Annotated in this window: 54 protein-coding genes and 1 pseudogene (1 of these 55 cut by a window edge); 24 read left to right on the forward strand and 31 right to left on the reverse strand. The window is 70.8% G+C overall.

Annotated elements, in window-relative coordinates; genetic code table 11:
- Window positions 1-163: 163 nt before the first annotated feature.
- Window positions 164-649: a GNAT family N-acetyltransferase gene (locus OVA02_RS00810; RefSeq protein WP_056049969.1), complete on the reverse strand. Its 486-nt coding sequence runs from the start codon at window positions 647-649 to the stop codon at window positions 164-166.
- A 56-nt stretch (window positions 650-705) separates the two neighbouring features.
- A complete protein-coding gene (locus OVA02_RS00815; protein ID WP_082460665.1) occupies window positions 706-1398 on the reverse strand; it encodes an HAD family hydrolase in 693 nt (230 codons plus the stop codon).
- Between the two features lie 140 nt (window positions 1399-1538).
- Here OVA02_RS00815 and OVA02_RS00820 point away from each other — a divergent pair, with 140 nt between their 5' ends.
- Window positions 1539-1727: a hypothetical protein gene (locus OVA02_RS00820; protein WP_056049963.1), complete on the forward strand. Its 189-nt coding sequence runs from the start codon at window positions 1539-1541 to the stop codon at window positions 1725-1727.
- 33 nt (window positions 1728-1760) lie between these two features.
- Here the strand turns inward: OVA02_RS00820 and OVA02_RS00825 are convergent, their stop codons facing one another.
- The 4 genes from OVA02_RS00825 to OVA02_RS00840 form a co-directional block, all read right to left on the reverse strand.
- Complete coding sequence (locus tag OVA02_RS00825) at window positions 1761-2294, reverse strand: RNA polymerase sigma factor (protein WP_162234627.1); 534 nt, start codon at window positions 2292-2294, stop codon at window positions 1761-1763.
- 53 nt (window positions 2295-2347) lie between these two features.
- Window positions 2348-2896, reverse strand: a complete 549-nt coding sequence (locus OVA02_RS00830; RefSeq protein ID WP_267659013.1) for a hypothetical protein — start codon at window positions 2894-2896, stop codon at window positions 2348-2350.
- 876 nt (window positions 2897-3772) lie between these two features.
- The gene (locus OVA02_RS00835; RefSeq protein WP_267659014.1) at window positions 3773-4252 is read right to left on the reverse strand and encodes a hypothetical protein; all 480 of its coding nucleotides are present in this window, start codon (window positions 4250-4252) and stop codon (window positions 3773-3775) included.
- Window positions 4173-4565: an alpha/beta fold hydrolase gene (locus OVA02_RS00840; protein WP_324289759.1), complete on the reverse strand. Its 393-nt coding sequence runs from the start codon at window positions 4563-4565 to the stop codon at window positions 4173-4175. The genes OVA02_RS00835 and OVA02_RS00840 overlap by 80 nt, the downstream gene beginning before the upstream one ends.
- A 332-nt stretch (window positions 4566-4897) precedes the next feature.
- On the opposite strand from OVA02_RS00840, the gene OVA02_RS00845 reads away from it, so the two are divergent.
- Complete coding sequence (locus OVA02_RS00845) at window positions 4898-5434, forward strand: hypothetical protein (RefSeq protein WP_267659016.1); 537 nt, start codon at window positions 4898-4900, stop codon at window positions 5432-5434.
- 530 nt (window positions 5435-5964) lie between these two features.
- Here OVA02_RS00845 and OVA02_RS00850 read toward each other — a convergent pair.
- The gene (locus OVA02_RS00850) at window positions 5965-6813 is read right to left on the reverse strand and encodes an SDR family oxidoreductase (RefSeq protein ID WP_192045225.1); all 849 of its coding nucleotides are present in this window, start codon (window positions 6811-6813) and stop codon (window positions 5965-5967) included.
- Between the two features lie 65 nt (window positions 6814-6878).
- Between OVA02_RS00850 and OVA02_RS00855 the strand changes: the two genes are divergently transcribed.
- The 3 genes from OVA02_RS00855 (at window position 6879) to OVA02_RS00865 (ending at window position 9043) form a co-directional block, all read left to right on the forward strand.
- Entirely contained in the window at window positions 6879-7232 is a 354-nt protein-coding gene (locus OVA02_RS00855; RefSeq protein WP_043595645.1) for a winged helix-turn-helix transcriptional regulator, read from the forward strand.
- A gap of 98 nt (window positions 7233-7330) precedes the next feature.
- Window positions 7331-8182 carry a hypothetical protein gene (locus OVA02_RS00860; protein ID WP_267659017.1) on the forward strand — a complete coding sequence of 284 codons (852 nt, stop codon included), beginning with the start codon at window positions 7331-7333 and terminating at the stop codon, window positions 8180-8182.
- A 435-nt stretch (window positions 8183-8617) separates the two neighbouring features.
- The gene (locus OVA02_RS00865; protein WP_056044661.1) at window positions 8618-9043 is read left to right on the forward strand and encodes a hypothetical protein; all 426 of its coding nucleotides are present in this window, start codon (window positions 8618-8620) and stop codon (window positions 9041-9043) included.
- 43 nt (window positions 9044-9086) lie between these two features.
- On the opposite strand, the gene OVA02_RS00870 is transcribed toward OVA02_RS00865, so the two are convergent.
- From OVA02_RS00870 to OVA02_RS00895, 6 genes are all read right to left on the reverse strand, one after another.
- Window positions 9087-9593 carry a DUF805 domain-containing protein gene (locus OVA02_RS00870; RefSeq protein ID WP_056044664.1) on the reverse strand — a complete coding sequence of 169 codons (507 nt, stop codon included), beginning with the start codon at window positions 9591-9593 and terminating at the stop codon, window positions 9087-9089.
- 126 nt (window positions 9594-9719) lie between these two features.
- Entirely contained in the window at window positions 9720-10283 is a 564-nt protein-coding gene (locus tag OVA02_RS00875) for a hypothetical protein (protein ID WP_056044666.1), read from the reverse strand.
- On the reverse strand, window positions 10283-10852 hold the full coding sequence (locus OVA02_RS00880) for a recombinase family protein (protein ID WP_267659018.1): 570 nt from the start codon (window positions 10850-10852) through the stop codon (window positions 10283-10285). The genes OVA02_RS00875 and OVA02_RS00880 overlap by 1 nt, the downstream gene beginning before the upstream one ends.
- Window positions 10853-11815: 963 nt before the next feature.
- Window positions 11816-12526 carry a zf-HC2 domain-containing protein gene (locus OVA02_RS00885; RefSeq protein ID WP_123570957.1) on the reverse strand — a complete coding sequence of 237 codons (711 nt, stop codon included), beginning with the start codon at window positions 12524-12526 and terminating at the stop codon, window positions 11816-11818.
- On the reverse strand, window positions 12523-13029 hold the full coding sequence (locus OVA02_RS00890; protein WP_082460175.1) for a sigma-70 family RNA polymerase sigma factor: 507 nt from the start codon (window positions 13027-13029) through the stop codon (window positions 12523-12525). Before OVA02_RS00890 ends, OVA02_RS00885 begins: the two co-directional genes overlap by 4 nt.
- Before the next feature lie 298 nt (window positions 13030-13327).
- Entirely contained in the window at window positions 13328-13834 is a 507-nt protein-coding gene (locus tag OVA02_RS00895; RefSeq protein ID WP_158612881.1) for a hypothetical protein, read from the reverse strand.
- 351 nt (window positions 13835-14185) lie between these two features.
- On the opposite strand from OVA02_RS00895, the gene OVA02_RS00900 reads away from it, so the two are divergent.
- The 3 genes from OVA02_RS00900 to OVA02_RS00910 all read left to right on the forward strand — a co-directional run bounded on the left by OVA02_RS00900 (window position 14186) and on the right by OVA02_RS00910 (window position 16686).
- The gene (locus OVA02_RS00900; protein ID WP_056044687.1) at window positions 14186-14695 is read left to right on the forward strand and encodes a hypothetical protein; all 510 of its coding nucleotides are present in this window, start codon (window positions 14186-14188) and stop codon (window positions 14693-14695) included.
- A 108-nt stretch (window positions 14696-14803) separates the two neighbouring features.
- Window positions 14804-15388 (forward strand): DUF305 domain-containing protein, encoded by a 585-nt coding sequence (locus OVA02_RS00905; protein WP_267659019.1) that lies wholly within the window; start codon window positions 14804-14806, stop codon window positions 15386-15388.
- 101 nt (window positions 15389-15489) lie between these two features.
- Window positions 15490-16686, forward strand: coding sequence for a permease (locus tag OVA02_RS00910; protein ID WP_199736295.1), 1197 nt, complete (start codon window positions 15490-15492; stop codon window positions 16684-16686).
- Window positions 16687-16915: 229 nt separating this feature from the next.
- On the opposite strand, the gene OVA02_RS00915 is transcribed toward OVA02_RS00910, so the two are convergent.
- Entirely contained in the window at window positions 16916-17959 is a 1044-nt protein-coding gene (locus tag OVA02_RS00915) for an NAD(P)-dependent alcohol dehydrogenase (protein ID WP_192125018.1), read from the reverse strand.
- 165 nt (window positions 17960-18124) lie between these two features.
- On the opposite strand from OVA02_RS00915, the gene OVA02_RS00920 reads away from it, so the two are divergent.
- The 3 genes from OVA02_RS00920 (at window position 18125) to OVA02_RS00930 (ending at window position 20168) form a co-directional block, all read left to right on the forward strand.
- On the forward strand, window positions 18125-18571 hold the full coding sequence (locus tag OVA02_RS00920; RefSeq protein WP_267659020.1) for a CG0192-related protein: 447 nt from the start codon (window positions 18125-18127) through the stop codon (window positions 18569-18571).
- Window positions 18572-18590: 19 nt separating this feature from the next.
- Window positions 18591-18812 (forward strand): hypothetical protein, encoded by a 222-nt coding sequence (locus tag OVA02_RS00925; RefSeq protein ID WP_267659021.1) that lies wholly within the window; start codon window positions 18591-18593, stop codon window positions 18810-18812.
- A gap of 195 nt (window positions 18813-19007) precedes the next feature.
- Window positions 19008-20168, forward strand: coding sequence for an adenosine deaminase (locus tag OVA02_RS00930; protein ID WP_267659022.1), 1161 nt, complete (start codon window positions 19008-19010; stop codon window positions 20166-20168).
- Window positions 20169-20329: 161 nt separating this feature from the next.
- Here OVA02_RS00930 and OVA02_RS00935 read toward each other — a convergent pair whose 3' ends face one another.
- A complete protein-coding gene (locus tag OVA02_RS00935) occupies window positions 20330-21586 on the reverse strand; it encodes a M23 family metallopeptidase (RefSeq protein ID WP_267659023.1) in 1257 nt (418 codons plus the stop codon).
- 296 nt (window positions 21587-21882) lie between these two features.
- Between OVA02_RS00935 and OVA02_RS00940 the strand changes: the two genes are divergently transcribed.
- A complete protein-coding gene (locus OVA02_RS00940; protein WP_267659024.1) occupies window positions 21883-22269 on the forward strand; it encodes a PLD nuclease N-terminal domain-containing protein in 387 nt (128 codons plus the stop codon).
- 81 nt (window positions 22270-22350) lie between these two features.
- On the opposite strand, the gene OVA02_RS00945 is transcribed toward OVA02_RS00940, so the two are convergent.
- From OVA02_RS00945 to OVA02_RS00960, 4 genes and pseudogenes are all read right to left on the reverse strand, one after another.
- Window positions 22351-24042, reverse strand: a complete 1692-nt coding sequence (locus OVA02_RS00945; protein WP_123570962.1) for a glycoside hydrolase family 13 protein — start codon at window positions 24040-24042, stop codon at window positions 22351-22353.
- Window positions 24043-24117: 75 nt separating this feature from the next.
- Window positions 24118-25044 carry a carbohydrate ABC transporter permease gene (locus OVA02_RS00950; protein ID WP_267659025.1) on the reverse strand — a complete coding sequence of 309 codons (927 nt, stop codon included), beginning with the start codon at window positions 25042-25044 and terminating at the stop codon, window positions 24118-24120.
- A complete protein-coding gene (locus OVA02_RS00955; protein WP_082460176.1) occupies window positions 25044-25982 on the reverse strand; it encodes a carbohydrate ABC transporter permease in 939 nt (312 codons plus the stop codon). The genes OVA02_RS00950 and OVA02_RS00955 overlap by 1 nt, the downstream gene beginning before the upstream one ends.
- Window positions 25983-26354: 372 nt before the next feature.
- Window positions 26355-27341, reverse strand: a pseudogene (locus tag OVA02_RS00960) (ABC transporter substrate-binding protein); the annotation flags it as partial.
- 161 nt (window positions 27342-27502) lie between these two features.
- On the opposite strand from OVA02_RS00960, the gene OVA02_RS00965 reads away from it, so the two are divergent.
- Together OVA02_RS00965 and OVA02_RS00970 are read left to right on the forward strand one after the other, a co-directional pair.
- Window positions 27503-28765, forward strand: a complete 1263-nt coding sequence (locus OVA02_RS00965) for an ROK family protein (protein WP_123570964.1) — start codon at window positions 27503-27505, stop codon at window positions 28763-28765.
- A gap of 559 nt (window positions 28766-29324) precedes the next feature.
- Complete coding sequence (locus tag OVA02_RS00970) at window positions 29325-29591, forward strand: hypothetical protein (RefSeq protein ID WP_267659026.1); 267 nt, start codon at window positions 29325-29327, stop codon at window positions 29589-29591.
- Between the two features lie 86 nt (window positions 29592-29677).
- On the opposite strand, the gene OVA02_RS00975 is transcribed toward OVA02_RS00970, so the two are convergent.
- Entirely contained in the window at window positions 29678-30286 is a 609-nt protein-coding gene (locus OVA02_RS00975; protein WP_056044705.1) for a TetR/AcrR family transcriptional regulator, read from the reverse strand.
- Window positions 30287-30364: 78 nt separating this feature from the next.
- Here OVA02_RS00975 and OVA02_RS00980 point away from each other — a divergent pair, with 78 nt between their 5' ends.
- Window positions 30365-31162 (forward strand): SDR family NAD(P)-dependent oxidoreductase, encoded by a 798-nt coding sequence (locus OVA02_RS00980; RefSeq protein ID WP_267659027.1) that lies wholly within the window; start codon window positions 30365-30367, stop codon window positions 31160-31162.
- Window positions 31163-31300: 138 nt separating this feature from the next.
- Here the strand turns inward: OVA02_RS00980 and OVA02_RS00985 are convergent, their stop codons facing one another.
- Together OVA02_RS00985 and OVA02_RS00990 are read right to left on the reverse strand one after the other, a co-directional pair.
- Window positions 31301-32833, reverse strand: a complete 1533-nt coding sequence (locus tag OVA02_RS00985) for a nucleotide disphospho-sugar-binding domain-containing protein (protein ID WP_267659028.1) — start codon at window positions 32831-32833, stop codon at window positions 31301-31303.
- Entirely contained in the window at window positions 32830-35094 is a 2265-nt protein-coding gene (locus OVA02_RS00990) for a glycosyltransferase (RefSeq protein WP_267659029.1), read from the reverse strand. Before OVA02_RS00990 ends, OVA02_RS00985 begins: the two co-directional genes overlap by 4 nt.
- Before the next feature lie 189 nt (window positions 35095-35283).
- Between OVA02_RS00990 and OVA02_RS00995 the strand changes: the two genes are divergently transcribed.
- Window positions 35284-36549 (forward strand): polysaccharide pyruvyl transferase family protein, encoded by a 1266-nt coding sequence (locus OVA02_RS00995; RefSeq protein ID WP_267659030.1) that lies wholly within the window; start codon window positions 35284-35286, stop codon window positions 36547-36549.
- Between the two features lie 374 nt (window positions 36550-36923).
- Here OVA02_RS00995 and OVA02_RS01000 read toward each other — a convergent pair whose 3' ends face one another.
- The 4 genes from OVA02_RS01000 to OVA02_RS01015 form a co-directional block, all read right to left on the reverse strand.
- Window positions 36924-37883, reverse strand: coding sequence for an AraC family transcriptional regulator (locus OVA02_RS01000; RefSeq protein WP_267659031.1), 960 nt, complete (start codon window positions 37881-37883; stop codon window positions 36924-36926).
- 85 nt (window positions 37884-37968) lie between these two features.
- Window positions 37969-38427 (reverse strand): hypothetical protein, encoded by a 459-nt coding sequence (locus tag OVA02_RS01005; protein ID WP_267659032.1) that lies wholly within the window; start codon window positions 38425-38427, stop codon window positions 37969-37971.
- A 167-nt stretch (window positions 38428-38594) separates the two neighbouring features.
- Window positions 38595-39149 carry a TetR/AcrR family transcriptional regulator gene (locus OVA02_RS01010; protein WP_056044717.1) on the reverse strand — a complete coding sequence of 185 codons (555 nt, stop codon included), beginning with the start codon at window positions 39147-39149 and terminating at the stop codon, window positions 38595-38597.
- A 2-nt stretch (window positions 39150-39151) separates the two neighbouring features.
- Window positions 39152-39736, reverse strand: coding sequence for a sugar O-acetyltransferase (locus OVA02_RS01015; RefSeq protein ID WP_192122827.1), 585 nt, complete (start codon window positions 39734-39736; stop codon window positions 39152-39154).
- Between the two features lie 46 nt (window positions 39737-39782).
- Here OVA02_RS01015 and OVA02_RS01020 point away from each other — a divergent pair, with 46 nt between their 5' ends.
- The 4 genes from OVA02_RS01020 (at window position 39783) to OVA02_RS01035 (ending at window position 45883) form a co-directional block, all read left to right on the forward strand.
- Window positions 39783-41000: an MFS transporter gene (locus OVA02_RS01020; protein ID WP_267659033.1), complete on the forward strand. Its 1218-nt coding sequence runs from the start codon at window positions 39783-39785 to the stop codon at window positions 40998-41000.
- Between the two features lie 16 nt (window positions 41001-41016).
- Window positions 41017-42573 (forward strand): MFS transporter, encoded by a 1557-nt coding sequence (locus OVA02_RS01025; RefSeq protein ID WP_267659034.1) that lies wholly within the window; start codon window positions 41017-41019, stop codon window positions 42571-42573.
- A gap of 336 nt (window positions 42574-42909) precedes the next feature.
- Window positions 42910-43434: a BLUF domain-containing protein gene (locus OVA02_RS01030; RefSeq protein ID WP_159826761.1), complete on the forward strand. Its 525-nt coding sequence runs from the start codon at window positions 42910-42912 to the stop codon at window positions 43432-43434.
- A 118-nt stretch (window positions 43435-43552) separates the two neighbouring features.
- Window positions 43553-45883 carry an alpha-galactosidase gene (locus OVA02_RS01035; protein WP_267659035.1) on the forward strand — a complete coding sequence of 777 codons (2331 nt, stop codon included), beginning with the start codon at window positions 43553-43555 and terminating at the stop codon, window positions 45881-45883.
- Window positions 45884-46118: 235 nt separating this feature from the next.
- On the opposite strand, the gene OVA02_RS01040 is transcribed toward OVA02_RS01035, so the two are convergent.
- Window positions 46119-47459: an ROK family transcriptional regulator gene (locus tag OVA02_RS01040; protein ID WP_267659036.1), complete on the reverse strand. Its 1341-nt coding sequence runs from the start codon at window positions 47457-47459 to the stop codon at window positions 46119-46121.
- Window positions 47460-47632: 173 nt separating this feature from the next.
- On the opposite strand from OVA02_RS01040, the gene OVA02_RS01045 reads away from it, so the two are divergent.
- Complete coding sequence (locus tag OVA02_RS01045; protein ID WP_156155609.1) at window positions 47633-47869, forward strand: hypothetical protein; 237 nt, start codon at window positions 47633-47635, stop codon at window positions 47867-47869.
- A 47-nt stretch (window positions 47870-47916) separates the two neighbouring features.
- Here the strand turns inward: OVA02_RS01045 and OVA02_RS01050 are convergent, their stop codons facing one another.
- The 3 genes from OVA02_RS01050 to OVA02_RS01060 form a co-directional block, all read right to left on the reverse strand.
- Window positions 47917-48189, reverse strand: coding sequence for a zinc-ribbon domain-containing protein (locus tag OVA02_RS01050; RefSeq protein WP_043596621.1), 273 nt, complete (start codon window positions 48187-48189; stop codon window positions 47917-47919).
- A gap of 453 nt (window positions 48190-48642) precedes the next feature.
- On the reverse strand, window positions 48643-51033 hold the full coding sequence (locus OVA02_RS01055; protein WP_420709618.1) for a heavy metal translocating P-type ATPase: 2391 nt from the start codon (window positions 51031-51033) through the stop codon (window positions 48643-48645).
- On the reverse strand, window positions 51030-51257 hold the full coding sequence (locus OVA02_RS01060) for a heavy-metal-associated domain-containing protein (RefSeq protein WP_123570977.1): 228 nt from the start codon (window positions 51255-51257) through the stop codon (window positions 51030-51032). The genes OVA02_RS01055 and OVA02_RS01060 overlap by 4 nt, the downstream gene beginning before the upstream one ends.
- 175 nt (window positions 51258-51432) lie before the next feature.
- Here OVA02_RS01060 and OVA02_RS01065 point away from each other — a divergent pair, with 175 nt between their 5' ends.
- Window positions 51433-52269, forward strand: a complete 837-nt coding sequence (locus OVA02_RS01065; protein WP_192122836.1) for an alpha/beta fold hydrolase — start codon at window positions 51433-51435, stop codon at window positions 52267-52269.
- Between the two features lie 216 nt (window positions 52270-52485).
- Window positions 52486-53193: a hypothetical protein gene (locus OVA02_RS01070; RefSeq protein WP_123570978.1), complete on the forward strand. Its 708-nt coding sequence runs from the start codon at window positions 52486-52488 to the stop codon at window positions 53191-53193.
- A 171-nt stretch (window positions 53194-53364) separates the two neighbouring features.
- Here OVA02_RS01070 and OVA02_RS01075 read toward each other — a convergent pair whose 3' ends face one another.
- Entirely contained in the window at window positions 53365-53742 is a 378-nt protein-coding gene (locus OVA02_RS01075; protein WP_267659037.1) for a hypothetical protein, read from the reverse strand.
- Window positions 53743-53852: 110 nt separating this feature from the next.
- Between OVA02_RS01075 and OVA02_RS01080 the strand changes: the two genes are divergently transcribed.
- Window positions 53853-55686, forward strand: partial view of a serine hydrolase domain-containing protein gene (locus tag OVA02_RS01080; protein WP_267659038.1) — the 5' portion only. Its footprint extends 305 nt past the window's final position; 1834 of the gene's 2139 nt are visible here — the first part of the coding sequence; its start codon is at window positions 53853-53855; its stop codon lies beyond the right edge, outside the window.

A 55686-nucleotide genomic window follows, 5' to 3' on the forward strand; every position in this document is an offset into this window, starting at 1 on the left:
CCATTCCGATACGAGCTGATCGAGGCCCCTGGGCTGCTGCATCCCTAGACGCTACGACGTTAGGGACCGTTTCCACCCACGCTCACCGACGACACGGAACGACCACGACGGCGTCCTCTCCGAGTGCGCTCGCCCCACAGCAAGTGATCCAGTGGGGGATCCCCTATCGGGCGGTCAGGACTCGTTCGTAGAGAACGAGAGAGCCGCTTCGTTGCACTTCGGCGAGGCCGCCTTTGATGAGGACGCGACGGGAAGCGACGTTGTCGGCTTCCGTGTCCGCCGCTGCGATCGTTGCCCCGCGCAGACGAGCGTGTTCGAGCGCGAGCAGGACAGCCGACGACGCCAGGCCCTCGCCTCGAGCCGAAGGAACCAACCCGTACCCGAACTCGACTCGCCCGTCGGCGTCAGGAGGACCGAAGAACCCGAGGCCCCCCACCGCCATCCCGTTCGACGACCTTCGGACGACGTACATCGTGAAGTCCGGGTCAGGGGCCGCTGACGCAGCCAATGATCTCAATGGATCGATCTCGTCGAGGAACGGGTACTCGGCATGCCACCGGTCACCGGGTCGCTCGTCACGAGCCACGATGCGCCGGGCAAGTGCCGGCGTGATGGGCTCCAAAGCGACTGTGCTGCTCCTCAGGATCATGCGCCGATCCTCTCAGGACGAGGAGCGAGCTTCCGCCCCGATCGACGACCGATCGGCTATCGGGCACCCGCAGACCTCGCGATCGCGCACCCGACCAACTCAGCGATCCGAAGCTCACGGGGCCTGTGGCCATCGACCAGCAGCGCCTGCATACCGGCTGCCCTCGCTCCGTCAACGTCCTTCTTCGCGTCGTCGCCGACGAACAGGCATGCCCCCGGCTCGACTTCGAGCTCAGAGGCAAGAACGGCGAAGGCCCTCACGTCGGGCTTCGAGAAACCGATGCGCTCAGACGTGCAGACGACATCGAACTCGTCGAGGAGACCTGTGCGCCGGAGCTTCGCCAGCTGCTGAGCCTCTGTCCCGTTCGTCAACAGCCCGATGTGATGACCGGACGCGCGCAGGCTCTGGAGAAGCGGAAGCGCATCGGGGAATGCCCGCCATGACGACTCGTACGCCCGCAGATAACCGCCGAACAGCTCGTCGACATCGACGTCACTGGCAGGGACATCGACCCCTAGCGCTGGGAGGACCGAGCGAAGCCGCTGACGGCGCTGCTCCGAGAAGCTGATCTCACCCGACCGCCAACGCTCGAAGTTCTCCTCCTCGGCGTCGAACCATCTCGAAAGAGTCGAGTCCGACGCGACCACGCCGAGCGAACCGAGGAAGTAGGCCGCGGCAGATCGGGCTGAACCGTGGTGATCGAACAGCGTCCCGTCGAGGTCGAAGCCGACCGCACCCACTCGCGTCACCGATCAAGTCTAGAAGTGGACCGGTGGCCGATCGTCTATCGAGACACTCTGAAGCTAGAGGTCGCGTTCCTTGGCCCCCTAGCGGGCGGCCGCTATGACGACTAGCCAAACCGCTCGCAGAGCTGCACTACGGTTCGAGCATGGAGACCGTTCCGCTCGTCATGACCGTAATCGGCGCTCTCATCGTCGCGGCAGGCTTCGCCTACACGTTCAACCTCAGGAAGCGAGGCGGGGTGCGATCGGGAAGTCGCCCCTTCTTAGCCATGACCATCACGATCGGACTCGGAACCGGAATCCTCGTAGCAGGCGTCATCGCCGCCCTGAGCTGACTCGCGAACCCCTAGCTAATGGCCGATCGCCTATCAGGCATCGGTGGTGCCAATGACACGCCCGCGGAATGCGCCGGGCACGTCACGCGGGCCCTTGTCGGCAAGTTGATCGTGGAGGACCTTCCGGGCTCGGGAAAGGCGGGCACGAACTGACGTGGCCCGCTTTCCAAGGATTAAAGCCACTTCTTCCTGGGTGAAACCGTCCCAGTAGACGAGGCGCACGATCTCCCGATCTACCACCGGAAGCTGCTCAATTGCCGCTCGTACGTAGGCGACTCTTTCCATGTTCTCGGTTGAGGCATGTTGCTCGAGGGCATCGGCAGACACAGTGAGCCGAAGGCGTGCGCTCAAGGCGGTCCGCCGGGTTCGACCTCGTAGGTGTTGCGAGAGTTTTTTGCGAGCGATGCCAAACAGCCAGGCACGAAGCATGTCCGGTTCGATTGTGCGGGTCGTGCTCGATTGCCAGGCTGCGAGGAACGTTTCACTGACGAGATCCGCTGCGTCCTCGGCTGGTACGTCACGTCGTATGAAGAACCCGAGCAGCCCTCTAGCCTCGTTGCGGAACAAGTCAGCGAGATCTGCGCCTACTTCTCTGTGAGGGTGAGGCTTCGTCGTTCCCGTCAATGGAGTTGTCCGTCGCAGTCCGAATCGATCTCTGCCCAGCCACTCACGGTGCCGGCGGGCAGGCCGAGTTCGTCGGATACATCCATGACGATGAACTCGAGCATGGACACGGACAGTGCCGATTCGTCTTCGAGGGGCTGCTGATCTCCGATTCCCGGGATTTGCGCTGTTGACTGCACTGACTGGGGGAGATCGCCGGGGGTGCCTGCCTTGTCGCCAGCCAGAACAAGGGCGTATTCGTAAATGCGCTGACCGAGACCGCTCGTGGTGAAGTCGGCATTTCGGTAGTAAGTGGAGACCTCGGTGAACCTGGGCGAGAAGTACGAGCTTTCGATGGTGGCAGTGCACGAGACTGTGACCCCAGTGTCGGTGACGTACTCGACGGGGATCGGGGTCTCGATTCGTGTCAGCCCGTCGACGGCGACTGCGCCGGCCGTTGAGTGCTCCGACGGCAAGAATGCTGCCGGGCACGAGCCAGAGTGCTTTTCGGCGCCGGGGAAGCCGCCGGCTCCCAGTGGCAACGCGAGTCTCTGCCACAAGAGCATCGAGTGCCGCCTCCGTAGCGACTGAGGTGGTAAACGCCGGGCGGCTCCCAGCGAGGAGTTCGTCAACATTGTGCTTGGGCAAGGTGATCCGATCCAACCGATGACCGCGGGCTCTCCGCTGTCACAGAAGTAATGTCCAGTGAGCACCAAAGTGTGACGTCGTGAATCGACTTTTCCTCTTTCGTAATTCCTCGAAGTGCAGGCCGTGGCCCAGCAACACTCGGTCACCGAAGATAGATCGTCTATTGGAGGTCATGTCGGCAGGAGTGAAAGTGTGACGAGCAGCTTGGGAGGGTCGCCGCATCAGACGAAGTAGAGGACTCCGGCCACGGCCACCACAAAGCACAGCGGAACGGCTCCAAACACTGTGACTCGCCGACTGGCGGGCATCGACCGCGGTTCTTGAGCGCTCAGCCATGCCATCACCAGAACTGTCACGCCCGCAAGGGTGGTAATCGCCGAAACCATGAGAACGGATGCGTCGGCAGGGAGCATGGCGCAGGCCGACGGACGGTCGTCGTAGGAGCAGGACCGCCAGGGCTGCAACAAGAAAAGAGTCAAGACGAGAGCGCCCGTAACACCGGTGACCGCACCCAGCGCCATGAAAGTTCGTCGCGTCCTCATGGCTTAACCGTAGAGCTGGCAGCCAATCGCTCTCCTTGGATGACGGAACAGCTTGCAGAAGGGCAGGCTCACGGAGCACCAGATCCGGCCTAACGACATTGACCTGCCACCAACTCAGCCCATCGACATCAGTCACTGGCTAACGCATGGCGATGCGGCAGATCGGTAACGGAGATCGCTAGAGCGAGGTTACAAACGGTGCCCGATAGACGATCCCCTATCGGGACGCCGTGGCGCTTGGGGCGACTGTGCTCAGCCAGTGACGACGCTGCGGAGCGCATCGAGCCATTGATCGAAGGCGTCGAGGTGCGCGTCGTGAGATGCGGCCGTGAGATCGACGCGTCGAACCGCGTGGCCCCGACGCACGAACTCCGTTTTTTGCTCCTCCGAGAACATGCCGCCGTCCGCGTATAGCACGAGGGCTGGCACGGTGACACTCTCCCACTCGGCCCAGCGCGACTCACCGACGGCTTCGATCGTGGCCTGCATGACGTCGGCGTCGAAGCGGGGATACAAGCCATCCGCCCGTTCTTCGAGGTCCTCGACCCATGCACGCTCGAGGGGCCCATCACCGAGAGCCGCCGCGGCTTCTGCGCGATCAGTGAAGGGGACTGCCCATGAACGGAAGAAGTCGCCAAGGGCTCGGTGCTCATCAGTCGTTCCACCACCCTGGTTCCCTTCGAGCAGGACGAGCCGCCGGATGAGGTCCGGGCGCGCCGCGGCGACGAGCATCGCCGTGTGAGCTCCCATCGACTGGCCGGCGAGAGTCCACCGGCCCCGACGTTTCCTTGCTGATGACAGTCACGACATCGAACACGTACGCCTCGCGAGAGGTGTCTGCCGGCTTGGTCGTGCTGTGTCCATGGCCTCGCTGATCGATGAGGATGACCCGCCGCCCGGCCAGACCCTCTGCGGTGCGGACGAACTCGCGGCTGCTCCCTGCGAGCCCGTGAAGGAGGACGACTGCTGGCTCGACGCCGTCGAAGACCGTGTAGGCGATCGTCACCCCGTCGTCGACTGTCGTCTGCTTCATCGCTGAAACCATGACGTGAGCCTACGGGCACCGCTCTATCGAGCATCAGCGCCGTGCGCACAACGATCCTCTATCGGCACAGCTCGTGAGATCGACTCCCGAACTACGGCCCACGACACCTCGTACGGTTGGGGCATGGACGCGTTGTCTAGCGCCGCCCTTTTCGTTGTAATCACAAGCGCGATTCTTTACGCGCTCTACTGGGTGATTCGACGTGCCGTTGCAGCCGGCATCAAAGACGCAGAGGATCGTCCGTAGCCGGATCCCCTATCGGGCACTGCTTCGTGGGCTGGCTCCGTGGAGCAACGCAACGTGAAGCAGACGGTCCCTCCTGGGGTTGACCGATGCTCGAAGCCGGTACGTGCATCGCGGTATGGCACGCTGACCTGGTGCCTCCACTGCGCCCCGCCCGACCACGTGGACCCTTCTTCTTCCGACTACAGCGCTGGGGTCAACTGGCCGCGTATGTCTCTTGCATTGCCTTGGCGGCGTTCTTCATCGTCATCTCCGCATTCGCCGCGCATGATCGAGGTGAGCCCAAGATCTGGGGCACGTTCACGGAGGAGAGACGGGAATTGGCCGGCCGCCGTGGCGGTGACGTCATCATCGGCCGGTGGATTTCCGCTGACGCGCACGTAACGCTTGACGACGTCGTCTTGACAGGTTCCACCGGGCCGGACGGACACGCCTATGCCTACGCCCAGCCCACCGCCTACCTCGGCCCCAACGAAACAGTCAACGATGGCCAGTCCGAATGGGTGGGTTACGTCCTTCCACCGGTGTTCGCAGTGCTGTCGATCGCATTCCTTGTCCTTTTGCTCTGGGCCTGGGGCGACCTCGCTGCCGTGGTGTCTTGGCTCCGAGGGCTTCGACGGACTTAGCCTGCGTCACGGCGGTTGAGGACCCCACGGTTCGTCCTAGATGTCGATCGTCTATCGGGCATGCGACGGCCCGTGCCCGCTTGTCAAGGCAATCAAGACTGCGCGAACCAAGCGACCATGCAAACCAGCCCCACAACAGCAATAGAGACCGTAAGCACAGCGAGGCGGAGGCGACGCTCTTTCGACACCGCCTTGCCACCACTGAAGCGAGCGGCCGTGACTACGTTCATCCCAACGGCGACGACGACGCACACAAGCCCGATCACTAGGAGAAGATCTGCGGGTGCCATGGCACTCATCTTGCTCTACCACCTCGCCTGGCCTCGCGTGCCCGGCCTCGTTCCACCTGCTTTTAGCTCACCTCATCGGCGCATAGCCCGGCAGGCGATCCCCTATCGGGCATGCAGAAACGATCGTTTGTGACTAGCGCCGACGAACACCACGAGCGGGCCCTGGCCAGATCAGAACCGCTCCCCAACTGAAGATCGCCTTGGTCGGGGAGCAGCCCTTGCTGTCGTACAGCGAACGGGTCAGGCCCGGAGGTCCTTGAGCCACTGCTCGACCGTGCGCGGGCTCAGCCCGAGCTGCTGCTGTGCGCTCGTGGCAGGGTCGATGAGCTCGGAGGGCAGGGTGGCCCGCCACCGGTACGAGGCCACGACAGGGTCCGCTCCGGCTGAGCCGAAGAGGGGCTCGATGACGCGGCCGAAGTCGTCGACGTCCTGCGCCTCGAACCGCACGCTCGTGCCCGAGGCTGCGGCGAAGCCAGCCGCGAGGTCGGAGCCCACGAGGCCGGGCAGCGCACCGACCCCGACGACACCGGTCACGGAGCCGTCCTGCAGCAGTCGCGCGACGACGTCGGCCACGTCGAGGTGCGAGCTCCACGACACGGCGTAGTCGTCACGGATCGGGTAGCGGAGGACGCCCTCCTGCTCCACGCCCGCGGCGACCGGCGGCAGCAGCAGGTTCTCGAGGAAGAGGCGCGGGGCCGCGACGGCGACGGAGACCCCGGTCGCCCGCAGACCGGCAGTGAGGACGCCGACGGGACTCTCAGCCGCACCGTCGCCCTCCGTCGGGTACCCGCTGGTCGAGACGACCACTCGGGCCGGCCGTGCCTGCTCGACGGCTGCGACGACCGTCCGGGCATGCGCGAGCTGCTGGGCGGCGTCGCCGACCGGAAGGTGCACGAAGACGCCGTCGACGCCCGCGTAGGCCGCCGCGAGGGACGCTACCGACATCAGGTCGACGGCGACGGGCGCGCCGCCTCCCTCATAGGCGGACGGGTCGCGGACCGCCGCGGTGACGGCGGCGCCGGAAGCGAGAAGGGATGCGACGACGGGGGAGCCCTGGGCGCCAGTAGCGCCGTGGATGAGATAGGTCATGAAGCTATCAATGCATCTGGTGCACCAGTTACGTCAACTGCACCAATGGCGTACTGTCCATGTTCATGGCTTTCTGTGGGGAGATCTGGCCCGAGTGCGGCATCGCGAAGTTCCTGACACTGCTCGACGGCCCCTGGGCAACGCTCATCGTGCGAGAGCTCCTCGAGGGCCCGGCTCGTTTCACCGAGCTAAAGGAGGCGCTGCCCGGCATCAGCGCGCACACCCTCACCAACCGCCTCCGGAAGTTCGAGACGTCGGGCCTCGTCACCAGGACGGCGTACTCCGAGATCCCGCCGCGCGTCGTCTACGAGCTCACCCCGACGGGGCAGGGGCTCCGGCCCGTGCTTGAGTCGATGAACGCCTGGGCGCTGTCCGTCCCGCCGACACCCGACGCAGAGATCGAGGTGGTTCCTCGGTAGAGGATCCCCTTTCGGACGAGCCCTGAGGCTTGAACACGCTCAGAAAGTCGCTCGGAGCGGCCAGCCGGCCGGCAAATAACGCTGGCTAGGGTGAGCGCATGCGTACATGGGATTTTTATCGTCCAGGTGAGGAGGTGGTGTCTAACGCCTGGGGCTCGGAGGTGACGCAACAGTCCGCGATAGATGTGGATCTCCTCGAGGGACTGTTGGACGGCCCGAACCCGGCGCACGGAGACATCGAGATCGTGGTGCCGTTAGCTCGATTCGTACACGACGAGTACGAGGCCTATGGCACCCATGGGTCGCCGCTGAGCAATGACGATTCGCGCCTACTTCTCCGTGCGCTAAAGGCGGTCCTCGAGCGCCTTGGCATTGACACCTTCGATCCGCCGTTCCGGGACTACGAGACGTTCCGCAAGTACTGGCGGGCAAATGACGGTCACGGCAGCTGGCAGGCCAGACGCGACATGCTCCACGACAAATTCGACACGCTCCACGAGATGCTCGACGCTCGTGAGACAGATTCGCTTGCCGGTGCGCTGGCCGATCCCATCTCGCCGCGGAAGGCCACCGGCTGGCAACGCGTGGACGAGGAGCTGAACGAGATGCGGCGACACTTCCAGGCTGCTCGAACAGAGCAGGACTATTCAAACGTTGGGAACGACGCCGTGGCCGCACTCGAGGCGCTCTCTTCGGCCTCATACGAGCACACCCGCCACGGCGAACCTGGCACCGATGAACCGCCGGTGCCCAACACAAAGTCCCGCCTTGGCCGCGTGGTCGAGGTCGAGCTACCTGGGTCCGAGAACGCCGAGCTGCGCAAAGTCGTCCGCGCGGCAATCGAGCTCGCGCAGGCTACGAAGCACCGCAGGAACGGTGATCGGCGCTCGGCAGGAATGGCGGCTGACGCGGTCCTGCTCGTTGTGAATCTGGTTCGCCGACTTCGGTGATCTCCAGCCGGGTCCTCGTCCCCGTAGTCGATCCCCTATCGGGCCCCGCCCTTCCGCCTCGACCACGCTGTCGAAGTTCGCTAACTTCAGACATCACTTACTTCTCGGAGGCGCCGTGCTCTCGATCGTCATCGCCCCAGTGGCCCTCATCATCGTGCTGGCCCTGCTCGGGATGGCCATCCTCGGGACTGCCAGAACCAGTCCTACCCAGAAGCGCCAGGATGCTGAGGCGAGAGAGCGTCGGCAGGCCCGTGCAGATCGAGGGAGGACAGGTGACGCGACCGCGAACACCGCTACGACCTTGGGCTCTCCAGGCGACGAGGCGGTCCGCTAGCCGATCCCCTATCGGGCGCCGTGGAGGAGCCTGGTCGGCGCTCGCCCACGTCGACGGATAGACAGATAGGAAATGAGCGTTCCATCCAGCATCCTGTTCTCATGACCACACGGACGGAGGCTGACAGCAGCGTCGTGCTCTGGCGGCCCACGGGCCCGGAGGAACTCGAGCTCGTCGAGGCGAGTGGCTGGTCGCTGTGGCCCCCGAGACTGCCGGATCAGCCAATCTTCTACCCGGTGTTGAACGTGGACTACGCTGCGCGCATCGCCCGAGACTGGAATGTGAGGGCCTCGGGCGTTGGCCATGTCACTCGGTTCTCGGTGCGTCGAAGCTTCCTCGAGGGCTTCGATGTCCAGCAGGTGGGTGGGCGAAGCATCCTTGAGTACTGGATCCCGGCGGAACGCCTCGACGAACTCAACGCGAATCTCGTGGGGCCCATCACGCTCGTCAGCACGTTCCGTCGCGATGACGCCGACGGCGAGATCAAAGAGTTCCGCGAGGAGTCGCCCGCCCGTAATGCGCCGTGAGGAAGTGCCCGGGGAGCGGCCGTCTATTGGGACGACGGGCGACTCATCGCACCGCCTGTGCCCTATCGACTGAAGGCAGGGCGAGAAGGACCGCGAGCACGGCGTTGCCTAGCGGCACGGCAGCCAGGAGTACCCACCACCCCGATCTGCCGGTGTCGTGCAGGCGTCGAACGCTGATCGCGATCCAGGGCATGAGTGACGCGAGCGCTAAGACGGTGAAGATGCCCAAGGCGATCTGTGCTCCGAGCGGCAGGATAGAGAGGAGGTAGCCCCACACTGGAAACGGGTTGAAGGCTTCGAGGGCTTGCTCGACCTGGAGCGGCGGTGCGGCTAGGCCTGACGGGTCCGTGAGCAACGTCAGCACACCTGCCCCGAAGGCGATGTTGGCGACGAGGCTGATGAGGAACCACCACAATGCCCAGAACCAGAACTCGGCCCGAGCTGCCTTACCTCGGAAGATGGCGTAGCCTCGCCAAAACCTGACGAAGGAAGCACCGAAGGTCGCCTGATGCCACGGCGTGCCTACGGGTGGCTGGGCAACAGAGTCCATGGGCCCTTTCTACCGACATCGACTACTGAGCGCCCTGCCCAGCGCCAGGGGTCGCGTAGCCGGATCGGTTACTGCGACATGCCCATCTCGCGCTTCTGTCCTCTGCGCCTGCCCGGTCTTCTGGCGCTACTCATGCAAGGGCCCGGGCACGGCGAGCAAGTCGGCGGCCTCGGTGGCCATGAGATCCGCCCTCTCTTCTGGTGGTAGCTCGTCGACACGGCTCATGATCAGCAAGGCCTCGACCCCAGGCACCCACGTGTCATCCCTGAATCTGGAACTGAATCCTCGCAAGGCTTCCGAAAGCTGCAGAAGCCTGTTGTTGCGGCCAGCGATCAAGCGCAGACTCTCGACAACCAGAGCACGCCGGCCCCCCTCGTCATCGTCGGTGGCCAACCCTAGATCGGTCCCGATCGCGAGGAGGTATCGAAGGTTCTCGCTGGGAGGCAGGCTCTTGGACTCTCCAGCGAGAAGGCGAATGTTCAAGCTGTCATGGCTCGCCATCAGCCAAGCGACGGCAAGCTCAGGGCCGCACCATTCATCGGCGTCTCGTGTGAGCGCGACGAGCAGCAGGATCGCGATCACGTCCCGATCGGTCACCTCAGATTCCACAAATCCGCCATGGTCGACAACAGCGTCGTCTTCCGCGACCAACGGTCTCGTTCTCGCCTTGCCCGGCTTGAGGAACCACATCAGGGCTGCTCCCCTCGTTGAACCGCACGATAGACAGTCGAGCGGGCCACGCCGAAGAGCTCAGCGATCTCGCTCGTCGCGTGGGCGCCGGTGCGGTGGAGCTGCACGAGGTGCTTCTCCTGCGAGGGGGTGAGCTTGGGCTTGCGGCCGCGGAGCTTGCCGGCGGCCTTGGCGATCGCCATGCCCTCGCGGGTGCGGGCACGGATCAGGTCGGCTTCGAACTCGGCCACCATGCCGAGGACGTTGAACAGGAGCCGGCCAACAGGGTCGGTGGGGTCGTAGACCGCTCCCCCGAGGTTCAGCGCGACGCCCTTCTTGGTCAGCTCGTCCGCGATGGCTGTCGCGTCGCGCAGTGAGCGGGCGAGGCGGTCGAGCTTGGTGACGACCAGGACGTCGCCGGCACGGCACGCAGCTAAAGCTTCGCGGAGTCCGGGCCGCGCTCGAGTCGTGCCCGAGAGGCCGTGGTCAACATGGACGTGTTGCTCGTCAACGCCAAGTACTGCAAGACCGTCACGTTGTGCTGCGAGATCCTGCCCCGAGGTCGAGACGCGGGCGTATCCGATGAGCATTCGACGACTGTAGCGTTCAGACCCCCGTCACCGGGCATTTTTGCGGGACAGGCATACGCGAATCCGCAGGCCAGGCGCCACTTGACCTCAACCGGCCCTGGACAGCTCTAGAAGGTGTCCCGATGAACGACCGTCTATCGGACACTGAAATCGAAACGTAGAGACCCCGGTGCACATTCGAGGTGCGGGTATTCCGACGCATGTGGCGCATTGTCGGTCTGCCAGTCGCGGCCGTACCGCATAGTTGGGGACGTGCCGGCACCCGAGATCATCTCCCTAGACCCAGCGGCAAGAGCGTTTTACGGTCTTCTGGCGGCTGGGATGGTCGTTGTTTTCGGGGGCACGACCATCTTCATTTCTGGGCTTCCCGGGCAAATCGCGTTCGGTGTTCTGGCAGGCGCGTGCATCGTCTTACTTGTTCGCCTCCTGCGTTTATCCCTCACTCTTTCTGACGACGAAGCTGTCATCCGTGGCCTGTTCCGAACGACTCGCATCAATCGGGAGCACGTCAGGTTGTTGCGAGAGCACGCATATCTCGAGTGGACGGATGAGCTGGGCTTCGGACACTCCACACCCGTGCTGGCCCTCATGCTGAGCTTTTTGCAGCCAACGTCTCGTCGCCCTGCGGGCAGAGGGCACGAAGTCGCGCGACGCATCGACTCGTGGATTGACGGAACTGTAAAGCGGGCCTAGCCGAAGCTAGGCCCGACCTTTCCTGTCTAGCTACTTCTTCTTGCGATGCTGGATGACCAACACGGCGATGAAGACAATCGTGACGATGGCGACGGCGATGGGCCACCAACCATTTGCACCAGCTGCATACACGGGCTTATCCCTCCGAAATGATTGCTCCGGCCGTTTCGGCCAGAGAGTATCCATACTTCACGGCTGCCGTAGCTGCGCCCTTGACTTTCTACGCGACCGGATGACGACCGTCTAACGGGCGTCTCGTTCGCGAGGTACTCAGGTGTCTAGCCGAGCCAACGCGACCGTGGATCCCTTCAAGCGGATTTCTACACTCGCGATCTTCAGGCTGGGAATGGCTGTCGACGCAGACAGATCTGCGGCACGCGAGCCGGCTGCGTCCCACGTCGCGACGGTGAGCGTGGTGTTGTCCGTTTGTGTGACCACGAGCTCGTATCCGGAGTTGTCTGGCGCGTCCGCGCCGTAGTCGCAGTTCCAATCGAGCCTCGTGCCCCAAGATTTCTCCTCGATCTGCAGACCCGCAGTAAGGGTGGTGGAGTCGGTTCCGGGGTCCATTGGCTGGAACGTCATCTGGGCCGTCGCTGGGCCGACGTCGTTTCTTGCGCCTACGGCGAGCCCCCCGAAGACGGCGGCAGCAACAGCAGCGGCAACTGCGAGAGCCATGACTCCTCGGCGGCGGCGTTGACTCTTGCGGACGCGGTGGGCCATCAGCGACAACGTTTCTGATGGCGCCGGAGTGTCGTCCGAACCCAGAGGTGAATGGATGGCAAGGGCCTCTTCCGGCGAGATCTGGCTCAGGATGCCTGGGAGACCCGCAAGTTCCGTCACCGCTTCACGGCAGTTGGCGCAGGTACTGAGGTGCTGCTCGTATTCGCGACGTTCATCGGTGGGGAGCGCTCCGAGGACGTAGGACGCGTCCCAGTCCTGGTAACGGTCCTCGTGAGCTTGGAGATCGGGATGCTCAGTCATCGTGTGACGCCCCTTTCTTGGAGGGCTAGCCTCAGCCCGCGCAACCCGTAGTGGAGCCGCGATTTCGCGGTTCCTTCTGGGATGCCAAGCCGTCTCGAAATTTCAGGAATGCTCTGACCAGCGAAGTACGCACAAACGACGACTTGACGGTGCTGGTCGGAGAGCGACGCCAGCGCGTCCGCAACCATGATGCTGTCCAGGACCGCATCAGTGCGATCGAGAGCAGCGCCTTCTCCCTCGCCAGGGGCTGCCACTTCTCGTCGACTCCGGGCAGATCGTGCGTCGTCGATGACGAGGCGCCGAGCGACGGTGAACAGCCACGCTTGAGCAGCATCCTTGTCGAGCTCCAGCACCTTGGGACGCTGCCATGCTCTCAGCATCGTCTCCTGAACGATGTCCTCGGTCAGCGCCGCGTTCCGAGTGAGGCTGTGTGTGTAACGGCGAAGCGCCCCGCCGTGGCACTCGAACAATGCCGACAAGAGCTCGTCACTGGCTCGGGTCATGACCTTCACCGCCTCGCGCCGGTGAAGTCCGGCCAGTGCCTGATCCAGGACCGCCTTTCATCGTGCCTGTAGCGAGCGCAACGGGAAACGCCGATGCGCACCAGCGGTCGAACCTCATGCCATCGACATGGCCAGGACATGGGTTCACCGTCTGAGCGGAAGGAGTCGACGCATTCGCACCCACTGTCTCTGCTTTCATGTCGATGAGCACTGCCTTGTGGCTCCTTTGCTCGGGTGGGGTCGTGGAGCTGCGAGGGCCTGCAACCCGGAGAGTTCTGTCCGGCAGGCACGCGCGCGATCAGGACGCTGGGGTTGCTGAGCCCTCAGTGCCTGCTTCCATGTTGATCGTGCCGTCCGGCTGGAGGACGTACCAGGCATCCTTCACGCCCTGTCCGTTGACCTGTCCCGGTTCGGTGTCCTTCGCGAACCGGTACACCGGCCAGCCGTCGACGGTCAGCTGGGTTGTCCCGTCCGTGCGGGTGAGGGAACCGATCTTGCCCGTGATGCCGTCTGGGGAGGACGTGTCGGAGGCTTCGACTGCCGGCCAGGTCATGGCGCATTCGTCGTAGCAGTTGCTGGTGCCCGAGTCCTGCTCGTCCATCTTGAACGTGTAGATCGTGTACCCGGCGTCGTCGGTGATGATTTCGCCCAAGGGAGACGTTGCGGTGCCGAGGACTGCCGCTGCCGCGGTGGTCTCGGCGGGGGCCGGCTCGGTGGAGTCGGTCGTCGTGGATGATTCGGCAGATGTGGCGCACCCGGAGAGAGCGGCCGCGGCCAAGACGGCCGTCGTGAGCGTGATGGTCATTCGCTTGTGCATATTTCCTCCTGCTGGTACGCCGGCCCAGGTAGCCCGCTTACTACGAACACGACGCAGCTCATCCAGGAGTTCATCCGCGGCCGAAAAAGGCCGAAAAAGATCGGCGGTCGCAGGCAGCCGTCCTCACTCCCGGCGAAACGGGTGGCAGACGCGGGTGACGACCCTGTACCAAGGGCACCGCTGTCACACATCCGTCGTTCTTGGGATCGGCTAGTGAATGTCCCTCTGGCACGGCACGGTCGCGCGATGCCTACCCTGTGCTGATCGATCGGCTGGCCGCCCGAGACAGCGCATACCCCCAGGGGGTACAGTTCGATTCGGTCGACCTCGCAACGGAACGTGCTTCCGCTGCAGCCCGACGATCCCCCACCCCTCGTCCTGATCGAAGAATCGATGCTCGCCACCACCGCCTCCCCGCGTCGCCGGCTGCTGTTGCAGGTCACGGCGACGCTGGCGTTGCTGCTGCTGGTCGGGTTCACGGTCCTGATGCACACGATGGCCGGCCACACCGACGGCCACGAGCACCCGATGGCAGCTCCCGCCGCCACCACCGAGCACGTCCATGCCGTCGGAAACCGCCACGGGGAGCATGCCGCTCCCGCGGCCGCGGTGCTGACGGTCCTCACCGACGCCGGCTGCGACAGCGGCCTGTGCGCGCTGATGTGCTCGCTGATGGGGATGGCGTGCGCGCTGACGATCGCCCTGTTCGCATGGGCGCTACTGCGCGCACGGACCGGCGGTGTCATCGCGCTGCTGTCGCGACTGCTTGCGCTGGCTGACCGGCTGCCGCGCCACATCGCAGCACCGAAACCACCGTCACTGACGGCACTGCAGATCATCCGCATCTGATCCGCCCCCTGCGGGACCACACCGCCGCAGGGCGGCTCCCGCATGCCCAGAACCGGGAGGCATCCGCCTGCCCGGACCAGCTGACGCATCCACGGGAATGGACCTTCCATGCACACCACCACGACCACGCGCACCCTCGCGATCGCCGCCTCGCTCACCCTCGGCCTGACCCTCGCGAGCTGCTCCACGAACGACAGCAGCTCCGACGCGGGCTCGTCCGCCTCGTCGAGCTCGGCCGCGTCGGCGCACGACGACCAGGACGTGATGTTCGCGCAGATGATGCTGCCGCACCACGAGCAGGCCGTCGAGATGAGCGACGCGCTCCTCGCCAAGGGCGACGGTGTCGACCCCGACGTCGCCACCCTGGCGGAGCAGATCAAGGCCGAGCAGGGTCCGGAGATCATTCAGCTCGCCAGCTGGCTGCAGGGCTGGGGTGAGCCCACGGAGTCGGGGCACTCCATGTCCGGGATGATGTCCGATTCCGACATGACCGACCTCGACCAGGCATCCGCAAGGGACGCCGGAAAGCTGTTCCTGCAGCAGATGGTCCAGCACCACGAGGGCGCCGTCGACATGGCCAGGAGCGAAGTCGACAAGGGCATGAACACCGACGCGGTCGCGATGGCGAAGTCGATCGTGTCGAGCCAGACCGAGCAGATCACGCAGATGAAGGACATGCTCGCGTCCACGTGACACCAGTCGAGGGTCGAGGCGGGCAACGCAGTCCGCCTCGGCCCGAGACCGGTTCTTCCCCCCTTTGTGACCACCCTGTCGCTGCAGAACATGCCCGCGACGTGAAGAAGCAGGTGTACGTGTTCGTGATCAACGCAGTCGGTGACGCCCTGGTAGCAGCCGGCTCGATGGGGTGGGAGATCCTCTGGCCCCTCATCCTCGGCTTCACTCTCTCCGGCGTCATCCAAGCCGTCGTCCGCACCGACCAGATCACCAAGCTCATGCGCGACGACTCCCCCCGAGCGATCAGCGTCGCAACCGGCCTGGGCGCACTGTCCTCGTCCTGCTCCTACGCCGCCGTCGCCCTCGCACGGACGCTCTTCCGCAAGGGCGCGAGCCTGTCGTCGGCCATGGCGTTCGAGGTCGCCTCCACGAACCTCGTCGTCGAGCTCGGCTTGATCCTCGCGTTCGTCATGGGCTGGCAGTTCACCGCAGCGGAGTTCGTCGGTGGACCACTGATGATCATCCTCATCGCCCTCGGGTTCCGGCTCTGGATGCGCGGGAAGATCGTCGACGCCGCCCGCGAACAGGCCGACAAGGGACTCGCCGGCGCGATGGAGGGCCATGCAGCCATGGACATGTCCGTGCAGGGCGACCAGGGCTTCTGGCGGCGACTGTTCTCGAGGCCCGGGCTCACGAGCGTGTCGCAGTACTTCGTCATGGACTGGGCATCCGTCATCCGCGACATCGTCATCGGGCTACTCATCGCCGGCGCCTTCGACGCCTGGGTCCCGAAGGCGTGGCTGCAAGCACTGTTCCTCGATGGACACCCGACGCTCGCGTTCCTGATCGACCCGCTCATCGGGCCGATCCTGGCGATGGTGAGCTTCGTCTGCTCCGTCGGCAACGTCCCCCTCGCAGCGGTCCTCTGGAACGGTGGGATCAGCTTCGGCGGTGTGATCAGCTTCATCTTCGCCGACCTGATCATCATCCCGATCATCATCATCTACCGGAAGTACTACGGCTGGAGAGCAGCCCTCCGCATCACCGGGATCTTCTACGGCGCCATGGTCCTCGCCGGCTACGCCGTCGAACTGCTCTTCACCCCGCTGCACCTCGTCCCCACGAACCGGCACCTCACCATCGTGACGACCTCGATCAGCTGGAACTACACCACCTGGCTCAACATCGTGTTCCTGCTCGTCGCGGCGTTCCTGCTCGTCGTCTTCACCCGCAGCGGCTCATGGCCCATGCTCCGCATGATGGGTGACCACCCCGATGCCCACGACCAGGCACACGCCGAGCACGGCAAGCCCTGACCCGACCGGCCACGCCGACAGGGCGAGCTAGGCCACACAGCATCGTCGGAATCACGCCACACAGCGTTCCCAGCCACAACGTGTCGACGCTCACTCCTGCGGTGCTCGCCGGCGCCAGGACCCCGTTCCCCGTCGCGACGACGGGGTCAGGTGCGGCCGATCGGCCGCTGCGACCTGCAGGAGGCGCGGTGCGCGGAATCCGGCACCGCGCCTCCTCGGGGTGGTCGCGTCAGGGGACGATGACGGCCCGGCCGCGGACGGTGCCGGCGGCGAGGGCCTCGTAGGCCTTCGGGCCGTCGTCGAGCGAGTAGCGCTGCGTGGCGACCTCGACCTGGCCGGCCCGGGCGAGGTCGAGGACCTCGATCAGTTCGCTGCGGCTGCCCCAGTAGGGGATGCGCACGGCGACGTCGTAGGCGATCGCGCCGAAGCCGAGCTCGACGGTGCCGCCACCGATGCCGACGATGGTCACGTCGGCGTCCGCCGCGGCGACCGCGACGGCCGTGGCCATCGTCGGCCCCGCCCCGACGAAGTCGAAGACGGCCTGGACGCCGAGGCCCCCGGTGATCTCGCGGATGGCGTCCGCGGCGTGCTCGTCGCTGATCACCGTGTGGTGCGCACCGACGTGCTTCGCCAGCTCGAGCTTCTCGTCGCTCACGTCGAGCGCGATGATCTGCGCACCCGAGAGCGCCCGCAGGATCTGGATTCCGACGTGCCCGAGGCCTCCGGTGCCGATGACGACGGCGTAGGTGCCGGCGCCGAGCTTCGGCAGCGAGGTCTTGATCGCGTGGTACGGCGTGAGGCCGGCGTCGGTGAGCGACACGTTCTCGACCGGGTCGAGGTCGCCGAGCGGCACCAGGTGGCGGGGGTCGTCGACGATCATGTACTCGGCCATCGACCCGGGAGCGCCGAGCCCGGGAGGCTTGATGCCCTCGGCGGCGGCGTTGACGCAGTAGTTCTCCTTGCCCTGGGCGCACTGGTGGCACCGACCACAACCCCACGGGCCGTAGACGGCGACCGCGTCACCGACCTGCAGGTGCTCGACGCCCTCGCCGAGCTCGGCCACGATGCCGGCGCCCTCGTGCCCGAGCGTGAGCGGCAGCGGGTAGCCCTGCGCGGTGTAGTCCTCTTCACCGAGGCTCATGACGTACTCGTCGGAGTGGCAGACACCGGCCGCCGTGACCTTCAGCAGCACCTGCCCGGGGCCGGGTGACGGCTTCTCGATCTCGACGACTTCGGGGTGCTGACCGACCTGGGTGTACTGGAGTGCCTTCATGGGCCGCAGGCTACGCCCGACCGCTGGAGAACGCACGACAGGTGTCGCGTTACCGGAGGGGTCGGGGCGCGGTCGGGGCGCGGTCGGGGTCGTGCCGCCGGCGGTGTCGGGGCGTGGTGGTGGCGGTGACCGACGGTGACGGTGGTCGGCCCTACGATCGACGGCATGGCACACCTGCACCGGGCCGGCATGAGCCCCTCCAAGATCGACCTGCTCGACGCCTGGGTGCCGACCCAGCCGTGGTTCGAGGGCCCACCCCGGTCCGAGGGCACGGCCGACGAGGGCCTGCGCAGCGTCGCGGCCTTCCGCTTCGACGACCCGGCGGGCGAGGTCGGCGTCGAGACGATCATCGTCGCCACGCCCGACGGCGTGCAGTTGCAGGTGCCCCTCACGTATCGCGACGCTCCCCTGGCCGGTGCCGACGACCACCTCGTCGGGACGACCGAGCACTCGGTTCTCGGCACGCGGTGGGTCTACGACGGCACGGCCGACCCGGTCTGGGCCGCGGCCCTCGCGACGGCCGTGCTGACCGGCGGCACCCAGGCCGAGGCCTGGTTCGAGGTCGACGGCGAGCGACAGCTCCGCGAACCGAACTCGACCGTCGTCGGCTAGCGCCACCCCGGGCACCCCCGTGCCCGACGTCGACCGCCTCACCGTCGACCAGGTCGAGGGCCGGACGGTCGTCACCGGCGCGGCGGTCCGCATCGTCGTCGCCCGCGTCCTCGGTCGACACGACGCCGGCGCCCTCGCCTCGACCGGCGGCCACAGCGGCGACCACGGGGTCGAGGTCCTCACCGGCACGTGGACCGGGCACGACCAGCCCGAGACGCTCGCCGTCGTGCTCACGGCATAGCCACCTGCAGGAGGCGCGGTGTTCGGTCGTCGCGCACGGCGCCTCCTCGACGTCCGGGCAGGAGGCGCGGGTGGCGTCCTCGACGAACTGCCCCGCGCCTCCTCGTCTCGTCCCCAGACGGTCGCCGGGTGACGGGACGGTGAACGATCGTGCACGGGGCTTCGTCGGGAGGCACGCTGCCGCTACGGTGGCCCGATGACGGCGATCGACACCTCCCCGACGACCGCGGCCCCCGCGCCCGGCACGCCCCTCACGGGCACGACCCCGACGACCAGCGACCACCTTCGGTCGCCCCTGTCGGGTACCAGCTCCTCGGGTACGGATTTCTCGGGTTCGCCCCTCTCGGGCACCGTGCTCGCGACGCCGCCCACGGCCGAGCTGCACCTGCACGTCGAGGGCACGCTCGAACCCGAGCTCGTCTTCGCCCTCGCCGACCGCAACGACGTCGACCTGCCCTTCGCCTCGGTCGACGAGCTGCGCGCGGCGTACTCCTTCGGCTCGCTGCAGGAGTTCCTCGACCTCTACTACGCGTGCACGGCCGTGCTGCAGACCGCACAGGACTTCCGCGACCTCGCCTGGGCCTACCTGGAACGCGCCCACGCCCAAGGGCTCCGTCACGTCGAGATGTTCTTCGACCCCCAGGCGCACACCTCTCGCGACGTCGACGTCGACGAGGTCATCGACGGGCTGACCCGGGCGCTCGGCGAGGCGCGCGAGCGGTTCGGCATCACGGGCGGGCTCATCCTCTGCTTCCTGCGGCACCTGCCGGTGGGCGACGCGGCCGCGACCCTCGAGTCCGTCGCGCACCGCGCCTCCGACCTGATCGGGGTGGGGCTCGACTCCTCCGAGGTGGGGTTCCCGCCCGCCGCGTTCGCCCGCGTCTTCGACCGTGCCCGCGCGCTCGGGCTGCACGTCGTCGCCCACGCCGGTGAAGAAGGCCCGCCGTCGTACGTCACGGACGCCCTCGACCTGCTGCACGTCGAACGCGTCGACCACGGGGTGCGCAGCCTCGAGGACGACGCCCTCGTCGCCCGCCTCGTCGCCGACCGGGTGCCGCTCACCGTCTGCCCACTGTCGAACCTGCGGCTCGCGGTGGTGTCCGACCTGGCCGAGCACCCGCTGCCCCGCATGCTCGAGGCCGGACTGCTCGTCACGGTCAACAGCGACGACCCCGCCTACTTCGGCGGCTACGTGGGCGACAACTACGAGGCGCTGCGCGACGTGCTCGGGCTGGACGACGACATGCTCGCCCTGCTGGCGACGAACTCGGTCGAGGCGTCGTTCGCCGACGCCGGCCGCAAGGCCGAACTCACCGCCGAGGTGCAGGCCTGGCGCGAGGCGCGTCGCGCGGCCTGAGGCTCGCTGCGTGAAGCGCGGGGCCTGAGGCGCGGGGGTGGGCGCCGACGCACGCGAGGGCGGGCGAGTTCGTGAAGGACGGGCCGTTCCGATGGACCAGTGTCGACGAACTGGACGGACGGAGGTACCGTGCGTTCCGGTCGGTCAGGCGTCGCTGTTGGCTAGAGCGTGCGGCCGGCGTTGGCCTCGAGCCAGGCCTTGGGGTCGACCTGCGTCGTGCCACCCAGCAGCACCTCGAAGTGCAGGTGCTCGCCGGTCGCGACACCACTGCGGCCGACCTTGCCGACCAGCTCGCCCACCTGGACCGTCTGCCCGGCGACGAGCGGGCTCGAACCGATCTGCATGTGCGCGTACAGGGTGCTGACGCGCTGACCGTCGATCACGTGGTCGATCACGGCGTACTGACCGAACTGGCCGTGCATGCCAGACGTGCGCACCACGCCCGCGGCCGCGGCACCGATGGGGGTGCCGCCGCCGGGCGTCATGTCGAGGCCCATGTGCATGCTCGAGCACGCCGCACACGGAGCCGCACGGGGACCGAAGCCCGAGCTGAGGACGACCGAGCCCGGGAACGGCCAGCGGATGTCACCGATGCCCGAGTTGACGATGGTGCCGGCCCCCGAGGAGGCGCGGTACGAATTCGTCGACCCCGCGACGTTCTTCGAGGTGACGACGGGCTCGGGCTCGGGTGGCGGAGGCGGCGGCGGCGGCGGTGCGTCGGTCACCCCGAAGGCGTCGCGGTCGGACACGGTCAGCACCACGAGCGACGCCGCGAGGGTCTGGGTCGGCATCGGCGCGGCACCGGCGGTCGGGATGTTCGACCCACCCAGGTCGCTCGCCGAGGCGGGGGTGAGGTTCGACGTGAAGAAGAGCATGACGGCGCAGACGCCGAGCACGGGCAAGGTCGCCGCACGGACGCGCGACGAGACGGCCCGAAGCCGCGAACGGCCGGGGGTCGCCCGAGGGCTCGGGTTCGGGCGGCCGGCCTCTCGGGTCCGACGGAGCACGGCCGGCACGGAGGGGCGCGGGCGGCGCGCGACACGGGTCGCGGGTGCCGCCTCGGTGGCCGTCGCACCCACTTCCGAACCATGCACCCGGTTGCTCGTGGGTGCATCGTTCGACACCGGGTTCATCGCCGGGCTGGTCGCAGGAGCAGCGGAGGACGGTGCGGAGACGGGCGCAGCAGGAGCGGCGGCAGCGACCGGAGCAGTCGGAGGCGCAGCGGACGACGGGGCGGAGACGGGCGCAGCGGACGACGGGGCAAAGGCAGAACCAGCGTCGGCAGCGGCGGCAGCGGCGCGCTCGAGGGCGCGGGCCTCGCGGCGGGTCAGCGGCACGGCGGCACCGGGCGTCTGCTCGACGGGCGAGGTCGGCTCGGCCGGCACCACGGTCTCGCGGGTGTTCGAGGGGTCGGTCATGAGCGCTTCCTGGGACGGACGGCGCGTCGACTCACGGTTCTCCTCGATGGGGCGGACCGACCCACCTTACGATCAGAGCCGCCCGCTGACCAGGGGTGGAGGCGAATTTTCAGGAGCTGCACCCTTCGTGGTCGACCGGCACCGCACCTCCTGACCGGGGTCGCTCGCCGTGATGCGGGTGACGCTACCGACCGTCCGGAGGGCCCGTCACACCCAGAACGCGGCACAGGCGGGGGCGCGGTCACCCCTCCTCGCGGGGCTTCCGCCGGGCAGGCGGCACCCCCTACCCTCGGGCCGTGACCTTCGTGCTGGCTGCCCTGCCCCTCCTGCTGATCGTGGGGGCGCTCGTCGACATCGTCACGCGTCCTGAAGGCGACGTGCGACACCTGCCCAAGGGCCTGTGGATCATGATCGTGCTGTTCCTGCCGCTGATCGGCAGCATCGTCTGGTTCGCCGCGGGCCGCGAGTACGGCAGCCGCGTCGAGCAGATCGGGCCCCGCGACCAGAGCCGGTACCACGAGGCTGCGGCCCGCACGCTCGACCACCGCGTCCGCAGCACCGAGCAACAGCTCGCCGACCTCGACCGCGAGGCCGAGCACTACGAGCGACTCGCCCGCCTGGCGAAGCTCGAGGCCGAGGTCGAGCAGCGCCGCTCCGCGGCCGGCGACGACGTCCCTGCCTGACCGGCCCCGCGCCTCCCGGCCGGCGGCGGCCGACGTCAGCCGCGCAGCCAGGCCGACGTCAGCCGCTCAGCCAGGCCGCCGTCAGCCGCGCAGCCAGGCCGCCGTCTCGCCCGGCAGCTGCCCGGCATCCGTCAGCGGCCCGCTCGCGACGAGCACCTCGCCCGAGCCCAGCCCGAGCGCTGCCAGGTCGACGGGCTCGGTGCCGAACACGCACACCACGTGCCATCCGCCGGGGCGGACGAGGTGCAACACGTCGTCGCGGCCGTCGACGGGCAGCCAGTCGAGCGTCTCGTCGGTCTGCAGGTCGCGCCGCGCCGCGAGGGCCGCCCGGTAGAGCGCGAGCGTCGACGTCGCGTCGGCTTCCTCGGCCTCGACCGAGTACTCGCCGAACCACGAGGGCTGCGGCAGGTGCGCCTCGCCCGCGCCGAAGCCGAACGACGGCCCCGACCGGGTCCAGGGCAGCGGCACGCGGCAGCCGTCCCGACCGATGTCGACGCCGGGATTGCGGAAGAAGGACGGGTCCTGGCGCTCGTCGGCGGGGATGTCGGCGACCTCGGGCAGCCCGAGTTCCTCACCCTGGTAGACGTAGGCGGAACCGGGCAGGCCGAGCATGAACAGCGACGCGGCACGGGCCCGACGCAGGCCGGTCTCGACGTCGACCTCGGGCGAGGTGCCGCCCGAGAGCAGCCACTCGGCGCCCTGCTTGACGTCGCGACCGTCGAGGGCGGGCAGGCCGTACCGGGTCGCGTGACGGACGACGTCGTGGTTCGAGAACACCCAGGTCGTCGACGAGCCCGAGGCCTCGGCGGCGTCGAGGTTGTACGTGATGATGTCGTGGAACTGCGTGGCGTCGAAGTCGGCCTCGAGCAGGTCGAAGTTGAACGCCTGGCCCAGGCCCTCGGCGCTGGCGTAGCGGGCACGGCGCGACGGCTCGACCCAGGCCTCGGCCACGGCGATGCGCGGCGGGTCGTACTCGTCGAAGACCTCACGCCACGTGGCGTAGATCTCGTGCACCTCGTCGCGGTCCCACAGCGGGTGGTCGCCGTCGGCCTTGGGCAGCGCCTCGAGCTCGGCCGTGGACGGCAGCACCTCGGGCAGGCTCTTCGCCAGCCCGTGCGCCACGTCGACCCGGAAGCCGTCGACCCCGCGGTCCGACCAGAACCGCAGCGTGGTCAGGAAGTCCTCGCGCACCTCCGGGTTGTCCCAGTCCCAGTCGGGCTGCTCGCTCGCGAACGAGTGCAGGTACCACTGGCCGTCGGCGACGCGGGTCCAGGCCGGGCCGCCGAAGATCGACGTCCAGTCCGAGGGCGGCAGCTCGCCGGTCTCGCCGAGACCGTCGCGGAAGATGTAGCGCGCCCGGGCGGGCGATCCGGCGGGAGCGGCCAGCGCCTCCTGGAACCAGACGTGCCGGTCGGACGAGTGGTTCGGCACGAGGTCGGCGATCACCCGGATGCCGACCGCGTGCAGCGCGTCGATCATCTCGTCGAACTGCGCGAGCGTGCCGATCTTGGGGTCGACGTCGCGGTAGTCGTCGACGTCGTACCCGCCGTCGGCGAGGGCCGACGGATAGAACGGACTGAGCCAGACCGCGTCGACGCCCAGCCGCTGCAGGTAGGGCACCGCCGCCGTGATGCCGGGCAGGTCGCCGATGCCGTCGCCGTTCGAGTCGGCGAAGCTGCGGGGATAGATCTGGTAGACCGCCGCCTGGCGCCACCAGGTCGGGTCGTCGGTCAGCAGCTCGGTCGAGGGTGCGGTGCGGAGCGTGTCGGTCATCGTGGAGCGAGGTCCTCTCGGGGGTGGTGGGTTGCCTGGGGGTCAGGAGGCGCGGGCCGCGCCCCCGACGGACGCCTACTTGATCGCGCCCTGCGTCACGCCCGCCATCACCCAGCGCTGGGTGAAGAGGTAGACGACGATTGCCGGGGCCATCGCCATGAGGTACGAGGCGAAGGCGACGTTGTAGTCGTTGCTGAACTGCGTCTGGAAGATCTGTTGCAGCACGGGCAGGGTCTGCAGCGACGGGTCGGCGGTGATCAGCGACGGCATCGCGAAGTCGTTCCACGAGGCCAGGAAGGCGAAGATGCCGACCGTGGCGCTCATCGGGGCGAGCAGCGGGAAGACCAGGCGCCAGAAGACCTGCCAGGTGGTGGCGCCGTCGAGCCGCGCGCTCTCCTCCAGCTCTTCGGGCAACGACCGCAGGAACGCCGTGAACAGCAGGATCGAGAACGACAGCTGGAACATGACGTGCAGCAGCGCGACGCCGGCGGGGTTGTCGAGGCCGACGATGCCGGTCAACTTGATCTGCGACAGCGCGACGACCGGGAACGGCAGGAACATCGCGGCCAGCAGGTAGAAGAACGAGAAGCGGAACAGCTTGCGGTCCCAGTTGCGCGAGATCGCGTACGACGCCATCGAGGCGAGCACGACCGTGCCGATGACGGTCGCGGCCGTGACGAGGGTCGAGATGCCGAACGCCCGCGGGAAGTCGGTCAGCTGCCAGGCGGTCGCGAAGTTCGAGAAGTCGATCGGTGCCGGCAGGCTGAACGCGTTGCCGTCGACGGCCTGCGCCGACGTCTTGAGCGACATCGTGACGGTGACGTAGATCGGGATCAGCACGGTGATCGTGCCGAGCACCAGCAGCACGGTGACGAGGCGGTTCGGGCGCTCCCGCCCGACGCGACCGCGTCGACGACGGGTGACGGCGTCGGCGTCGCGACCCGCGCCTCCTGGGGTGGGGGCCGCCGAGGCGGCGGGGGTGACGAGTGCGGTGTTCGCCATCAGACGGCCGCCTTTCCGCGGGTGATCCGGAGTTGGACGAGCGCGATCGCGACGGCGATCACGAAGAAGATGGTCGCGTTGGCCATCTGGTAGGCGTAGTCGCCGCCGGTGAAGCCCGTGAAGATCGTCATCGCGATGCTGCGGGTCGACGTGCCGGGGCCGCCGTTCGTCAGACCGACGATGATGTCGTACGAGTTCAGGAAGTTCTTGAAGCCGATGATCGTGTTGATCAGGACGTAGCCCGCCACGAGCGGCAGCGTGATCGACCGCAGCTGCTTCCAGCCCGAGGCGCCGTCGAGGCTGCTCGCCTCGTACACCTCGCCGGGGATCGCGAGCAGGCCCGCGATGTAGATCAGCAGCGTGCTCGGGATCGCCTGCCATGCGGTCACGACGACGATGCCGATCCAGGCGGTGTCGGCGTTCGCGAGGATGCTGTCCTGCAGCCCGGGGATGCCGAGCGAGGCGCCGAGGGCCGGCAACGAGTTCGAGAAGAGGAACTGGAAGACGAACGCGATGATGATGCCCGAGATGACCATCGGGATCACGAAGACGGCCCGCAGCGCGGTCTTCGCCTTGATCTGCGAGGTCAGGCCGATCGCCAACAGCAGGGCGATCACGTTGACGGCGATCACCGTGACCAGTGCGAAGCCCATCGTGAAGCCGTACGAGCCGAGGATCGCCGGGTCGGTCGCCATCGCGAGGTAGTTCGTGACGCCGACCATGTCGAACTCGCCGAAGCCGATCGAGTTCGTGAAGCTGTAGAACACGCCCATCACGGCCGGCAGGGTGATCGCCAGCGAGAAGAGGACGAGCGTCGGCACGAGGAAGAAGTAGAAGACCGGGTCGACGCGCCTGCCGCGGCGCCGCGGGTTGCCGGTCGTGCTGCCGCTCAACGAGGTGCGGGCGCCTCGCGCGGCCGTGGGGGTGGTGGTGGCCATCGGGTCTCCTTCGACTCGGGCGGTGGTCGGGGTGGCCGGGGCCGTGGTGCGGCCCGCGCCGTCGATCGCGCTCATGCGCGGAGTGCCAGGCGGCGCCAGTCGGCGTCCATGGTGCGCAGGGTGCCCTCGACGCTGGCGCCCGTGACGATGCCCTGCACGTAGTTCTCGGCGGGGATCGTCAGCGGGATCGCCTTGGACGCCCCCTGGTAGAACCGCGCGTCGTCGTAGTAGCCCTGCATGCCGACGATGCGCTCGTCGGTCACGGCGGGGGCCGACCTCGTGGTGCCGAACGCCAGGAAGTCGCGGTTTGTAGGCGTCCTGGATCTCGGGCTGCATCAGGTAGGTCAGGAACTCGCGGGCGGCGTCCTGCTTGCGCGACTGCTCGGGCACCCACAGGGCCAGGTCGAGGTTGACCCGCACCTTGCGGTCGGCGGGGTCGTCGGTCATCGGCAAGGGGAACGTGCCGACCCTCGCCTCGGGGTTCGCCTTGGTGATCTCACCGAGTGCCCACGGCCCCTGCATGAGCATCGCCGCCTCGCCCTGCGCCATGGCGAGGTTGCCGTCGCCGTACCCGCGGCTGTTGCGGTTGGCGTTCGACAGCCGTCCGAGCTGCACCATGCGCTCGACGGGTTCGCGGAAGTCCTTCTCGAACGAGACCGAGCCGCCCTGTCCGACGCTCGTGCCCTCGGCGTTCATCTTCTCGTAGAAGGCCGCGACGTCGAGCGACCCGCCGGTCGTGTAGTCGAACAGGCCCTGGGCGACGGTCCACGGTTCGCGGAAGGTGCTGTAGATCGGCGTGACGCCGGCCGCCGTGAAGGTGTCGCACGCCGCGAGGAACTCGTCCCACGTGGTCGGCACCTCGACGCCCAGGTCGGCGAAGACCTGCTGGTTGTAGATCACCGACGCGGCGGTGATCGAGTACGGCAGCACGCTCGTCCGGCCGGGGTACGTCGCGTACTGGTCGACCAGCTCCTGCACCTCGGGGCGGATCGTGCGCGCCTCGGGCAGGTCGCCCAGGTCGCTCAGCGCCCCGCGCTCCATGAAGCGGGCCATCTCGAGGTTGTACGTGAAGGCCGCGACGTCGGGCGGGTTGCCCCGGACGAAGCCGGCCGAGATGCCCGAGGTCGAGTCGTGGATCACCCGGACCGCCGACTGCGACTCGTTGAAGCGCGAGACGAGGTCGGAGAAGTAGGGGATCGCCTCGGGCTTGGTCGCGTAGAAGGTGATCTCGGTGCGCCCGCGGCCGGAGCCGGACGGGGCGCAGCCGGCGAGGAGGAGCGCCGCCCCTGCGGCACCGATCCCGCCGAGGAGGGTGCGTCGGCTGAGGCCGGCACCGGAGGGCAGTGGGGGTGTGGGCACGTCGTCGTCTCCCGGGTCGCGACCCCGACGACAGCGTCGGGACCGAGTTGATCTGGTGTGTAGATTTAGACCCTAGATCAATTCGCGGCGTGGCACCATGGGTCGTCGTCGAAAAGATCCGCCGTGTCGCGAGGCACCGGCCACAGCACGAGGAGGCGCGGGTGGCGCTGAGCACCGGGGTGTCGTCGCCGAGCCTGCTCCGCCGCATGAACGCGGCCGAGGTGCTGCGGCACGCGTGGTCCGCGGACGCGGTCACGGCGAGCGACCTGATCGCCCTCACCGGACTCACCCGGTCCACCGTGCTCGGGGTCTGCGACGACCTCATCGACCACGGCTGGATGGTGTCGCTCGCCGACGCCCGCTCGACCGGCGAGTACCGCAAGGGCCGCCCCGCGCGCCGCTACGCCCTGGCCCGTTCCGCCGGGCACGTCGTCGGCGTCGACGCCGGACGCCACCACCTGACCGCCGTCGTGGCCGACCTGCGCGGCGACGTCGTGGCCCGCGTCGCACGGCGCATCGACCCCGACGGGACGGCGGACGACCGCCGCCGGACGGTCTCACGGCTGGTCGACGACGTCCTCGGCGAGGCCTCACTGGGCGACGCCGACGTGCTCGCCGTGGCACTCGGAGTGCCCGCGCCGACCGACTCCGAGGGCCGGTCGCCGATCGAGGTCGGCGCCGACTTCTGGGTGCTGATGAACCCCGACTACACCGGGCTCTTCGCCGAGCGCGGCTGGGCCGTCGTCGTCGAGAACGACGCCAACCTGGCCGCCGTGGCCGAGGCGGCGGCCGCATCCCGTGCCGACCGCGAGGTCGGTGGTGGTGCCGGCGCCGCCACGTCGTTCGTGACCCTGCTGGCGGGCGAGCGGTTCGGCGCTGGGTTCGTGCTCGACGGAGCCCTCGTGCGGGGCAGCCGCGGTGCCGCGGGCGAGATGCGCCTCCTCGACCTGGTCGAGGGCGTCGGATCGGCCGACGGCCTCGGAGCCCTGCTGCGCGACTGGGCCCGGGCCGCGCGCGAGCTCGGCACCGTGCCGGCCTCGTCGCCGCTGCGGGCGATCCCGCTCGACGAGCTCGAGGCCCCCGCCGTGCTGGCCGCGGCGGACGCCGGCGACCCGACCGCCCTGCGCCTGGTCGAGAAGGCCGCCGAACGGTTCGGACGCGTCTGCGCCATGCTCAGCGGCATGCTCGACGTCGACCGCATCGTCGTCGCCGGGGCCGTGGCGCCCTCCCTCGGACTGCTGCTCGACCGGACGACACCGTGGCTCAGCCGGTTCACGCACCGGGCCGCGCCCGAGGTCGTCGCCTCGACGTTGGGCGACGCGGTCGTGACCACGGGCGCCGTCGAGCGGGCCCTGGCGCACGTGCGCGGCCACGCACTCGAGCTGACGCTGCCGGGTGCGGCGGACGCGACCCGCGCCTCCTGAGGCCTGCTCGGCGTGCGATCGGACGGCGATGCACCCGGCCTCGAACCCCGTTCACGAAGTCGAACCCCGACAGAACGGGGTTCGACTTCGCAAACGGGGTTCGCGGCCCCTGGCCGGCGGGGCGGGGCGGGAGGCGCGGGGCGGCCCGGCGCACGCCGCTAGGCTCGCGGGATGGTCACCGTCGTGCTCCCCTGGCGTCCGCAACCCAGTCGCGTCGCGGCGTTCGAGGTCGTCCGCGACTGGTACGCCGACGCCCTGCCCGAGGCCGAGATCCGCACGATCGACTCCCCCGACCCGGTGTTCAACCTGGCCCAGTGCCGCAACCTGGGGGTCGCCGGCCTGGCCGACGACGAGGTCGCCGTGATCGGCGACGCCGACACCCTGCCGCAACGCGAGCCCCTGCTCGCGGCGATCGAGGCGGCCCGCACGAGCGGCCGGGTGCACCTGCCCTACACCGAGTACCACTGGCTGGGACGCGACGGCACCGCGCAGGCGGCCGCGGGCACCCCCTCGAGCGGTGCGACTTCGAGCTCGTGCGCGGGGCCTCTCGGGGGTCTACGTGACCCGCGCCTCCTCGTGGCGCAGCCACGGCGGGCAGGACGAACGCTTCCGGGGCTGGGGCTTCGAGGACGCCGCCTGGTACCTCGCCCACACCACCCTGCTCGGCGAGGCCCCGCGACGGCACGAGGGCATGGTCTTCGCCCTGCACCACCAGGCCGAGGTGCGCGAGGGGCCGCAGTACGACGCCAACGCCGCGCTGATGCAGCGGTACCGCGACGCGGCGGTCGGCGAGGACGCGATGCGCGCGGTCGTCTTCGGCGCCTAGAGCTAGAGAGCGACAGAGCCGAAGGGCGACAGAGCCGGAGAGCGACAGCGCAGGAGGCGCGGGGCACGTCCGGCGGACGACCCGCGTCAGTCGCGGCGGACGGTGTGCAACGGGCCGAGCGCGTGGTCGAGTGCGGCCTCGAGCGGCCAGCCCGCCCGCTCCGACTGGCTGAGCAGCAGTCCCCCCTGGATCGCGGCGATGATCGCGGTGGCGACGCGCACCGGATCGGCCGAGGCGTCGACCGAGCCCGAGGCCTGCAGCCGCCGGATGCCCGCCGCCAGCTGCTCGCGCCAGGCGTCCCAGCTCGCCTTGACGCTGCGCTCGACCTCGGCGTCCGTGGCGGCGACCTGGGCGGCGAGCGTGCCGATCGGGCACGCCCAGCGGCCGAGGCTGATGTAGTACTCGACCAGGGCGGCGCGCCAGCGCTCCCACGACTCCCAGGTGCCGAGGTCGTGGATCTCGGGCTCCTGCGCCTCGAGCAGCTGGCGCCCCTCCCACCGGGCGACCTCGTGGATCAGCTCGGTCTTGCCGCCGGGGAAGTAGTGGAACAGCTGGCTCTTGCTGGTCAGCGTCGCGGCCCGCACCGTGTCGAGCGTCGTCCCGCCGATGCCCGCGGCGAGGATCTGCCGACCGGTCTCGTCGATGATCCTCTGGCGGGTGAGCCGCCCGCGCTCGGTGATCTTCGTCTCGTCCACGGAGAGATCCTACGTCGATTGGACCATTCGGTCCACGAACACTGGACTCGATGGTCCAGTCCGTGCTAGCAATGGACCATGCAGTCCAATGAAGAAGTCCTCGACTCCCTGCCCACCGACGACCGCCTGGCTGGTCGCACCGCCCTCGTGACCGGCTCGACCAGCGGCATCGGCGAGGCGATCGCCCGCGTGCTCGCCGCCTCCGGTGCCACCGTCGTCGTCAGCGGCCGCGACGACGCCCGGGCCCGACGGGTGGTCGACGCGATCACCACCCGGGGCGGCTCGGCCCACGCCGTGCCCGCCGACCTCGCCGGCCCGTATGCCGACCTCCGCGCCTTCGCCGCCCGGGCCACCGAGGTGCTCGGCGGTCGCGTCGACATCCTGGTCAACAACGCCGGCGTCTACCCGACCATGCCGACCGACGCCCTCGACGACGCCGACCTCGACGCCATCCTGGCGACGAACGTCCGGGCGCCGCACGTGCTCGTCGGTGCCCTCGCGCCGGCGATGGCCGACCGTGGAGACGGCTCGATCGTCAACATCGGCTCGTGGATGACCCGGGTCGGGGTGCCGTTCGGCGCCATGTACACCGCGTCGAAGGCCGCCGTCGAGCAGATGACCCGCACCTGGGCGGCCGAGTTCGGCCCCCGCGGCGTCCGCGTCAACAGCGTCGCACCCGGTGCGACGTCGACTCCGGGCAACGCCGGGTCGGCGGCCGTCCTCGACACCCTGACCGCGGCCACCCCGGCCGGTCGACCCGTGCGTCCCGTCGACATCGCCCACGCGGTGCGGTACCTGGCGTCGGACGAGGCGGCCTTCGTGCACGGGGCCCTGCTCGACGTCGACGGCGGCATCCTCCACACCCGGACGGTGTAGGCCGACCCGCGCCTCCTGCCGGTCGGCCCTCGGCCGGACGGACCAGACGCCACGACGTGCCGCTCGCCTGCGAAGGCGAGCGGCACGTCGTGACAGCTCGAGAGGCGGGGCGAGCCGAGGAGGCCCGGGACGGCTCGGTCAGCCGCGCCCGGTCAGCGCCGCGTGGGCTCGTGCCCGTCCGGGCGTCTCGCGCAGGGACGCCGCCAGCCCGGCCAGGCGCCCGGCCGCACCGGGGTCGCGCGTCGGCAGGTCGAGCACGTGCCGCAGCGCCTCCGCCAGTTCGTCGACCGTCGCCGTGTTCGGGGCGAGCGCCACGCCCACCCCGGTGCGCTCGAGGGCGGCGGCCCCGGCGAACTGGTCGGTCGAGAACGGCAGGACGACGACGGGCACGCCCGCGGTCATCGCCTCGGTCACGCTGTTGTTGCCGCCGTGCGTGACGGCCGCGGTCGCCGCGTCGAGCAGCGTCACCTGCGGCAGGAACTCGCGGACGAGCCAGTCGCTCGGCACCTCGCCGAGGTCGGCCCGGTCGCCCGAGCCGAGCGCGATCGCGGCCCGCACCCCGACCCGACGCAGGGCCTCGGCCACGCGCCCGAGCACGTCCGACCGCACCGAGAGGAAGCTGCCGAAGCTGACGTAGACGAACGGCGCGGGCGCGGGGTCGGGGTCGGACGTGGGGTCGAGGTCGGGCTCGGACGTGGGGTCGAGGTCGGGCGTGGGGTCGGGGTCGGCGCCGCCGGCCAGCCAGGCGGCGACCTCGGCGTCCACCGGCTCGGCACGCACGGCGGATCCGAGCCAGACGTGCGGGGGCAGCAGGGCCTCGCGCTCGGGGTCGGCCAGCTCGCCCGGGTAGTTGTAGAGCAGCAGGTCGCCGTGCTCGCCGAAGGCGCTCGTCGACGGCGGCAGGTGCGGAGCGAGCTCGGCCAGCGCGGCGTTCCACTCGGCGGTGAACGAGGCGTCGACCCGCTCGCACAACTCGCGCAGCCCGGCGACGCCCTCGGGCGCGGCGCCGGCGTCGGCCCGCGCCACCGACGCATCTCCGGCAGCTCGCACCACGCTCGCGTCGTCGAACCACGTTCCGGGGTGGTTCGACGACTCGACGGTGGTGCGGCCTCCGGCCAGCGCCGGGTCGGCACCAGCGCCGGCACCGCCGAACGCCGCGGGCCACTCGGGCGGGCAGCCGTAGACCTCGTCGCCCACGGGCAGCGCGGTCGGGTGCCCCAACACGACGTCGGCGAACGGCACGCCGCCGGCCACGAGCGCGAGCCGGGCGCTGAACGCGAGGTGGTCCACGACGATCTGGTCGGGCCGGACGGCGGCGACCACGTCGAGCACGGCCCGGGCCGTGGCGACCGGTTGCCACATGAGGTCGGTGAGGCGTTCGCGCGCCTGGTACGAGAGCGTCTCGACCATGCCGAGCCGGGTGGCGTCGAAGAAGCCGCGCAGCGACGCGTCCTCCTCGGCCACCTGTTCCTCGGCACGGATCACCCCGGGGTTCGAGCCGCGCCCAAGCTGCAGGTGCACGCGCTCGAAGCCGAACGACTCGACGATGGCCGCGGTGGCCGGGCCGGTCGCGACGACGACGCGCTCGCCCCGGTCGCGCCACTCGGTGGCCAGGGTCGCGAGCGGCAGCAGGTGCGACGCGTAGTCGGGGCTGACGACGAGCAGGGTCATCGTGCGCTCACGCTCCACTCGCGCTGTTCGAGCTCGTCGTGGTGCACCGTGTCGTAGACGCCCGACAGCGACCGCGCCATGGCCTGGATCGTGAAGGACCGCTCGACGGTGTCGCGTGACCGGGCCGCGCGCGCCTCCGTCGTCTCGACCGAGGCTGCGGTGAGCGCCTCGCCCATGGCGAGGCGCAGGGCGTCGACGTCCCAGGTACGGGTGAGCCAGCCGGTGTCGCCCTGACGCACGTAGGTCGAGGGCCCGCCGCCCTGCGGCGCGACGACGAGCAGACCGGAGCCCATCGCCTCGAGCAGGGCGATGCCGAACTCTTCTTTCAGGCTGCCGCAGACGTAGACGCCGCGGGGCGCCGCGAGCCCGGGCAGGCCGAAGCGGGCCGCGGCGACCCACCGGGCGACCGTGTCGTTCGGCCGGTGGCCGGGCAACAGGAGTCCGGAGGCTCGGTGCCGGTTCGCGGGGACGATCGCGTCGATCAGGTCGAGCTGTTCGCGCTCGTCGGCGCTCGGGTGCTCGAGGTCGCCGCCGATCAGGAGGAGGTTCGCGCGGTCCCGCAGGGGTCCGTCGGCCCAGGCCTCGACGATCGTCGCCATGCCCTTGACCCGGTGCAGTCGTCCGACGCTGACCAGCAGCGGCAGGCCGCGACGTTCGGGCGGCAGGGTCTCGAGCAGCGCGCCCAGCTCGGCGAGCGGCGGGGTCGCGGGCAGGCCCGCGGCGTGTTCGGCGGCCTCGGCGACCGACCGGTCGACCACGCCGAGGTCGATGCCCTCGGGCACGATCGTGTGGCGCTCGGGGTGCGAGGTGACGTCGATGCCGACGAGCTCGCGCATGTCCCGCTCGAGCTCGGGCCGGGGGAACAGCACGGTGTGCGACGCGTTCGACGCGAGCTGCTGGACGAGCCGGGTGCGGAACCAGAAGTGCTCGACCTCGTCGACGTCGCCGAAGGTCTCGCGGGTCAGCGCGCCCGACAGGTCGAGCGACTGGATGACGGCGTGCGGGTCCGGCGCGACCGTGAAGACGACGGGGATGTCGAGCTCGCGCGCGACGTCGGCCGCCGCGAGGCTGCCCACGTCGGCCATCCGCAGGTGCAGCAGGTCGACGCCGCCCGCGGCGCGCAGCACCCGCCGGATGCCGCGCCGGGCCGCCACCCGCAGCGGCCACGCGGTCGCCGACGAGACGGGGTCGCTGAGCAGCGGCACGCGTCCGTAGACGTGTCCGGAGGCGCGGGTCGCCAGGTCGTGGACGCTCTCGACCGCCGCGTCCGCCGACCCGCGCGAGAGGGTGACCACCCGCTCGACGCGACGGTCGCCGAGGGCCGGCACCGCGCCTCCTGCGGGGAGCACGGCTCCGGCGGGGAGCACGTCGCCCGCGGCGAGTGCGTCGCCGAGCCGCACGAGCAGCGTCGCGATGCCGCCGTTGTCGCCGCTGCCGGCGTGGGTGAGGCCGGCGTCGATGTCGGCGTGCAGGAAGAGCTGCGCGATGGTGAGGCCGTCGCGCCCGGCGGGGTGGTCGCCGTCTGGTCCGTCCTCGACTCCGCGGTCGTGCACCCGGTGGCCGTCGGGCACCTCGTCCGGGGCGGAGAGGTCGATCGCGGACAGGCGCGCGACGTCGCCGAGGTAGCCGTCGTGGCGGGCGAGCTCGTGGACGACGGCGGCGACCGCCTGGTCGCCACGACGCTGGCCGAGGGCCGAGACGGCGGCGACGCGGACGTGCTCGTCCTCGCCCCGGTCGCGGGCGATCGTCAGCAGCGGGCGGGAGGTGATGCGGGCGCGCACGAGGCCCAGCGTCTCGACCAGGCGGTACCGGGCGTCGGGCTCGTGCACGCCGATCAGGGCGCCCTCGAGGGCGACGCCGACCACGGCGGGGGCGGCCGACGACCACTGCTCGAGCGTGCGCTGGGCGACCATGCCGGTGAAGCCCCCGGCGACGACGAGCCCGATCAGCCGACCGACCGTGTCGTAGCGGGGCAGCCGCTGGCTGAGCGCCGACGCGGCGTGCTCGCGGAGGAAGGTGCGGTCGCTCGACAGCAGATCGCTCAGCACGACGTCGGCCTGCTCGTCGAAGACCTGCGCGAGGGCGTTCGTCGCCGCGATGGCGACGAGCTGGTCGGGGCTGCCGAGCGCGCCGCGCAGCACGCGGATCGTCCGGGCCCCGCCGGTGCGCGCGGCGTCGAGCGCGAGGTCGTCGGCGAGGCGCATCGAGTCGACCAGGCGGTCGGCCTCGTGGATCGCGTCGAGCGAGGTCTGGATGCCCATGGCGGTGCCTCTCGGGTGCGGCGGGGTGGTGGTGCGGTGCCCGGCCCGGGGAGCCCGGGACCTGGTGGAGCCTATCGCCGCCCGGTGGCCGCCCGGTGGCGGGCCGGTGCGCTCGGCGCCGCGGGGGTCCGGTACCGTCGTGGGCGGCATCGATCCCGCTGCCGAGTCCCGCAGCGAGAGGTCCCACCCGTGCGAATCGTCACCATCGGAGACGTCGGCGTGCTCGACGGCATGGTCCACATCGGCGACGAGGCGATGTTCCACGAGGCGACCGTGCAGCTGCGCGCCCGCGGTGCCACGATCACCGCCGTCTCGTCGAACCCGGCCGAGACCGCCGAGCGGTACGGCATCGACGCCGTGCCCGCGATCGGCTTCCACCCCGCGACGACCGGCGGCCGGCTCGGCCAGCGCGAGCGACGCGCCCGCGTGCTGTCGGCGATCGACGGAGGCGCGGGTCACCTCCCGCAGGACGACCCGGCCTGGCAGGTGGTCGAGGCCGTCCGCGAGGCCGACGGCGTGCTCGTCGCCGGCGGCGGCAACATGGCCTCGCTCTGGCCGATGCACGTCTACGAGCGGAACACGCTCGGGCTCATCGCCCGACGCTTCGACAAGCCGCTGGTCGTCAGCGGGCAGACCATCGGGCCGGTGCTCGAGGGCGAGGACCGCGAGCTCGTCACCGAGCTGCTCGACGCCGCCGCACTCGTGGGCCTGCGCGAGGGCGCGTCTCTCGAGCTCGTGCGGTCGCTCGGCGTCGACCCGACGACGACCGTGGGGACGGTGGACGACGCGAGCTTCCTCGGGTTCGAGGCCGCGCCTCCTGCCGGGGGTGCGGCGGGCGCGGCAGGTGCAGCGGGTGCGGCGGGCGCGGCGTCCGTGGCGGGTGCGGCGGCGCCGTACCTCGCCGTCAGCCTGTCCGCGCACGTGGGCGACGCCGACCGGGGAGCCTTCGCCACGGCCGTCGCCCGACTGCTCGACCGGGTGGCCGGTGAGGCGGGGCTCGAGGTCGTGTTCCTCGCGCACTGGGGCTCGCTCGTCCCGACCGAGGAGCGCGGCGACTCGCTGCTGCACCGGGCCGTGCTCGACCAGCTGACCGTGCCGGCGCGGGTCGAACCGACGACAGACTCTCCCGCGGCGGCCCGCTTCGCCCGCGGGGCGGCCCTCCACCTGACGAGCCGCTACCACCCGGCCGTGTTCGCCGTCGCGGGCGGCGTGCCGACGGTCGGGCTCGCGGTCGACGACTACACGACGATCAAGCTGACCGGGGCGCTCGGCAACTTCGGGCAGACGAGCGTCGTCTCGGCCGCGCAGCTGCTCGCGGGCGAGGCCGACGTGGTCGCGCTGGCGGCCTGGGCCGGGCGCGATGCGGTTCGCTCGGCGTGGGCCGACCGCCTCGACGGGACCCGCGCGGCGTCGGCCGCCTGGTGGGACCGGGTCGCCGCCGCGCTGCGCGGCTGACGCGACCCGCCTCGCGCACCATCGGGCGCGACCCGCGGTCCGCGACCCGCGCGCCGTCGGGCGCGACCCGCGTCGGGTGGCGACCCGCGCCTCCAGGGGGCTGCCCCGCGTCGCGCGCACGCCGCCGGGTGACGGGCACCGCGCCAGGAGGTGGTCAAGGCGCCAGGACGTGGTCACGGCGCCAGGTTTTCCCGTGGCGCGGTGACCACCTCCTGGCGTGGTGGCTGGCGGGCTGGTCGCGCCACACCCCATCCCGCCATGAAGTAAACAGTCCGCCACACAAAGACGTGGCGGACTGTTTACATCGTGGCGGCGTGCCCACTCGAGGAGGCGCGGCGCGGCCTGCTCGCGCCGGCGCGGCTGACGGCGCGGGCTCAGCGCTGCAGCGTCGCGCTGGGGTACTCGCCGAAGCGTCCGACGTACGACGCCGTGAAGCGGCTCAGGTGGGTGAAGCCCCAGCGCTGGGCGACGGCGCCGACGGTGGCCTCGCCCGGGGCGAGCTCGATCAGCTCGGCCCGTACGTGGTCGAGGCGGATGGTGCGCAGGTACTCGGTGGGCGTCACGCCGAGCTGTCGGCTGAAGGCCTGCTGCAGCCCTCGCGGCGTCAGGTGCACGGACTCGGCCAGCTGGGTCATGTTGACCGGCAGGTGCGAGTGCGTGTGCAGGTACTCGACCGCCTCGCGCAGCCGGGCGTTGCGCGGCACGAGCAGGGCGGGCGGCAGGTCGATCGACCGGTGCGAGAACGTGTCGAGCAGGGCGAACGCCGACTCGCGCTTGAGCTCGGAGCGCAGCAGCTCGGTCGACTCGCCGCCGAGGATGGTCTTCGCGGCGTTGGTGATGGTGGCCTGCCAGCGACGCAGGTTCGCCAGGTCGGGCACGGCCGTGTGGTCGAACTGCAACGGTCCGGCGAGAGCCCCTTCGTGCTCGGCGGCCATGCGCTCGAGGTAGGCGGCGTCGAAGTGCACCAGGTTCTGGCGGTACTCGCGCACCTCGAACTCGAAGGCCTTGCCGGTCGGGAACATCAGCGGGCGGCCGATCTCGAACGCGGCCTCTTCGGCGCCCACGTCGACCCGGCCCTCGCCCGCGGTGATCCAGGCGACGACGTACTCGCGCTCGGGCTGGATGGCCCCGCGGATGTCCCCGAGGAACATCGCCGACCGCAGGGTCATGTCCTCGTCGCCCGCCGTCGTGTAGCGGTAGGCGAACGTCTCCTGCCGGGTGTCGGTGCGGAACCCGGCGCCGTTGTAGGTGTCCTCGAACAGGGCGCGCGCCTGGTCCATGTCGCGGCCGCCCATCTCGGAACGCACCGGGGGCAGGGTCTGTTCGGGTTCCATCACAGTGATCCTGCCATGACCGGGCTCCTGAAAGAACGCCCTGACCGGGCGGAAGCCCCGAAGCGGGGGCGGAGGTGCGTGGGGCTCACGCGCCGGTCGGGCTCGTCGCCGGGCCGAAGGCCTTCGTGAACGCCGCCTTGAGCACGGCCTTGAAGCCCGTCGGCAGCCGCGTGCGGTGCAGCACGTCGGCCTCGACGACCAGCGCGAAGAACGTCTCGCCCTCGACCAGCCACCAGGCCCGCACCGTCTCGGTCGAGAACACGGCCTCGCCGTCGGGCTCGTCGGGGCTCTCGACGATGACGCGGTCCTCGTAGAGGGCCACCGCACCGTGTTCGCCGTTCATGGACGCCGAGCACTCGAAGACCAGGTCGGGGTCGAGCGGGGGCGCGAAGTCGCCGAAGAAGAGGTCGGCCGCCGCCGTGCGGGTCGCGTCGCCGATCTCGCCGAAGTCGCTGGCGACGTTGAAGTCGCCGAACGCCGCGTCGGAGGCGCCGGGAGCGTCGACCTCGGGGGCGCGGCGCGACATGTCGCTCTCTGCGTCCACTGGTTTCTCGACTCTCGTCCCGATCCGGTGCGTACCTTCTCACCGCCGTGCATCTTCTGCACCGGTCCCATTAGAGCGCCTAGCTACTGTGAGTCGCATCCGGGGGCGACCACAGTTCGGTTTGTGGCCATGTCGAGCGGAACCGCAGGAGGCGCGGCCGGCGACGGTCAGGAGGCGCGCGTGATGCGGTCCACGGCCTCGCGGGTCAGCGCACGACTCGGCGGGGACGGGTCGAGGGCACGGTGGATCGAGAGCCCCTCGATCAGGGCGTCGACCTGGCGGGCGGTGTCCGGGTCGAAGTGGCGCTCGAGCTCGACCCGGCTGCGGCGCATCCACTCGCGGGTGATCTCGCGGAACCTCGGCTCCCGCGCGGCCAGCGTGTAGAGCTCGTAGCTGAGCACCTGGTCGCGGACCGCGGCAGGGCCGGTCAGGTCGTCGTGGACCAACGCGACCACCGCCTCCTTGGCATCGTCGCGAGTGGTCGCGGCACCGAGCCGGCTCTCGAACCGCACGATGATCGTCTCGGCGAAGCGCGAGAACGCCTCGTACAGCAGCTCGTCCATGCCGTCGAAGTGGTACGTCATCGAGCCGAGGGGCACGTCGGCGCGCGCCGCGATCTTGCGGTGCGAGGCGCCGGCGACGCCGACCTCGGCCACGACGTCGAGCGCCACGTCGATGAGGCGGTCACGACGGTCGGGCTCGGTACGGCGAACGGCGCCCACGACTAGATGCTCCTCAGCACGCGGGCCGGATTGCCGACCGCGACCACGTTCGCCGGGACGTCCTTCGTCACCACCGCCCCGGCGCCGATCACGCTGTTCTCGCCGATCGTCACCCCGGGCAGCACGATCACGCCGCCGCCGAGCCAGACGTTGTCGCCGATCGTGATCGGCTTCGCGGCCTCGAGCTTGTCGCGACGGGGCTGCGGCTCGACCGGGTGCGTCGGGGTCAGCAGCTGGACGTTCGGGCCGATCTGGCAGTCGGCCCCGATCGTGATCGGGGCCACGTCGAGCGCGGTCAGGCCGTAGTTGACGAACGTGCCGGCCCCGATGGTGATCGAGCTGCCGTAGTCGACGTACACGGGCGGCCGGACGTGGGCCGTCTCGTGCATGCTGCCGAACAGCTCGCGCGCGACTGCCTGCGCGGCGTCGACGTCGTCGGCGAAGACCGCGGCGAAGCGCGCCTGCAAGGTGATCGCCCGCTGCTGCTGGGCCGCGATCTCGGGGTCGTCCGCGATGTAGAGGTCGCCCGCGAGCATCCGCTCGTGGTTCGTGCGCGGGTCGCCGGCGAAGTGGTCGGTGGTGGTCATGCACGACACCCTAGACGACGAGCGTACGAACGTACACACTGGACCCATGACCAACCGACCGCCGTTCAGCCCCGAGCTCGCCCGACGCCGGGCGGCGGTGTTCGTCTTCATGGCGGTCGTCGGCGTCTCGCTCGCCTCGTGGGTCGTGCGGACCCCGGCCATCCGCGACCTGCTGCAGGCGTCGACGGGCGAGATGGGCCTCGTCATCTTCGGCCTGTCCGTCGGGTCGATGGGCGGCATCCTGTCGTCCGCCCCGATCGTCCGGCGGCACGGAGCCCATCGCGCCGTGGCCATCGGAGGCAGCTCGTTGGTCGCCGGCGTGGCCCTGGTCGGCGTGGCCGCCTCGCTCTCGATCACCCCCGGCGTCTTCGTCGGCCTCGCCCTGGTCGGGGCAGGGGTCGGCCTGGCCGAGATCGCCGTCAACATCGAGGGCGCCGCCATCGAGACCGCCTCCGGCCGGTCGGTGCTGCCCGTGCTGCACGGCTGCTTCAGCCTCGGCACGGTCGCGGGGGCCGGCCTCGGCATCCTGCTGACGGCGACGCACGTCCCCGTCCAGTGGCACCTGCTCGGGGTCGCGCTCGCGGGTGGCGCCGCACTGGCCTGGGCGGTACCGATCGTGCCGCGCTCGACCGGACGCTCCGACGAGCGGGCCGAGCGCGCCTCCGGGGTGCGGGCCCGGCTCGCCGGGTCGCTCGCGGTCTGGCGCGACCGCCGGCTCGTGCTGCTCGGCCTGATCGTGCTCGCGCTCGCCCTGGCCGAGGGGTCGGCCAACGACTGGCTGCCGCTGCTCTTCGTCGACGGGCACGGGGTCTCGGCGACCGCCGGCACGGTCGTCTTCACGGCGTTCGCGGCAGCGATGACGGTCGGCCGCTTCCTCGGCGAACCGCTGCTCGCCCGCTTCGGGCACGCCACCGTGCTGCGCTCCAGCACACTGGTCTCGGCGGTCGGGATCGCCCTCGTCGTCTTCTCGGACTCGGTCGTCGTCGCGGGCGTCGCCGTCGTGCTGTGGGGACTGGGCGCTGCCCTGGGCTTCCCGGTGACCGTCTCGGCCGCGGCCGACGGCGACGACCCGACGACGGCGGTCGGAGCCGTCGCGACGATGGCCTACGTGGCGTTCCTCGTCGGGCCGCCGCTGCTCGGCTTCGTCGGCGAGCACGTGGGCCTGCGCAGCGCGATGATCGTCGTGCTGGTGGTGGTCGCGGGCGCCTCGCTGATCACCTCGGCGGCGCGTCCCCGCGAGCGGTCCGCGGCCGCCCGGCCTTAGTGTACGTTCGTACACCATGACGTCACCGACGACCTCTCCCGCGGCGCCGGCCCGCACCGTGCCGACGCGCGAGGACCGCCGCGCCCGACTCGGCGTCGCCCTGCTCTTCTTCACCAACGGCGCCCTGATCGCGAACCTCCTCCCGCGCTACCCCGCCATCAAGGACGGCCTCGAGCTGTCCAACGCCGACTTCGGCCTGGCGGTCGCGGCGATGCCCGTCGGCGCGCTCGTCGCGGGGCTCGGTGCCGGATGGCTGATCCGCCGCCTCCGGTCGTCACGGGTGGCCGTGGTCGGCACGGTCGTCACCGGGGTCGCCGTCCTGCTGGCCGGCATCGCCCCGGTCGGTGGGCTGCTCGCCGCGGGCTTCCTGCTCGCCGGTGCCCTCGACGCCATCGTGGACGTCTCGCAGAACTCGCACGGACTGCGCGTGCAGTACCGCTACCGCCGGTCGATCCTCAACTCGTTCCACGCCGTGTGGAGCATCGGGGCCGTCCTCGGCGGGCTGATGGGCGGGGCGGCGGCGGGACTCGGCATCCCGATCGTCTGGCACCTCGGGGCCTCGGCGCTGATCTTCGCCGTCGTGGCGCTCGTCGCCTACCCGCTGCTGCTCGCCGGGCCCGAACCGGCCGAGGGCGCGGCCGGGGGCCCGTCCGAGGGTCCGTCCGAGACGGCCGACGCGGCGGTCCTGCCCGGCGACGACGTGACCGCGGGTGCCGGGGCGGCGGCCGCACCCGTGGCGACGGACGCCCCCGACGGCGGAGCGCAGGAGGCGCGGGCCGGCTCGGCGACCGGGGCGGGCTCCGACGACGACGCGACCCGCACCTCCTCGGCTCGTGACCGTCGCCGCGTCTCGCCCGGGTTCGTCGCGAAGTGGGGCGTGCTGCTGGCCCTCGTCGTCATCGCGTCGTCGGGCGCCGTCGTCGAGGACGCCGGCAGCACGTGGGCCGCGCTCTACCTGGGCTCGCTCGGGGCCGGCGTGACCGTCGCCGCCCTCGGGTTCGTCTCGCTGCAGGGGGCCCAGTTCGTCGGACGACTGCTGGGCGACGGCATGGTGGACCGCTTCGGCCAGAAGGCCGTCGCCCGGGCCGGGGGCGTCTTCGTCGCGGTGGGCATGGGCATCGCCCTGGCGTTCCCGTCGGTGATCGGCACGATCCTCGGCTTCGCGGCGGCGGGGTTCGGCGTCGCGACCCTGATCCCGGCGGCGATGCACGCGGCGGACAACCTGCCCGGGTTCCGGGCCGGCACGGGGCTGACGCTGGTGAGCTGGCTGCTGCGACTGGGGTTCCTGGCGTCGCCGCCCGTCGTCGGGTTCGTCGCGGACTCGGCCGGGCTGCGGTACGGACTGCTGCTCGTGCCCGTGGTGGGCGTGGCCGTGGTGCTGCTCGCCGGGGTGCTCGAGGGACGTCGGGCCCGGGGGCGGCACCGCGCGGCAGCTGATCCGGTCCGTGCCGGATCGGGTCGGGTCGGGTCGGGTCGGGTCGGGTCGGGTCGCACCACCGTCGCGTCGTCGAACCGTGTTCCGAGGTGGTTCGACGACGCGAGCGTGGTGCGGCCTCGGGGCACACGCCGATGACGGTGCGAGCCCGGGTCGGCGGTGCGACGGCGACGCGGCGCGATCGGTCAGGGCAGGCCGAGTGGTTCGGGCTCGAGGGGCGGCGGCACGGTTCCAGCGGAGGGCGGACGATGCCCCGGGCCGAGTGAGGTCGCACCACCGATGCGTCGTCGAGCCACGCACGAGGGTGGTTCGACGACACGTCGGTGGTGCGAACTGGTCGGGCGGGGACGTGGCCGGGACGCGGCGGGGACGTAGGGGCCGGGGTCGGACCTGTCAGCGCCCAGAAGTGGGGAGTGCGGCGGGGCGGGACGCCGTGCAGAATCGGCTCAGCCCTGAGCCCGAGGAGGCCCACCCGTGCTGTCCACCGTGTACGTCAGTCGATCGTCGTACCCCTTCACCGACGACGACCTGGCCAACCTGCTGATGACCAGTCGCTCGAACAACGCCCGCCTGGGCATCACCGGCATGCTGCTGCACCGCGAGGGCCGCTTCATCCAGGTGCTCGAGGGGCCCGAGGAGGCGGTCCGCGAGCGCCTCGCCGTGATCGCGCGCGACCCCCGGCACACAGCCGTGCACACCATCGTCGACGAACTCGTCGAGGACCGGCTGTTCCCCGCCTGGACCATGGGCTACCGGGCCGTCACGGACGACCTGGCGACGGTCCTCCCGGGCTACGCCGACGTCTTCGACTCCGGCACCGGCACCGGCACCGGCACCGGCTCCGGTACGGGCTCCGCCTCCGTCGCGCGTGCCGCCGTCCGCGACGACTTCAGCAACCTGTCCCCGTCGTCGTCGCACAAGGTCCGCACCCTGCTGCGCTGGTTCCGTGACCAGCCGACCGACGTGACCGACGGGCTGTTCTCGCCCCGCGCCTCCTGATCGGGGCCCGCTGACCGGGGCCTCCTGACCCACGGTCCGACCCCGCCGGGGTTGTGACCCCCGCTCGGCGTCGGAGATACTTTTCGGACGAAAGTATCTGCCGCCGTCTGGAGCACCCGTGTCGCACCCCACCCCGTCGCCCACCGTCGTCGCGCCGTCCCGAGCACCCGACGCGTTCGTCCACCTGAGCAGCGCCGGCGTCAGCCTGCTGCTCGACGTCACCGACGCGCGCCTGCCGGCGGTCCTGCACTGGGGCGCCGCCCTCGGCCGGCCGACGCTCGAGGACGTGCGGTCCCTCGCCGCCGCGGCGGTGCCGCCGTACGTCAACAACCTGATGGACGAGCCGGTGCGCCTGGCGATCCTGCCCGAGCACCACGCGGGCTGGTCGGGCAAGCCCGGCGTCGGCGGCCACCGCTCGGACGGCGCCGACTGGTCGCCGCGGTTCACGGTCGACGCGCTCGACGTGACGGGCGAGGCGGAGGCGACCCGCGCCTCCTCGGGTCCCGAGCTGGTCGACGCCGGTGCCGCCGTCGTCACGGTCGAGGCGCACGACGACGTCGCCGGGCTCGCCGTCGTGCTCGAGATCGAGCTGACGGCGAGCGGGCTCGTCCGCACCCGGGCCGAGCTGACGAACGGCGCCGGGCGACGCCGAGGCGGTCGGTCGACCCCCGGTGACGACCACACGGCGAGCACCGCGGCCGGCGCCGCGAGCACGGCGGCGGACGTGTACACGCTGACCGACCTGCACCTGGCCCTGCCGGTGCCACCGCGAGCCCGCGAGATCCTCGACTTCGCGGGCCGCTGGGGCAAGGAGCGCACGCCCCAGCGCCGCGAGCTCGTCGTCGGCGTGCACGAACGCGAGGGACGCAAGGGCCGCACCGGCCCGGACGCCGCGACCGTGCTGAGCGTCGGCGTGCCCGGGTTCGGCTTCGGCGCCGGCTCGGGAGAGGTCTGGGGGCTGCACGTCGGGTTCAGCGGCGGCCACCGGCACTACGCCGAACGCCTGTCGACCGGGGCGCAGGTGCTGGGCGGCGGGGAGTTGCTGCTGCCGGGCGAGCTGCGGCTCGAGGTGGGCGAGTCGTACCGCAGCCCGTGGGTCTTCGGCTCGTACGGCGACGGCCTCGACGACCAGGCCCGGCGGTTCCACCGGTGGTTGCGCTCCCGCGAGCAGCACCCGACCCGCCCGCGCCCGATGACGATCAACGTCTGGGAGGCCGTCTACTTCGACCACGACCTCGCCCGCCTGCGCGACCTGGCCGACCGGGCCGCCGCCCTCGGCGTCGAGCGGTACGTGCTCGACGACGGGTGGTTCCGGGGGCGACGCGACGACCACGCCGGCCTCGGCGACTGGGTGGTCGACGGCGACGTCTGGCCCGACGGCCTGTCACCGCTGATCGACCACGTCACGGGCCTCGGCATGGAGTTCGGCCTCTGGTTCGAACCCGAGATGGTCAACGAGGACAGCGACCTCGCCCGCGAGCACCCCGAGTGGATCCTGCAGACCGGCGACCGCCTGCCCCCGCGGTCGCGCGACCAGCAGGTGCTGAACCTCGGCATCGCCGGGGCGTTCGAGCACGTGCTCGGCCAGATGACGACGATCCTCACCGAGTACGACATCGCCTACCTGAAGTGGGACCACAACCGCGACCTCGTCGACGCCGGCACCTGGCCGACCGGCGCCGCGGGCGTCCACGAGCAGACCCTCGCGGCGTACCGGCTGATGGACGAGCTCAAGGCGAGGTTCCCCGGTCTCGAGATCGAGTCGTGCTCGTCCGGCGGCGCCCGCGTCGACCTCGGCGTGCTCGAACGCACCGACCGCGTCTGGGTCAGCGACTGCATCGACCCGCTCGACCGGCAGCAGATGAACCGCTGGACCATGCAGCTCCTGCCGCCCGAGCTGCTCGGCTCGCACATCGCCTCGGGCGTCAGCCACTCGACCGGCCGCTGGCACGAGCTGTCGTTCCGGGCGGGCACCGCCCTGTTCGGCCACCTCGGCATCGAGTGGGACCTCGCCCGGGCCACCGACGCCGAGAACCGCGACCTCGCCGGGTGGATCGCCCTCTACAAGGAGCACCGCCAGCTGATGCACACGGGCGACCTCGTGCGGGTCGACGAGGCCGACCCGTCGCTGCTGGTCTACGGCTCGGTCGCCGCCGACGCGAGCGAGGCCCTGTTCTTCCTCGCCTACGTGGGGCGGTCGGACGTCGCACCGCTCGGCCGCGTGCTGCTACCCGGGCTCGACCCCGAGCGCCGGTACCGGGTCGCCCCCGTCACCGTCGGCTCGCCCGACCACGGCCTGACGCCCCCGCCGTGGTGGGGCACGGCGGACGAGGGCGGCGCGTACCCCGGGGTGGTGCTCGACGGGCGCGCCCTGGCGGTCGCCGGGCTGCAGGCGCCGTCGTCGTTCCCCGAGCGGGTCGTGCTGCTGCGGGTCACCGCCGCGGGGTGAGGTGGGGGCGGCTGCCCGGCTCGCTGCCCGATGAACCCCGTTCACGACGATGAACCCCGATGAATCGGGGTTCGTCTTCGCATTCGGGGTTCATCGGCAAACGGTCGGGTAGGAGGCGCGGGTCGGGCAGGAGGCGCGGGTCGCGTCCCGAGGGGTACTCGCGGCCTCAGCGACGGGGCGCGCGCGGCGTCAGCGACCGAGCACGCGCGGCGTCAGCGAGCGAGCGCGCGCGGTGTCAGCGACCGAGTGCGTGCATCTGGATGGCGACGGCGGCGGCGCCGCGGGCCCACTCGTCGAACCGGAACTCCTGGACGAGCAGGCGGGGCGGCGGGACCGCCCGGTGGGCGTCGCGTGCGATCGCCGCGTCCACCGCGGCCCCGCCGACGGTCGCGAGCCGCACGCCCTCGCCCGACAAGAGGACCACCTCGGGGTCGAGCACGTTCAGCACGCCCGCGATCAGCTGGCCCAGGACGTCGGCGGCGGTGTCGACGACGACCCGCGCCTCCTGGTGTCCGTCGGCGGCGAGGACGAGCAGGTCGTCGTAGGCGACCGGGCGGCCGAGGGCCCGGGCGGCGGCGGCCTCGACCGCGGCGACCGTGAGGAACGCGCTCGCGCAGTCGTGGTGGCCGAGGTCGCAGGTGGGGGCCGGCACGTCGGCGCGGGCCGCAGCGGCGGCCGACGCGGGCACGGGCGCGGGCGCGGGCACTTGCACCGGCGCGGGCAACGGCACGGGCCCCGGCACGGGCACGGGCACGGGCACCGGCGCGGGCGTCGGCACCGGCGCGGCCACGCCCTCGGGCACCACGATCCGCTGGTGTCCGACGCTGCCCGCCGAGGAGTGCGCCCCGCCGAGCACCTCGCCCGCGGCGACGAGGCCGAGCCCCACGCCGGCGCCGATCGTGACGAGGGCGAACGAGCGCAGCCCGCGTCCCTCGCCGAACCAGAGCTCGGCCTGGGTCAGCGCACGGACGTCGTTCTCGACCCAGGTCGGCAGGCCGGTCGTGGCGGTCAGCAGCTCGGCGAGGGGCACGTCGTCCCAGCCGAGGAACGGCGCGTGCCGCACGTGGGCACGGTCGACGACCTGTCCGCCGACGGTGACGCCGACCGCACGGATGCGGTCGTCCCGGCCGCGGGCCGAGGTCACGACCGCCGCGACCTGGGCCACGACGGCGGCGGGCGACGGGTCGGGCAGGTCGTCGTCGTGCCCGTCCAGCACCCGGCCCCGCTGGTCGGCCACGACGACGAAGAGGCGGTCACGGGTCAGCTTGACGCCGACGAAGTGGTGGGCGTCCGGGTCGAGGTCGAGCGGGACCGAGGGGCGACCCGAGCCGGACGGCGCGAGGGACGCGCGTTCGACCAGCAGCCCGCTCTCGAGCAGGGGTCTGGTGATGCGCGTGAGGCTCGGGCCCGACAGGCCGAGCCGGGCGGCGAGCTCGGTCCGGGGGCGGGCGCCGTGCACGAGGATGTCCAGCACCACGGCCTGCGCGCTGCCGGCCAACGGGGACCAGCCGCCGTCGGCGTGGCCGAGGGAACCGTGAGCGGGAGCGGCGTGCCCGGGAGCATGGGAGTCCGTCACGCGACGATCCTAGGTGGCCGACCCGCGCCTCCTCGTCCCGACGTCGGGCCCCGCCCGGGCCGAGCCATCGCCGCTTCGGGTCCCCCCGACGCGCGTCGCTGCGTACCCCGCCACCCGAAGTGGGGGACAACCTCGGGGCCCCTCGTGGCCGAACATGAGTCGTGGTGATCCTCATGGACGAAACGCGCGAACTCCCCCTCTGCACGCTGTGCGCGTCGCCGACCCGTCTCGAGCCCAACCCGTTCTACGGCACGGCCCTCTCGGTGCACCGTCACGTGCTCGTCTGCACCTCGTGCGCGACCGTCGGCTTCGCCCCGGCCGTCGCCGACGCCCCCGAGGAGGCGCGGCGCCGGTCCCGCCCCGTCGGCCTGCGTGCCCGCGTGGCCGGCTGGTACCGCGCGCTGCCCTGACGCCACGGCCGCGCCTCCCTGGGCGTCCCGTGCCGCCGAGCGGTCGGTCAGCCCTGCGACCGGCCGCCGCGGGAGGCCGCGGCGTGTTCGGCGTCGGCCTGGAACCGTCCGGCCGCCTCGGCGTCGAGCTCGGTGCCCGCGCCGCAGTAGGCGCAGGTGTAGACGTGCTTCGTCGAGTACGGGATCACCGGGATGAAGAACAGCGTGAACCACCGACGGTGCTTGACCAGGCGCTGCGCGGCCTCGTTGCCGCAGACCCGGCAGACGAAGAAGAGGACGCCGAGCAGGGCGCTCGTGCCCTTGGTGCCGAAGATGATCATGCGCTCACCCTAGGCGGCGTCGGAGCAGCCGGGCGGGGAGCGGGTCCCGGGGCCTGGTGGCCCCGGGACCCTGTTCCTAGCCCTTGCGCACCAGGTCGACCGCGAACCGGGCGACGGTCACGACGAGAGTCGCGATCTGCCACCACGGCACGGTCTTCCTGGGCGGGCGGCGGTCGTCGTCGGACATCCGCTCCCTCCTCTCGGTGTTCGCGCCGGCGAACACCGCGAGAGAGCCAGGGACCCACCCCGTGGGATCGACGTTTGCACGTCGATCGTCATGGGATTACACTTCCGATCAGATGAAGCGGGATCTCTGTTGGGTCCCTGGTTCTCTTCACGGAGAGCACATCGAAGCCCGAGATCGGTTGCACGGTCTCGGGCTTCGCCATGCCCGGGGGTCGTTCCGGCGGTGCGACTCGAGCGGGCACGCGGGCACGCGGAGCCCGCCCCGCCTCACCCGGCGCGGAACCGCCGCAGGCGCAGGCTGTTCGTCACGACGAACACGGACGACGCCGCCATCGCCGCGCCGGCCAGCACGGGGTTGAGCAGCCCGAGCATCGCGACCGGGATCGCCGCGACGTTGTAGGCGAAGGCCCAGAACAGGTTGCCCTTGATGGTGCCGAGCGTGGCCCGTGACAGGCGGATGGCGTCGGCCACCCCGGCGAGCTCGCCGCTGACGACGGTCAGGTCGCCGGCCGCGATGGCCGCGTCCGTGCCGGTCCCGAGGGCGATGCCCAGGTCGGCCGTGGCGAGGGCGGCCGCGTCGTTGACGCCGTCGCCGACCATGGCGACGACGCGACCCTCGGCCTGCAACCGGGCCACCGCCTCCACCTTCTGCTGCGGGGTCGCCTGCGCCACGACGTCCGCCGCGGCGATGCCGACCTGCGCCGCGACGTGCCGTGCCGCGCCCGCGTTGTCGCCGGTCAGCAGCACGGGCGTCAGGCCCAGGCCGCGGAACCGCTCGACGGCCTCCCGCGCACCGGGCTTCACGGTGTCCGCGATGGTGACGACACCACGCACCCGACCGTCCCAGGCGACGGCGACGGGGGTCGCACCGGTCGCCTCGGCGGCGGCGAACGCCCTCTCGAGCCCGGGAGGCGCGGTGACCGACCACTCGTCGGCCAGCCACCCGGGGCGGCCGACCAGCACGAGCGTCCCGTCGACGAGGGCCTGCACGCCGGCCCCGGCGTGGGCGGTGAACTGCTCCGCAGCCGGGACGACGACCCCGCGCCGGGCGGCCTCGGCCTCGACCGCGCGGGCGACCGGGTGCTCCGAGCCGGACTCCACGGCGGCGGCCCGGGCCAGGACGTCGTCGACCCCGGTGGCCGCGGCGTCGTCGAGGACGACCTCGCGCACGCTCATCCGCCCGGTCGTGACCGTCCCGGTCTTGTCGAGGACGATCGTGTCGACCGTGCGGGTGCGCTCGAGCACCTGCGGCCCCCGGATCACGATGCCGAGCTGCGAGCCGCGGCCCGTGCCGACCAGCAGCGCGGTGGGCGTCGCGAGCCCGAGCGCGCACGGGCAGGCGATGATCAGGGTGGCGACGGCGGCGGTGAACGCGGTCTGCAGCGACCCGGCGAAGAAGCCACCGCCCCCGGCACCCTCGACGAAGCCGCCGAACGCGAGCCAGCCGACGAAGGTCAGCACGGCCAGCCCGATGACGACCGGCACGAACACGGCCGAGACCCGGTCGGCCAGTCGTTGCACCTCGGCCTTGCCGCTCTGCGCCTCCTCGACGAGGCGACCGAGCCGGGCGAGCTCGGTGTCGGCCCCGACGCGGGTGATCTCGACGAGCAGGCGTCCGCCCACGTTGAGGGTCGCTCCGACGACGCGGTCGCCCGGGCCCACCTCGACCGGCACCGACTCGCCGGTCAGCATGCTCAGGTCGACCGCCGAGGTGCCCTCACGCACGAGGGCGTCGCTGGCGATCGCCTCGCCCGGACGGACGACCACGAGGTCGCCGGGCACCAGACCCGCGGTGGCGACCCGCGCCTCCTGACCGTCGCGCAGCACGGTGGCCTCCTTCGCGCCGAGTTCGAGCAGGGCGCGCAGGGCCTCGCCCGAGCGGCGCTTGGCGCGGGCCTCGAGCCAGCGGCCGAGCAGGATGAACACGGTCACGGCCGACGCGACCTCGAGGTAGAGCTCGGTCGGACCGCCGTGGGTGGCGACCAGGCTGAACGACATGTGCATGCCCGGCCGGCCGGCGTCGCCGAAGAACAGGGCCCAGAGCGACCAGGCGAAGGCGGCGACCACGCCGACGCTGACGAGGGTGTCCATGCTCGCGGCACCGTGGCGGAGGTTGACGGCGGCGGCACGGTGGAAGGGCCAGGCACCCCACACGGCGACGGGTGCCGCGAGGGTCAGCGCGAGCCACTGCCAGTTGGTGAACTGCAGGGCCGGGACCATCGAGAGCACCACGACGGGCAGGGCGAGGGCGGTGCTGACGAGGGTGCGTCGGCGGAGGGCGTCGACCTCGGTGGCCCGGGCGTCCGGGGCGGCGTCGGACGAGCCGTCGGCCGCCCCGGTCGGGGACGCAGGAGGCGCGGGCACGGTCGCCCCGTACCCCGCGGCGGCCACCGTGGCGATGAGCGCGTCGACGTCGGGCACCCCGGGGTCGCCCTCGCGTGCGTCGTCGACGGCACCGGCCACGACCCGCACGTGCGCCTTCTCGGTCGCGTAGTTCACCGAGGCCTCGACGCCGGGCAGCTTGTTGAGCTTGCGCTCGATGCGGTTGGCGCAGGAGGCGCAGGTCATGCCGGTGATGTCCAACTGCACCGCGTCGGGTGGCAGGGTGCTCCCGGTGACGCCCTCGCCCGGCCGACCCGCGCCTCCGGCGGTGGTCATCGTGCGGAGAGCTGGTAGCCGGCCTCTTCGACGGCGGCGCGCAGCTGGTCGTGCTCGACGGTGGCGTCGGCCTGGACCGAGACGGTGGACGCGCCTCCGGGGTTGAGGTCGACCTCGACCGAGTCGACGCCGACGACCTCGGAGAGCTCTTCGGTGACGCTCGCGACGCAGTGCTCGCAGGTCATGCCGTCGACCTGCAGGGTGGTGATGGTGGTGTCGGTCATGCGCTGTCCTCTCGATCGGGCCTCAGCTTATACCCCCTAGGGGTATCCCTGCCAGGCCTGCCCGCCGGTTGTCCCCCACCTCCGAGATGCCTCCGAGACGGCCCGGCCCCCAGGGAGGCCGACTACTAACGGAGGGGTACCCGCCAGGACGGCGGGAGAGAGAAGGCACCCGACCATGACCGAGATCACCGCACACCACGGCCTCTTCAAGGACACGAACCTGCACGTCGACGACACCGGCGGCACGGGTCGCACCGTCGTCCTGATCCACGGCTGGCCCCTGTCGGGTGAGTCCTGGAGCAAGCAGGTCCCCGCGTTCGTCGAGGCCGGCTACCGCGTCGTCACGTACGACCGCCGCGGCTTCGGACGCAGCGACAAGCCCAAGACGGGCTACGACTACGACCACCTGACCGAGGACCTGCACACCGTCCTCACCGAGCTCGACCTCGACGACGTCACGCTCGTCGGCTTCTCGATGGGCGGCGGCGAGGTCGCGCGCTACTTCAGCACGTACGGCACCGAGCGCCTGCACAGCGTCGTCTTCGCCTCGGCCGTGCCCCCGTACCTGCTCAAGACCGACGACAACCCCGACGGCCCCCTCACCAAGGAGGCCGCCGCCGAGATGACGGCCGGCCTGACCAAGGACGAGGACTCGTTCTACGACGACTTCACGACCGGCTTCTTCTCGGTCGACGGCGTGCTCAAGGTGTCCGAGGCCGACCGCCAGGACGCCCTGCGCCTCGCGAAGCAGGCGGACAAGGCCGCCGCGCTCGAGGCCATGGCCTCGTTCGCGAACACCGACTTCCGTGACGACCTGACCAAGGTCACCGTGCCGACGCTGGTCATCCACGGTGACGGCGACGCGACCGTGCCGTACGAGGGCTCGGGCGCCCGGACGCACGCGGCGATCGCCGGGTCCGAGCTGCACGTGATCGCCGGCGCACCGCACGGCGCGAACGTCAGCGACGCCGACGAGTTCAACCGCGTCGTGCTCGAGTTCCTCAAGAAGTAGAGCGGAACTCGACGCGACCGCAGGAGGCGCGGTGCCGGTCCTCGAGACCGACACCGCGCCTCCTGCGCACCGGCTTCGACCGCTCGGACACGACCACCCCTCGTTCGGGGGTGAAGGTCACGGGCGGGTAACGAAGATGATGCGTTCCAATCCTTTTCGGGGCCGGTGGCGAACCCAGTACATCCCCACCGGGACCAACTGACAAGGAGCTTCACCATGAACGCCTTCACTCGCAAGCGCATCACGAAAGCCGCCTTCGGCATCGCCGCCTCCGGCGCCCTGATCTTCTCGCTCGCCGCCTGCTCGTCCAACTCGGGCACCGCGACCGACACCTCCTCGACGTCGTCGTCCTCCTCGTCCGAGCCCTCGGCCGCGTCGACGCCCGCTGCGTCGATCGCCGACCTCAGCAACGGCGTCGACACCCAGGTCGCCGTCGACCAGTCCTTCGTCGACGCGATCACCTCGCTCGGTCTGACCCCCGGCGTCGTCGGCACCGCGACCTTCACCGACGGCACCTTCGCCTTCCCGATCACGGGCGGCAACGTCGACTACTACGGCCCCGACAGCGACGTGCGACCCTACGTCCAGGGTGAGATCGACCACGACGGCTCCGGCCTGTCGCTGACCTCGGCCGACGGCACCGTCGTCGAACTGACCGACTTCCGCATCGACCCGGGTGAGTCGAAGCTCTACGGCACCGTGACCGCCAACGGCACCGTCGCCGCCGAAGACGCCTACCTCTTCAACCTCTGGGGTGGCACGCTGAAGCCGATCCAGATGGAGGGCTCGAACGCCGTCCTCGAGGGCACCACGGTGCACATCAGCCCCGACGCCGCGTCACTGCTGAACCAGACCTTCAAGACCGACGCCGTCCAGGACGAGATGCTCGTCGGCGTCGCGAAGATCACCGCCGCCACGGAGTAGTACCTGTCTGGCCGCACCCCGCCTCGCGAGGTGCGGCCTGGAAACCGGGTCGTCTCCGTGACGACGCACCGGCCCCGCCCTGCTCGACGGGGTCGGCGATCCCGGTGGACCCCGCCTCGTGCTCACGCACGGGGCGGGGTTTTTCCGTTGCCGCCCGGGGCCGGCCCGGGGTCAGGGGGTGCGGCGGCGACCGGCGGAAGGCTCGGGAGGCGCGGCGGGCGGCCACGGGTCGGGCTCGGCTGCACTGCGGGCGATGAGCGCGCGGACGTCGGCGTCGTGCTGCAGCGTCCACGCCACGGCCGAGTTCAGCGACGACGCCGTGTGCAACCACGGGCGCCGCCCGCCCTCGTCACGACAGTGGGCGTAGACGTCGAACGCGAAGCCGCCCGTGACCGGCCGCTGGCGCACGTAACCGAGCGGAGCCGCCTCGCCCTGCCGGATCAGCCACAGCCCCTGCCCGCCCGGGATCGGCGGGATCGCGCACGGATGCTCGGCCGGCGGCTTGCGCAGTGCCGCCCGCGCGTTCTCGAACTTCGTCTGCACGCCCATGTCGGCGACCGTAGGCGCGACCACCGACGTCCGGCGTACGACGAAAGTCGTACGGCAGGTCCCGACTCCTGCACCCGGTGCCGCGGCGGCGCAGCCGCGAGCGTAGAGGCATGATCACGACACCGACCCGAGAAGCCCCTTCGTCCCGGCGGCGCCAGCCGCGCCTCCTCGTCCGCACGACCCGCACGACCCGTCTCGCCGCCGCCGCAGCCGTCGTCGCCCTGGGCGTCACGCTCGCCGGGTGCGCGTCCGGGGCGACGGGCGCGACCGCCGACCCCGCGCCTCCTGCACCGCCTCAGCACCAGCCCGGCGGTCACTCGCTCACCAAGGACGACGTCGACACGTGGCTCGACGGCGCCGTCGGATCGGCCTTGCAGACGACCGGCATCCCGGGGGCGACCGTCTCGGTCGTCGCCGACGGGAAGGTGCTGACCGCCCGCGGCTACGGCATGGCCGACACCGGCACCGGCGAGACGCCCGCCGAGGCGGTCGACCCCGAGCGCACGCTGTTCCGCGTCGGCTCGGTGTCGAAGGTGGTCTCGGCCACCGCGATCATGCAGCTCGTCGAGAAGGGTGACCTCGACCTCGACGCCGACGTGCAGCAGTACCTCGACTTCGACCTCGACACCCCGAAGGGCGCCGTCACCCTGCGGCACCTGCTCACCCACACGGCCGGCTTCGAGGAGGTCATCGCGGGGCTGATCGGCACGCCCGGCAGCGAGAAGACGCTGCGCGAGGCCGTCTCGGAGGCGCCTCCCGCCCAGGTGTTCACGCCCGGCACCACCCCGGCGTACTCCAACTACGGAGCCACCCTGGCCGGGTACGTCGGCGAGCGCGTCAGCGGCGTCCCGTTCGCCGACCTGCTGCAGCAGGACGTCTTCGACCGTGCCGGCATGACCTCGTCGTCGTTCGCCCAGCCGCTGCCCGCCGACCTCGACGCCCGCCTGGCGCACGGCTACCCGGACGACTCGAAGCCCGCCGTCGCCACCGAGGTCGTCAACGCGGCCCCGGCCGGTGCGATGTCGGCCACCGCGACCGACATGGCCCGCTTCATGCTCGCCCAGCTGGGCGACCTGCCGGACGACCAGGCGCTGCTGCAGCCCGACACGCTCGCCGAGATGCACCGTCCCGCCCTGGACGCCGACGACCTCGGCACGCTCGTGGCCGGCCAGCGCATGGACCTCGCGTTCTTCGACGACAGCACGCCCGGCCTGGCCGCCTTCGGTCACGACGGCGACACACAGGTCTTCCACTCGGCGATGCGGATGTTCCCCGAGCACGACACCGGCATCTTCCTCAGCATGAACGGCAGCGGACGATCGGCCACGGCCTCCCTCGACCTGCGCACCACGGTGCTGCAGGGGTTCGCCGACCGGTACCTGCGTGACGCGGCGACCGTCGGCTCGGCCGACACGGCCGACACGGCCAGCCGAGGAGGCGCGGGCACGGTCGACGGCGACGCCTCCGACGGTCCCGTGGCCGCCGACCTGGCCGGCACGTACCTCTCGTCGCGCTCCCCCGTCACCAACCCCGGCGCCCTGCTCGCCCTGAGCGGTCAGACCACGATCGTCCCCCGCTCCGACGGCACGGTCGCCGTCACGCCGAAACCCCTCGGCATGACCACCGGCGTCTACGAGAAGGTCGGGACCGACCTGTGGCGCGAGGTCGGCGGGGACGCCCTGCTCGCGACGCGGACCACCGACACCGAGGGGGACGCGACCGTCGAGGCGATCTCGTGGGGCGCCTCCTTCACCATGCTGCGGGCGCAGCCCTGGCAGGCCGCGTCGGCCGTGCTGCCGAGCGTGGTCCTGGCCGTCGTGGTGCTGCTCGCCTCGATGATCGTCTGGCCCTCCACCGCCCTCGCCGGTGTGGGACGCCGACGTCGGGACCTCCGGGCCGGCCTGTCGACCGGGTCGGCGACCACCACTCCGCGTCGCCGCGACC

It is taken from the genome of Frigoribacterium sp. SL97 (genome assembly GCF_026625765.1).
Taxonomy (GTDB): Bacteria; Actinomycetota; Actinomycetes; order Actinomycetales; family Microbacteriaceae; genus Frigoribacterium.

Bases quoted from the DNA above. Each gene is read 5' to 3' on its own strand.
- OVA02_RS00810 (WP_056049969.1), bottom strand. From the start codon at position 649: ATGATCCTGAGGAGCAGCACAGTCGCTTTGGAGCCCATCACGCCGGCA.
- OVA02_RS00820 (WP_056049963.1), top strand. From the start codon at position 1,539: ATGGAGACCGTTCCGCTCGTCATGACCGTAATCGGCGCTCTCATCGTC.
- OVA02_RS00830 (WP_267659013.1), bottom strand. From the start codon at position 2,896: ATGCTCTTGTGGCAGAGACTCGCGTTGCCACTGGGAGCCGGCGGCTTC.
- OVA02_RS00835 (WP_267659014.1), bottom strand. From the start codon at position 4,252: ATGCTCGTCGCCGCGGCGCGCCCGGACCTCATCCGGCGGCTCGTCCTG.
- OVA02_RS00840 (WP_324289759.1), bottom strand. From the start codon at position 4,565: ATGGTTTCAGCGATGAAGCAGACGACAGTCGACGACGGGGTGACGATC.
- OVA02_RS00845 (WP_267659016.1), top strand. From the start codon at position 4,898: ATGCTCGAAGCCGGTACGTGCATCGCGGTATGGCACGCTGACCTGGTG.
- OVA02_RS00850 (WP_192045225.1), bottom strand. From the start codon at position 6,813: ATGACCTATCTCATCCACGGCGCTACTGGCGCCCAGGGCTCCCCCGTC.
- OVA02_RS00855 (WP_043595645.1), top strand. From the start codon at position 6,879: ATGGCTTTCTGTGGGGAGATCTGGCCCGAGTGCGGCATCGCGAAGTTC.
- OVA02_RS00860 (WP_267659017.1), top strand. From the start codon at position 7,331: ATGCGTACATGGGATTTTTATCGTCCAGGTGAGGAGGTGGTGTCTAAC.
- OVA02_RS00865 (WP_056044661.1), top strand. From the start codon at position 8,618: ATGACCACACGGACGGAGGCTGACAGCAGCGTCGTGCTCTGGCGGCCC.
- OVA02_RS00870 (WP_056044664.1), bottom strand. From the start codon at position 9,593: ATGGACTCTGTTGCCCAGCCACCCGTAGGCACGCCGTGGCATCAGGCG.
- OVA02_RS00875 (WP_056044666.1), bottom strand. From the start codon at position 10,283: ATGTGGTTCCTCAAGCCGGGCAAGGCGAGAACGAGACCGTTGGTCGCG.
- OVA02_RS00880 (WP_267659018.1), bottom strand. From the start codon at position 10,852: ATGCTCATCGGATACGCCCGCGTCTCGACCTCGGGGCAGGATCTCGCA.
- OVA02_RS00885 (WP_123570957.1), bottom strand. From the start codon at position 12,526: ATGACTGAGCATCCCGATCTCCAAGCTCACGAGGACCGTTACCAGGAC.
- OVA02_RS00890 (WP_082460175.1), bottom strand. From the start codon at position 13,029: ATGACCCGAGCCAGTGACGAGCTCTTGTCGGCATTGTTCGAGTGCCAC.
- OVA02_RS00895 (WP_158612881.1), bottom strand. From the start codon at position 13,834: ATGACCATCACGCTCACGACGGCCGTCTTGGCCGCGGCCGCTCTCTCC.
- OVA02_RS00905 (WP_267659019.1), top strand. From the start codon at position 14,804: ATGCACACCACCACGACCACGCGCACCCTCGCGATCGCCGCCTCGCTC.
- OVA02_RS00915 (WP_192125018.1), bottom strand. From the start codon at position 17,959: ATGAAGGCACTCCAGTACACCCAGGTCGGTCAGCACCCCGAAGTCGTC.
- OVA02_RS00920 (WP_267659020.1), top strand. From the start codon at position 18,125: ATGGCACACCTGCACCGGGCCGGCATGAGCCCCTCCAAGATCGACCTG.
- OVA02_RS00930 (WP_267659022.1), top strand. From the start codon at position 19,008: ATGACGGCGATCGACACCTCCCCGACGACCGCGGCCCCCGCGCCCGGC.
- OVA02_RS00935 (WP_267659023.1), bottom strand. From the start codon at position 21,586: ATGACCGACCCCTCGAACACCCGCGAGACCGTGGTGCCGGCCGAGCCG.
- OVA02_RS00945 (WP_123570962.1), bottom strand. From the start codon at position 24,042: ATGACCGACACGCTCCGCACCGCACCCTCGACCGAGCTGCTGACCGAC.
- OVA02_RS00950 (WP_267659025.1), bottom strand. From the start codon at position 25,044: ATGGCGAACACCGCACTCGTCACCCCCGCCGCCTCGGCGGCCCCCACC.
- OVA02_RS00955 (WP_082460176.1), bottom strand. From the start codon at position 25,982: ATGGCCACCACCACCCCCACGGCCGCGCGAGGCGCCCGCACCTCGTTG.
- OVA02_RS00980 (WP_267659027.1), top strand. From the start codon at position 30,365: ATGCAGTCCAATGAAGAAGTCCTCGACTCCCTGCCCACCGACGACCGC.
- OVA02_RS00985 (WP_267659028.1), bottom strand. From the start codon at position 32,833: ATGACCCTGCTCGTCGTCAGCCCCGACTACGCGTCGCACCTGCTGCCG.
- OVA02_RS00990 (WP_267659029.1), bottom strand. From the start codon at position 35,094: ATGGGCATCCAGACCTCGCTCGACGCGATCCACGAGGCCGACCGCCTG.
- OVA02_RS01000 (WP_267659031.1), bottom strand. From the start codon at position 37,883: ATGGAACCCGAACAGACCCTGCCCCCGGTGCGTTCCGAGATGGGCGGC.
- OVA02_RS01015 (WP_192122827.1), bottom strand. From the start codon at position 39,736: ATGACCACCACCGACCACTTCGCCGGCGACCCGCGCACGAACCACGAG.
- OVA02_RS01020 (WP_267659033.1), top strand. From the start codon at position 39,783: ATGACCAACCGACCGCCGTTCAGCCCCGAGCTCGCCCGACGCCGGGCG.
- OVA02_RS01025 (WP_267659034.1), top strand. From the start codon at position 41,017: ATGACGTCACCGACGACCTCTCCCGCGGCGCCGGCCCGCACCGTGCCG.
- OVA02_RS01045 (WP_156155609.1), top strand. From the start codon at position 47,633: ATGGACGAAACGCGCGAACTCCCCCTCTGCACGCTGTGCGCGTCGCCG.
- OVA02_RS01050 (WP_043596621.1), bottom strand. From the start codon at position 48,189: ATGATCATCTTCGGCACCAAGGGCACGAGCGCCCTGCTCGGCGTCCTC.
- OVA02_RS01055 (WP_420709618.1), bottom strand. From the start codon at position 51,033: ATGACCACCGCCGGAGGCGCGGGTCGGCCGGGCGAGGGCGTCACCGGG.
- OVA02_RS01060 (WP_123570977.1), bottom strand. From the start codon at position 51,257: ATGACCGACACCACCATCACCACCCTGCAGGTCGACGGCATGACCTGC.
- OVA02_RS01065 (WP_192122836.1), top strand. From the start codon at position 51,433: ATGACCGAGATCACCGCACACCACGGCCTCTTCAAGGACACGAACCTG.
- OVA02_RS01070 (WP_123570978.1), top strand. From the start codon at position 52,486: ATGAACGCCTTCACTCGCAAGCGCATCACGAAAGCCGCCTTCGGCATC.
- OVA02_RS01075 (WP_267659037.1), bottom strand. From the start codon at position 53,742: ATGGGCGTGCAGACGAAGTTCGAGAACGCGCGGGCGGCACTGCGCAAG.